The 55,743-nt window shown below is 64.4% G+C and carries 54 protein-coding genes (2 of these 54 only partly in view); 24 read left to right on the top strand and 30 right to left on the bottom strand.

The window, feature by feature from the left end; all coding sequences use genetic code 11:
- A protein-coding gene (locus A3E1_RS0101250; RefSeq protein WP_020518928.1) for an alpha/beta fold hydrolase crosses the window boundary here: on the top strand, window positions 1–829 show its 3' portion. The gene continues 50 nt to the left of window position 1, outside the view; 829 of the gene's 879 nt are visible here — the last part of the coding sequence; its start codon lies beyond the left edge, outside the window; it ends in the stop codon at window positions 827–829.
- Here the strand turns inward: A3E1_RS0101250 and A3E1_RS0101245 are convergent.
- The 12 genes from A3E1_RS0101245 to A3E1_RS0101190 all read right to left on the bottom strand — a co-directional run bounded on the left by A3E1_RS0101245 (window position 790) and on the right by A3E1_RS0101190 (window position 14,108).
- The gene (locus A3E1_RS0101245) at window positions 790–1,878 is read right to left on the bottom strand and encodes a glycerophosphodiester phosphodiesterase (protein WP_020518927.1); all 1,089 of its coding nucleotides are present in this window, start codon (window positions 1,876–1,878) and stop codon (window positions 790–792) included. The genes A3E1_RS0101250 and A3E1_RS0101245 overlap by 40 nt on opposite strands.
- A gap of 127 nt (window positions 1,879–2,005) precedes the next feature.
- Entirely contained in the window at window positions 2,006–3,154 is a 1,149-nt protein-coding gene (locus A3E1_RS0101240; protein ID WP_020518926.1) for a glycoside hydrolase family 16 protein, read from the bottom strand.
- A gap of 2 nt (window positions 3,155–3,156) precedes the next feature.
- Window positions 3,157–4,308, bottom strand: a complete 1,152-nt coding sequence (locus tag A3E1_RS0101235; RefSeq protein ID WP_020518925.1) for a golvesin C-terminal-like domain-containing protein — start codon at window positions 4,306–4,308, stop codon at window positions 3,157–3,159.
- Window positions 4,308–6,515 (bottom strand): alpha-amylase family protein, encoded by a 2,208-nt coding sequence (locus A3E1_RS0101230; protein WP_020518924.1) that lies wholly within the window; start codon window positions 6,513–6,515, stop codon window positions 4,308–4,310. The genes A3E1_RS0101235 and A3E1_RS0101230 overlap by 1 nt, the downstream gene beginning before the upstream one ends.
- The gene (locus tag A3E1_RS0101225) at window positions 6,515–7,744 is read right to left on the bottom strand and encodes a BNR-4 repeat-containing protein (RefSeq protein WP_020518923.1); all 1,230 of its coding nucleotides are present in this window, start codon (window positions 7,742–7,744) and stop codon (window positions 6,515–6,517) included. Before A3E1_RS0101225 ends, A3E1_RS0101230 begins: the two co-directional genes overlap by 1 nt.
- A 22-nt stretch (window positions 7,745–7,766) precedes the next feature.
- Entirely contained in the window at window positions 7,767–8,882 is a 1,116-nt protein-coding gene (locus A3E1_RS0101220; RefSeq protein ID WP_020518922.1) for a mandelate racemase/muconate lactonizing enzyme family protein, read from the bottom strand.
- Window positions 8,879–9,709, bottom strand: a complete 831-nt coding sequence (locus tag A3E1_RS0101215) for a glycoside hydrolase family 88 protein (RefSeq protein ID WP_020518921.1) — start codon at window positions 9,707–9,709, stop codon at window positions 8,879–8,881. Before A3E1_RS0101215 ends, A3E1_RS0101220 begins: the two co-directional genes overlap by 4 nt.
- Entirely contained in the window at window positions 9,706–10,269 is a 564-nt protein-coding gene (locus A3E1_RS0101210) for a bifunctional 4-hydroxy-2-oxoglutarate aldolase/2-dehydro-3-deoxy-phosphogluconate aldolase (protein WP_020518920.1), read from the bottom strand. Before A3E1_RS0101210 ends, A3E1_RS0101215 begins: the two co-directional genes overlap by 4 nt.
- The gene (locus A3E1_RS0101205; RefSeq protein WP_020518919.1) at window positions 10,266–11,543 is read right to left on the bottom strand and encodes an extracellular solute-binding protein; all 1,278 of its coding nucleotides are present in this window, start codon (window positions 11,541–11,543) and stop codon (window positions 10,266–10,268) included. The genes A3E1_RS0101210 and A3E1_RS0101205 overlap by 4 nt, the downstream gene beginning before the upstream one ends.
- Before the next feature lie 29 nt (window positions 11,544–11,572).
- Window positions 11,573–12,376: a carbohydrate ABC transporter permease gene (locus tag A3E1_RS0101200; RefSeq protein WP_211215835.1), complete on the bottom strand. Its 804-nt coding sequence runs from the start codon at window positions 12,374–12,376 to the stop codon at window positions 11,573–11,575.
- Entirely contained in the window at window positions 12,376–13,290 is a 915-nt protein-coding gene (locus A3E1_RS0101195) for a carbohydrate ABC transporter permease (RefSeq protein ID WP_211215834.1), read from the bottom strand. Before A3E1_RS0101195 ends, A3E1_RS0101200 begins: the two co-directional genes overlap by 1 nt.
- An 11-nt stretch (window positions 13,291–13,301) precedes the next feature.
- Window positions 13,302–14,108, bottom strand: coding sequence for an IclR family transcriptional regulator (locus A3E1_RS0101190; RefSeq protein WP_020518916.1), 807 nt, complete (start codon window positions 14,106–14,108; stop codon window positions 13,302–13,304).
- Between the two features lie 55 nt (window positions 14,109–14,163).
- On the opposite strand from A3E1_RS0101190, the gene A3E1_RS0101185 reads away from it, so the two are divergent.
- The 4 genes from A3E1_RS0101185 (at window position 14,164) to A3E1_RS0101170 (ending at window position 17,798) form a co-directional block, all read left to right on the top strand.
- Complete coding sequence (locus A3E1_RS0101185) at window positions 14,164–15,324, top strand: mandelate racemase/muconate lactonizing enzyme family protein (RefSeq protein ID WP_020518915.1); 1,161 nt, start codon at window positions 14,164–14,166, stop codon at window positions 15,322–15,324.
- Window positions 15,321–16,175 (top strand): dihydrodipicolinate synthase family protein, encoded by an 855-nt coding sequence (locus A3E1_RS0101180; protein WP_020518914.1) that lies wholly within the window; start codon window positions 15,321–15,323, stop codon window positions 16,173–16,175. Before A3E1_RS0101185 ends, A3E1_RS0101180 begins: the two co-directional genes overlap by 4 nt.
- 61 nt (window positions 16,176–16,236) lie before the next feature.
- Window positions 16,237–16,911, top strand: a complete 675-nt coding sequence (locus A3E1_RS0101175; protein ID WP_020518913.1) for an SDR family oxidoreductase — start codon at window positions 16,237–16,239, stop codon at window positions 16,909–16,911.
- Entirely contained in the window at window positions 16,899–17,798 is a 900-nt protein-coding gene (locus A3E1_RS0101170; protein WP_020518912.1) for a sugar kinase, read from the top strand. The genes A3E1_RS0101175 and A3E1_RS0101170 overlap by 13 nt, the downstream gene beginning before the upstream one ends.
- Here the strand turns inward: A3E1_RS0101170 and A3E1_RS48755 are convergent.
- Window positions 17,782–19,185: an ATP-binding protein gene (locus A3E1_RS48755; protein WP_026207967.1), complete on the bottom strand. Its 1,404-nt coding sequence runs from the start codon at window positions 19,183–19,185 to the stop codon at window positions 17,782–17,784. The two genes, A3E1_RS0101170 and A3E1_RS48755, sit on opposite strands and share 17 nt — an antisense overlap.
- Window positions 19,182–20,819, bottom strand: a complete 1,638-nt coding sequence (locus tag A3E1_RS0101160) for an FAD-dependent oxidoreductase (RefSeq protein WP_026207966.1) — start codon at window positions 20,817–20,819, stop codon at window positions 19,182–19,184. The genes A3E1_RS48755 and A3E1_RS0101160 overlap by 4 nt, the downstream gene beginning before the upstream one ends.
- Before the next feature lie 812 nt (window positions 20,820–21,631).
- On the opposite strand from A3E1_RS0101160, the gene A3E1_RS44275 reads away from it, so the two are divergent.
- The 4 genes from A3E1_RS44275 (at window position 21,632) to A3E1_RS44270 (ending at window position 26,810) form a co-directional block, all read left to right on the top strand.
- Complete coding sequence (locus tag A3E1_RS44275) at window positions 21,632–22,252, top strand: TetR/AcrR family transcriptional regulator (RefSeq protein ID WP_063825106.1); 621 nt, start codon at window positions 21,632–21,634, stop codon at window positions 22,250–22,252.
- Window positions 22,212–23,945 (top strand): ABC transporter ATP-binding protein, encoded by a 1,734-nt coding sequence (locus A3E1_RS0101145; protein ID WP_020518907.1) that lies wholly within the window; start codon window positions 22,212–22,214, stop codon window positions 23,943–23,945. Before A3E1_RS44275 ends, A3E1_RS0101145 begins: the two co-directional genes overlap by 41 nt.
- A gap of 79 nt (window positions 23,946–24,024) precedes the next feature.
- Entirely contained in the window at window positions 24,025–26,043 is a 2,019-nt protein-coding gene (locus tag A3E1_RS0101140) for an ABC transporter ATP-binding protein (RefSeq protein ID WP_157631242.1), read from the top strand.
- Window positions 26,044–26,171: 128 nt separating this feature from the next.
- Entirely contained in the window at window positions 26,172–26,810 is a 639-nt protein-coding gene (locus A3E1_RS44270; RefSeq protein WP_020518905.1) for a DUF4240 domain-containing protein, read from the top strand.
- On the opposite strand, the gene A3E1_RS0101130 is transcribed toward A3E1_RS44270, so the two are convergent.
- Window positions 26,807–27,598, bottom strand: a complete 792-nt coding sequence (locus tag A3E1_RS0101130; protein ID WP_020518904.1) for a class I SAM-dependent methyltransferase — start codon at window positions 27,596–27,598, stop codon at window positions 26,807–26,809. The genes A3E1_RS44270 and A3E1_RS0101130 overlap by 4 nt on opposite strands.
- A gap of 67 nt (window positions 27,599–27,665) precedes the next feature.
- Here A3E1_RS0101130 and A3E1_RS0101125 point away from each other — a divergent pair, with 67 nt between their 5' ends.
- Window positions 27,666–28,298, top strand: coding sequence for a TetR/AcrR family transcriptional regulator (locus tag A3E1_RS0101125; protein WP_020518903.1), 633 nt, complete (start codon window positions 27,666–27,668; stop codon window positions 28,296–28,298).
- On the opposite strand, the gene A3E1_RS0101120 is transcribed toward A3E1_RS0101125, so the two are convergent.
- From A3E1_RS0101120 to A3E1_RS0101090, 7 genes are all read right to left on the bottom strand, one after another.
- Complete coding sequence (locus tag A3E1_RS0101120) at window positions 28,268–29,026, bottom strand: DUF1838 family protein (RefSeq protein WP_020518902.1); 759 nt, start codon at window positions 29,024–29,026, stop codon at window positions 28,268–28,270. The two genes, A3E1_RS0101125 and A3E1_RS0101120, sit on opposite strands and share 31 nt — an antisense overlap.
- Window positions 29,023–29,679: a biliverdin-producing heme oxygenase gene (locus A3E1_RS0101115; RefSeq protein WP_020518901.1), complete on the bottom strand. Its 657-nt coding sequence runs from the start codon at window positions 29,677–29,679 to the stop codon at window positions 29,023–29,025. The genes A3E1_RS0101120 and A3E1_RS0101115 overlap by 4 nt, the downstream gene beginning before the upstream one ends.
- Window positions 29,680–29,748: 69 nt before the next feature.
- On the bottom strand, window positions 29,749–30,591 hold the full coding sequence (locus tag A3E1_RS0101110) for an SDR family NAD(P)-dependent oxidoreductase (RefSeq protein WP_026207964.1): 843 nt from the start codon (window positions 30,589–30,591) through the stop codon (window positions 29,749–29,751).
- Between the two features lie 5 nt (window positions 30,592–30,596).
- Complete coding sequence (locus A3E1_RS0101105) at window positions 30,597–31,193, bottom strand: DUF2238 domain-containing protein (protein WP_020518899.1); 597 nt, start codon at window positions 31,191–31,193, stop codon at window positions 30,597–30,599.
- 328 nt (window positions 31,194–31,521) lie between these two features.
- Entirely contained in the window at window positions 31,522–32,127 is a 606-nt protein-coding gene (locus A3E1_RS48985; protein ID WP_020518898.1) for an HNH endonuclease signature motif containing protein, read from the bottom strand.
- A 204-nt stretch (window positions 32,128–32,331) separates the two neighbouring features.
- On the bottom strand, window positions 32,332–32,868 hold the full coding sequence (locus tag A3E1_RS48980) for a DUF222 domain-containing protein (protein WP_020518897.1): 537 nt from the start codon (window positions 32,866–32,868) through the stop codon (window positions 32,332–32,334).
- A gap of 139 nt (window positions 32,869–33,007) precedes the next feature.
- Window positions 33,008–34,195, bottom strand: a complete 1,188-nt coding sequence (locus A3E1_RS0101090; RefSeq protein ID WP_040390382.1) for a cysteine desulfurase-like protein — start codon at window positions 34,193–34,195, stop codon at window positions 33,008–33,010.
- An 87-nt stretch (window positions 34,196–34,282) separates the two neighbouring features.
- Between A3E1_RS0101090 and A3E1_RS0101085 the strand changes: the two genes are divergently transcribed.
- Window positions 34,283–34,573 carry a hypothetical protein gene (locus tag A3E1_RS0101085; RefSeq protein ID WP_157631241.1) on the top strand — a complete coding sequence of 97 codons (291 nt, stop codon included), beginning with the start codon at window positions 34,283–34,285 and terminating at the stop codon, window positions 34,571–34,573.
- Here A3E1_RS0101085 and A3E1_RS0101080 read toward each other — a convergent pair.
- Window positions 34,570–35,745 (bottom strand): alanine racemase, encoded by a 1,176-nt coding sequence (locus A3E1_RS0101080; RefSeq protein WP_020518894.1) that lies wholly within the window; start codon window positions 35,743–35,745, stop codon window positions 34,570–34,572. The two genes, A3E1_RS0101085 and A3E1_RS0101080, sit on opposite strands and share 4 nt — an antisense overlap.
- Window positions 35,746–35,799: 54 nt before the next feature.
- Between A3E1_RS0101080 and A3E1_RS0101075 the strand changes: the two genes are divergently transcribed.
- The 7 genes from A3E1_RS0101075 to A3E1_RS0101045 all read left to right on the top strand — a co-directional run bounded on the left by A3E1_RS0101075 (window position 35,800) and on the right by A3E1_RS0101045 (window position 43,277).
- Window positions 35,800–37,074, top strand: coding sequence for a MarR family transcriptional regulator (locus A3E1_RS0101075; protein WP_020518893.1), 1,275 nt, complete (start codon window positions 35,800–35,802; stop codon window positions 37,072–37,074).
- Window positions 37,074–38,300 carry an amidohydrolase family protein gene (locus A3E1_RS0101070; RefSeq protein ID WP_020518892.1) on the top strand — a complete coding sequence of 409 codons (1,227 nt, stop codon included), beginning with the start codon at window positions 37,074–37,076 and terminating at the stop codon, window positions 38,298–38,300. The genes A3E1_RS0101075 and A3E1_RS0101070 overlap by 1 nt, the downstream gene beginning before the upstream one ends.
- A gap of 2 nt (window positions 38,301–38,302) precedes the next feature.
- Window positions 38,303–38,683 (top strand): RidA family protein, encoded by a 381-nt coding sequence (locus A3E1_RS0101065; protein WP_026207961.1) that lies wholly within the window; start codon window positions 38,303–38,305, stop codon window positions 38,681–38,683.
- 170 nt (window positions 38,684–38,853) lie between these two features.
- Window positions 38,854–40,113, top strand: a complete 1,260-nt coding sequence (locus A3E1_RS0101060; RefSeq protein ID WP_020518890.1) for an extracellular solute-binding protein — start codon at window positions 38,854–38,856, stop codon at window positions 40,111–40,113.
- A gap of 25 nt (window positions 40,114–40,138) precedes the next feature.
- Window positions 40,139–40,999 carry a carbohydrate ABC transporter permease gene (locus A3E1_RS0101055; RefSeq protein ID WP_020518889.1) on the top strand — a complete coding sequence of 287 codons (861 nt, stop codon included), beginning with the start codon at window positions 40,139–40,141 and terminating at the stop codon, window positions 40,997–40,999.
- Window positions 40,996–41,826: a carbohydrate ABC transporter permease gene (locus A3E1_RS0101050; protein WP_020518888.1), complete on the top strand. Its 831-nt coding sequence runs from the start codon at window positions 40,996–40,998 to the stop codon at window positions 41,824–41,826. Before A3E1_RS0101055 ends, A3E1_RS0101050 begins: the two co-directional genes overlap by 4 nt.
- Window positions 41,826–43,277, top strand: coding sequence for a beta-N-acetylhexosaminidase (locus tag A3E1_RS0101045; protein WP_020518887.1), 1,452 nt, complete (start codon window positions 41,826–41,828; stop codon window positions 43,275–43,277). The genes A3E1_RS0101050 and A3E1_RS0101045 overlap by 1 nt, the downstream gene beginning before the upstream one ends.
- Here A3E1_RS0101045 and A3E1_RS0101040 read toward each other — a convergent pair.
- Window positions 43,222–44,229, bottom strand: coding sequence for a DNA polymerase IV (locus tag A3E1_RS0101040; RefSeq protein ID WP_020518886.1), 1,008 nt, complete (start codon window positions 44,227–44,229; stop codon window positions 43,222–43,224). The genes A3E1_RS0101045 and A3E1_RS0101040 overlap by 56 nt on opposite strands.
- Window positions 44,230–44,339: 110 nt before the next feature.
- Between A3E1_RS0101040 and A3E1_RS0101035 the strand changes: the two genes are divergently transcribed.
- The 3 genes from A3E1_RS0101035 to A3E1_RS0101025 all read left to right on the top strand — a co-directional run bounded on the left by A3E1_RS0101035 (window position 44,340) and on the right by A3E1_RS0101025 (window position 46,662).
- A complete protein-coding gene (locus tag A3E1_RS0101035; RefSeq protein ID WP_051104816.1) occupies window positions 44,340–45,128 on the top strand; it encodes an NAD-dependent protein deacetylase in 789 nt (262 codons plus the stop codon).
- Window positions 45,129–45,131: 3 nt separating this feature from the next.
- A complete protein-coding gene (locus A3E1_RS38265; RefSeq protein ID WP_020518884.1) occupies window positions 45,132–45,488 on the top strand; it encodes a WYL domain-containing protein in 357 nt (118 codons plus the stop codon).
- 322 nt (window positions 45,489–45,810) lie between these two features.
- Window positions 45,811–46,662 carry a hypothetical protein gene (locus A3E1_RS0101025; protein WP_020518883.1) on the top strand — a complete coding sequence of 284 codons (852 nt, stop codon included), beginning with the start codon at window positions 45,811–45,813 and terminating at the stop codon, window positions 46,660–46,662.
- Window positions 46,663–46,813: 151 nt separating this feature from the next.
- Here the strand turns inward: A3E1_RS0101025 and A3E1_RS0101020 are convergent, their stop codons facing one another.
- Window positions 46,814–47,746, bottom strand: coding sequence for a DMT family transporter (locus A3E1_RS0101020; RefSeq protein ID WP_020518882.1), 933 nt, complete (start codon window positions 47,744–47,746; stop codon window positions 46,814–46,816).
- A 70-nt stretch (window positions 47,747–47,816) separates the two neighbouring features.
- Between A3E1_RS0101020 and A3E1_RS38260 the strand changes: the two genes are divergently transcribed.
- Window positions 47,817–48,704: a LysR family transcriptional regulator gene (locus tag A3E1_RS38260; RefSeq protein WP_020518881.1), complete on the top strand. Its 888-nt coding sequence runs from the start codon at window positions 47,817–47,819 to the stop codon at window positions 48,702–48,704.
- 11 nt (window positions 48,705–48,715) lie between these two features.
- On the opposite strand, the gene A3E1_RS0101010 is transcribed toward A3E1_RS38260, so the two are convergent.
- From A3E1_RS0101010 to A3E1_RS0101000, 3 genes are read right to left on the bottom strand one after another with little or no spacing between them, the layout of a single operon-like run.
- A complete protein-coding gene (locus A3E1_RS0101010; protein WP_020518880.1) occupies window positions 48,716–49,366 on the bottom strand; it encodes a response regulator in 651 nt (216 codons plus the stop codon).
- Window positions 49,363–50,514, bottom strand: a complete 1,152-nt coding sequence (locus tag A3E1_RS0101005; protein ID WP_020518879.1) for a sensor histidine kinase — start codon at window positions 50,512–50,514, stop codon at window positions 49,363–49,365. Before A3E1_RS0101005 ends, A3E1_RS0101010 begins: the two co-directional genes overlap by 4 nt.
- Entirely contained in the window at window positions 50,511–51,386 is an 876-nt protein-coding gene (locus A3E1_RS0101000) for a hypothetical protein (protein ID WP_020518878.1), read from the bottom strand. The genes A3E1_RS0101005 and A3E1_RS0101000 overlap by 4 nt, the downstream gene beginning before the upstream one ends.
- Window positions 51,387–51,537: 151 nt before the next feature.
- On the opposite strand from A3E1_RS0101000, the gene A3E1_RS0100995 reads away from it, so the two are divergent.
- On the top strand, window positions 51,538–52,299 hold the full coding sequence (locus A3E1_RS0100995) for a 3-hydroxybutyrate dehydrogenase (protein WP_020518877.1): 762 nt from the start codon (window positions 51,538–51,540) through the stop codon (window positions 52,297–52,299).
- A gap of 14 nt (window positions 52,300–52,313) precedes the next feature.
- Window positions 52,314–54,188 (top strand): helix-turn-helix domain-containing protein, encoded by a 1,875-nt coding sequence (locus tag A3E1_RS0100990; protein ID WP_020518876.1) that lies wholly within the window; start codon window positions 52,314–52,316, stop codon window positions 54,186–54,188.
- On the opposite strand, the gene A3E1_RS0100985 is transcribed toward A3E1_RS0100990, so the two are convergent.
- Both A3E1_RS0100985 and A3E1_RS38255 read right to left on the bottom strand, forming a co-directional pair.
- The gene (locus A3E1_RS0100985) at window positions 54,185–55,372 is read right to left on the bottom strand and encodes an extracellular catalytic domain type 1 short-chain-length polyhydroxyalkanoate depolymerase (protein WP_020518875.1); all 1,188 of its coding nucleotides are present in this window, start codon (window positions 55,370–55,372) and stop codon (window positions 54,185–54,187) included. The genes A3E1_RS0100990 and A3E1_RS0100985 overlap by 4 nt on opposite strands.
- A 17-nt stretch (window positions 55,373–55,389) precedes the next feature.
- Window positions 55,390–55,743, bottom strand: the 3' portion of a protein-coding gene (locus A3E1_RS38255) for a branched-chain amino acid ABC transporter permease (protein ID WP_051104760.1). The gene runs 630 nt beyond the window's last position; the window shows 354 of its 984 coding nt (coding positions 631–984); its start codon lies off the right edge, out of view; it ends in the stop codon at window positions 55,390–55,392.

Below are 55,743 nucleotides of genomic sequence, written 5' to 3'. Positions count from 1 at the left end.
GTTGCTGGAGGCGAACGCACCCGCGCTGGGATCGGTCTTCGCCGAGCGGCTCTGGTGCACGCCACCGCGGGGCAAACCCTTGTCCATAAAGAGTCCCGGGACGCGCTCTCGCGTCGGTGGCGTCGTCACCGAGTCGTGGGGACAGGGCCCGGCGGTCTACCTCATGCACGGCTGGGGTGGCCGTCGCGCTCAGCTTGAGTCCTTCGTCAAACCCTTGACCACCAAGGGGTACAAGGTGATAGCGCTCGACGCACCCAGCCACGGTGATTCCGCGCCAAGCGATTTCGGCCCACGGCGGGCGACGTTGCCTGACTTCGCCGATGCGCTGAAGTCAGTGGTGGCCGCCAACGGCCCGGCGCACGCTGTCATCGGGCATTCCCTGGGCGGCACAGCCGCCGCGCTGGCCGTGCTTGACGGACTGCAAGTGGGCAGCCTCGTCACCATCGGGTCCATTGTGGACCCGATCCCCTACACGGTGGAATTCGCACGCGATCTCGGCTTTGGCGAACGCATCCGCACAGCTTTCCTGCGGCGGCTAGAAAAACGCGTCGGACGGTCCATGGAAGACTTCAGCCTCCCACACCGAGCCCGTCCCCGCGCTGTCCTGCCACCGCTGCTGCTCGTGCATGACCGGCAGGACAAAGAGGTTCATCACCGCGACGCGGTCATGCTCGCCGGAGCCTGGCGCGGCTCCCAGTTGCTGCTCACCACCGGCCTCGGGCACCGGCGCATTCTCGCCGATCCCGAGGTGGTGGAGCGCATCGCCAGCCACGTGGGCGCGCCGTCAGCTCAGCTGAGCTCACGCGAGAGCACGCTGATATCGGGCTGATCGCTGAACATGCCGTCGATGCCCGCGTTCCAGAACGCGATCTGCTCGTCGATCGCCTTGCCATAGGCGGTTAGATCGGTGCTGGTGCGCAGGCTCGGCGGCAAGAACTGGTTCTCCGCGCGGAAAGTCCACGGGTGGACTACCAGGCCGGCCGCGTGCGCGTCACTGACCAAAGTGGACGGTGTGCCCAGCTCGCCGGTTGGCAGCACAGGGATGACACGGTTCTTGAACGGGCCGAGTCCGCTCACGAAAGTGGCTAGCTCGGCGAGGCCTTGCGGCGTCGTGTACGCGTCGTAGGTCTGGGGATCGTTGAAAGGCGTGCCACTGGCGTTCGCCAAGAACACCAGACGTGCGCGCGTGTGGTCCTTGAGCTGACGCAGGTTCGCGGCTTCGAAGGACTGGACGAACACGGGGGCGTTGCGATGATCGAGGCCATGCCGGCGCAGTGTGCGCACCAGTGGCGTTTCCAGGTCGTTGCCGATCGACTGGAAATACGTGGGGTGCTTGGTCTCCGGGTAGACACCAATCTCGCGGCCGAGTTCACGGCTAAGGCGCTTGCGCAACTCCAGCACCTCATCGAGCGTGGGCACCTGGAACAGTCCATTGAAGAGGGTGTTGCGCTGCCGCGTGGCCGGGATGCGCTCGATGGCACGCAACGTCTTGAGCTCAGCCAGCGTGAAGTCCTCGGTGAACCAGCCGGTGACGTTGACGCCGTCGATGGACTTCGTCGTCTTGCGCCCGGCGAATTCCGTCCTCGTGGCCACGTCGGTGGTGCCCGAGATCTCGTTTTCGTGCCGGGCCACCAGCACCCCGTCAGCCGTGATCACCAGGTCGGGCTCGATGAAGTCGGCACCCATCCGGGCGGCAAGCTCATAGGCGGCGAGCGTGTGCTCCGGGCGATGCCCGGAAGCGCCCCGGTGCCCAATGACGAGCTTCGCCTTGGGGCGGTTAGGGCTCGCCTGCGCGTTCGCGGCGAAGGCTCCAGAGGCAAGGGTCGCGCTGCCGGCCGTAAGGGCGGCAAGCGTCAGCAGCTGACGTCGGTCGGTCATGCGCCACAGTCCACCCGCCGTTAGCTAACAGCATGTGACCGCGGATCAAACGTCTCGTGAGCAGCTCATGAGACGGCCGGCGGCATCTGATGGGGGCAGGTGCCGCCGGCCGGGGAGGAGGGTCTGTCTACACGCGGACGAACTTCACGGCGTCAGCGCGGGCACAGCCCGTGCCACTGGACGTGAGTTTGACCGCCGTCGCGGTGCCTGCTGGGAGCGCGTGGGTGCCGAGCGGCACCCAGCCCGTCGTGCCGGTTGTCCCGTTGACATACGTCGTGGTGCCAGCAACGTCGTAGCGGGCGTTCACGTCACTTCCACTGTGGACGATCTTGTGGACGTAAACGGCGTAGTTCCCAGCCTGGGCCAGGTTCGGCCGCCACGTCGCCGTGTTGCCCGCGCTGTGGCAGGCCGCATAACGGGTCGGCGAGTTGGTCGTCCACCCCGTGAGCGTGCTGTTGAGCCACGTGCCGGTTTCGCTGTAGCCATAAGCGGCCGGGCCATCGTTGTCGAGGTAATAGTCCTTCTGCCAGAACTTGATGTAGTCGAACTGGGCCGCGCTCGGCAAGAACACCGGATCCGGCGACGTGCCATAGCCGATCGAGGTGAGCCAGATGTTCACGTGATCGTGCGTCCACTTCGTCGGGGCGTAAGCGGCCGTGAACTTGAGGACACCGTCCACATAGAACTTGACGTTGGCTTCCGTCCACTCCATGCCATAAACGTGCCACTGGCGCAGGTCCAGCCCGGAGTTGTAGGTCGTGCCGACGTTGTTCATGTCGGTCGACCCGTTCCACGCGTGCACACCGGAGTGAATGTTCGTTAGCGCGGTCGGCGAGGACTTCGAGTCGATTTCGAAACCGTCGAGCTCGGTCTTGCGGTCGGGACCAAACGTCGTGCTTCCATCTCCGGCCATCGCCCAGAACGAGGTGTGCCAGCCGACACCATCGTTGAGTTTGGCGCGGGTTTCGTAGTACCCATAGCGGAAGGCTTGTTTGCTTATCAGGCCGCCACCGGTGAAACTCTTGCCGCCAAAGGACTCTTGCTTGAGGTTGATGTTCATCAGCCCGCCCGAGAGCGTGATGTTCTCCGGGCGCTGGGCACTGAAGCCTTTGACGTCGGTGCGGAAGTTCCACTTCGCTGTGTCGACGGCGGTGCCGTTGAAGTCATCAACGAAAACGAGGTTCCAGCCTGTTCCACCGACCGGGTCGGCCTGGGCCGGCACCGCTGGCAGCGCTATCAACGCGATTAACGCCGAAGCGGCAAGGATGCGCTTCATGCCTAACTCCTCACGAATTTCACGGCGTCGGCGCGAGCGCAACCGTTGCCACTGGACGTTAACTGGACGGCGGTGCCGGTTCCGGCGGGAAGGCTGAACGTTCCCAGCGAGACCCATCCGCTTGCGCCGCTTGTGCCGTTGACAAAGGTGGTGGTGCCGGCGACGTCATAGCGGGTGTTCGCGTCGCTGTGCGCATGCGCGGCCTTGTAGACGTAAACCTGATAGGTGCCAGCGGTTCGCAGGTTTGGCCGCCACGTGGCCGTCGCTCCGGCCACACCACAGGTGGCGAAACGGGTCGGCGAAGAATGCGTCCATCCCGTGACCGTGCTGTCAGACCAGCTGCCGGTTTCGCTGTAGCCATAAGCGGCCGGGCCGTCGTTGTCGAGGTAATAGTCCTTCTGCCAGTATTTGATGTAGTCGAATTGCGCTGTGCTCGGCAGCTTCGCTGGATCCGGCTGCACCGCATAGCCGATGCTTGTCAGCCAGATGTTCGTGTAGTCGTGCATCCAGGCCGACGGCGCGTAGTTCTGCGTCGCCTTCAGCACACCGTCCACGTAATACTTGACCGACGTCTCCGACCAGTCGATCCCGTAGGTGTGCCACTGCCGCAGATCGAACCCGATGTTGTAAACGCCCGTGGAGGAATAGAACGAGTTCGAAACGCCGGAGCCCTTCCACGTGATGATGTTGTGCCGCAGGCTTGTTGGCAGGTGTGAGTCGATTTCGAAACCGTCGATCTCCGTACGCTGGCACGCCGGGAACGTGGTCGCGCCGTCGCCGCACTGGAGCCAGAAGGCGGTGTGCCACCCCGGCCCATCGTTGATCCGGGCACGCGTTTCGTAATAGCCGTAACGGAACTTCTGCTTGGTGATCAGTCCTCCGCCGGTGAAGTCCTTGCCGCTGGGGTGATCCGGCACGTGCTCCTGGCTGATGCTCATCACACCGTTGCCGACGCTGACGTTGTCGGCCTCCTGCGCGCTGAGCGCCTTGACATCGGTGCGGTAGTTCCACTTCGTGGTGTCGACCGAGGTCCCGTCGAAGTCATCGTTGAACACCAGACTCCAGCCGGTGCCACCGATGGGATCAGCTTGGGCCGGCGCGGCCGGCGCCAGCACTAGAGTCGCCGCAACGGCGGCGAGAACGAACCGTCGCATCATGAGCCTCCTGTGAGAACGTAGTTGTGGCCGGGGACGAGGGTGAACCGGAAGGCTCCGGTCTGTGTCTCGTGCTCGGCCGCGACCGCGGAGCCGGTAGTGGTGTCGGTGATGACGAGGCTCGCGGGGTTCCACCCCGTGTTGTTGTTGGTGATCGTGGACTTCGCCGTCGCGTTCGCGTCCGTGAAGGTGTACGCCGATCCGCCTGTCGCGATCGGATAGACCTTCGCCCGCAGGCCGCCTGACGCGGCCTCCTTGAACACGACCGTTCCCTTGCCGCCAACGAAGACGGGCAGTTTCCCGATCGGGAACGAATATCCGGTGAGTGTCGCGGGGCCGGTAAAGGCTTGCCCCGTCTCGAAATCGATCCACTTGCCGGGCGGCAGCACGATGTTGGCGGTGCACGCGGTGCTGACCGGAAGGGCCGTGAAGCACGCGCCGGTCGCCATCATCGACGGCCCCAGCATCCACTGCGTGTTCGGGGCGTCGTAGACGGTCGCGACACCCGGATAAGCCACCGGCAGTGGCGTCATCGTGTGTGGGTAACCGGTGTTGAAGCTGTCGACCGCGGCGCTGTAGATGTAGGGAGCGAACTTGGTGTGAAAGTCCGCCGCGTTCTTCACCGCGGCTCGGTAGTCAGCGTTGCTGATGTTCCAAGGGCCGTAGCCAAACGCCATGGACGGCATGACCGCCGCGACGGTGGCGTTGCGCACGAAATAGCGTTCCTCGTCGGCGGTCAGCCCGGAGTCGACTTGGTTGGTGCCCATGACGATGTCGGGGTAGTAGTTCGGTGCGGCACTTGCCCCGTAAGCGATCCCGAGCCGGGAGATATCAGCGGGGCTGCCGAAGTAGCCGTTGTACTCAGTGTCTTCCCGGCGGCTGATATCGCCGGGAACCGACCACGCGCTGTTGCGCACGATCACGTAACGGCCAGCGGCCATGAGCGCCTCGTTGGCCTTATTCACCTTGTCGTCGTCATAGGCGTAACCGCCCGCGCAGCACAGGTCTTCCTTGAAACCGTCCACTCCCCACAGATCCGTCCCCGCCTTGTACCAGGCGAGAGCGGCCGGGTTGTCGCGCACGTTGATCGTGTCAGAGTGTCCGGGCACGAGATAGCCATTGGCCGCGGCGGTGGCGTAGAAGGGATTGCTGGACGAGATGTTGATGCGGGCGCCAAGGAGGAGTTTCAGTCCACGGGAGTGGAAGAAGTCCTTGAGCCCCTGCGGATCCGGGTAGTTGGGCGGCACATTGGATCCGGGCGAGCCGTCGTCCCACAGGCCAAACAGGGTCGTTCCTTGCGACGTGGGCTGAGGGTTGCCCCGCCAATAGCGCGATCCGACGACACCCCAGGTGAGGTCATAGCCTTCGTCCAGGTAACGCTGAATGTTGTCCTGCACTGGGCCCTGACGGGTGTTCCAGTTGTAGGCACTGTTCAGCGCGCCGTAGGCTTCCCAGCCGATCCCGAACATTTCTGCTTTCGGGCGCTTGTCTGGGTACCCCACATATTCTTTGATCTGCTTGTATCTGGCGTAGATCTGGGCGGGCGTGCCGATGAAGTAGTAGAGCTTGCGGATGTCGGCGACGCCATGCGCTCCAAGGGCGTGCTCCGAAGCGCTTATCACGACCCGTTTGCGATCCGGTTCGAAGAGCACCTGCGCCAGTCCTTGGGCCGGATAGATGGCGAAGTTGGAGATGAAGCGGTTACTGCCAGCGTTGTTCGTCATGTTGTAGTCGGTTATGGACAGTGCCTTGTCCCGGCCGTGATCGCCGAGACCATAGCCCTTGCCGACCGCCGCTGTGCGCAGATCGATGATATAGCTGCCCGCGACCACTGGCAGCACTTGGAACTTCAGATAATCGGGACGGGTGTGCAGGTATACCTCGGCTTGCACACCATTGGTGTTGGTAACGAGGAAGCGCGCCCGGTCACTGTTCCAGTCGAGCAGCGTGGTCGTGGCCGCTTCGGCCATCGCTGTCGTGTCAGGCCCGGTGAACCGCAAGCCACTGACCGCGTGCGCGCCCGCGATGAGGGTGCCGTCAGTCTTGCGCAGCTCATACCGGAATCCGGCTTTGGTGACCGTCACGCGATGGGCGGCTTCGGTCACCGTGACCGTGGTGCCGTTGTCCACCACGGACTGCACTGCCGTCGCGGGCACCGCTGGCAGCAGCAGAGCCGCTGCCAGCACGATCGGAAGAAGGCGCCGCATCAGTTTGTGCCGTAGTAGAGGCGGAGGTTGACGAGATCGACGAGGTACAAGACATCACTGCCCGCCGAGTTGCGCTCCACCGATAAGCGTGAGACGGGAACACCTGGCGCTACTGAGGTTTGCACCCACGATGCCGCTGGTTTCGTGGCCATGAAGGCACGATCGGTGCCGGCGGTCAGGGCGTAGTAGATGCGTTTGCCGTCGACGGGATGCCAGGTGATGTCGATCGCGGCACTGGTTTCCGAGCCGGTGTAGGCGATTTCCCGCGACCATGCCCCGCCGGAGATCCACGCGTAGTAGACGGCGAAGGTCGCGCCCGTGCGGTAGCGATAGGCCACCTTGGGACTCGTGCCGTCGAGGGTGAGTTTGGCGCTTTGCACGGCGATGGCGTCGCTCGTGCCGTACACCTCGCCAGCGGTCATTGGCTGCACGATGTCAGCCGTCGCTGTCGTGACCGGAACCGTGACGGCGGCGCCGTTGTGGTCGCTGAAAGCGCCTGTCGCAGGGGTATAGCGAAGATAGCTCAGTTCGTGCCGGAATCCGCTCGACGGGTAGACCGACCACTCCCACAGGAGGTGCAGGTTGCCGGCCGAGTCGAATTGCAGATCGTCGGGGTAGAACGCCCGGCTGGGCGAGTTGCCGATGATGGCGATCCGTGACCACGTCGAGGCCGCGTTGTTCCAGCGGTAGAGCCGTCCCGTGCGCGACCCCGAACCATCAAGGCGCGCAAGCAAATACACGTCTCCGTTGGGCGCTGTCGCCAAGACGGGATAGGTAACGCCGATGCCCTGGTCTGGCATATCGCCGGAGTGCCACTGCGGTGCCCCGCCCGTGACATCAGACCGGAAGTAGCGCCAAACATTGTTGTGCATTGACGCGAACACGTGGAACCGCCCGCTGCCATCACGGGCGATCGACGGCTGGTTGTGCCCGATGTCATCGACGTATTCGGCTTGCACCGCACCGTTCATGACCGGCAGCTTCGTCCAGTTGCCACTGCCGTCTCGACGGGCGATGGCGACCTTATGATTGCCGGCCGTCGCGGCTGGTTCGTTGAAGGCCAAGTAGGCGTACTGACTCCCGCCCACATAAGTCTCTAGCGGTGCCCACCAGCCGGCCTGGTTGGACGAGTCAATACCATACGGGACAAGGGTTAGCGTAGCGGCAGCAGATGCCGGTGTAGCAACGACAAGTGGTGCCAAAAGCACGGCCGCCAGTAAGCGACGCATGGTGTTCCTCCTCGGGGGACGGTTAAGGAACAGCTATTCGGCGCACCGCCTCCTCATCGACGGTGATGCCGAGGCCGGGCGTCGCGGGCACAACGCGCCGGCTGTCTTTGGGGGTGTCATAGTCCGGGCTGATGAGCCTGCCGATCGGGTTCTGCCCGGCCCAGTGCTCCATGATGGTGAAGTCGGGAATCGCCGCCGCACACTGCAAACTGGCCGCGAAGTGGATGGCCGAGCCGATGCTGACGTGCGGAGTCGTTTGCGCGCCAAAAGAACTCGCGAGCGCCGCGATCCGCATGACCTCGGTGATGCCGCCAGCCCGGCAAACATCGGGCTGCAGCACGTGCAGAGCCCCACGCTTGAGGAACTCGACGGCTCGATAGCGGCTCGCCAGGGAGTCCAAGGCGAGCGGGATGTCTAATTTGGACGCCAAGGTGGCGTAGAGGTCCAGGAACTCTGGCGCCACCGGCATTTCGAAGAACCGCACGCCTAGCCGGGTCAGCTCCCGGCCAACGGCTAGCGCTTGCGGATAGTCATAGGCACCCGCCGCGTCGGCATAGACTTCGTCAAACACGCTGCAAACCGCTTCAACGACCGCGACATCATGGCGAGGGTCCTTGCCGATGGCGACTTTGGTGGCCTTGAAGCCGTGATCGCGGAACGCGGCCGCGATATCGCGGGCCTGCTGTGGGTCACGGGCTGAGATGCCTGACGCGTAGACCGGCACCTCGTCGCGGTAACGCCCGCCCAGGAGGACATACACGGGCTGATTGACGGTACGCGCGAACGCGTCCCACAACGCGATATCCACTCCAGACATCGCCTCTAACCAGAATCCGCTGTCGTGACCGCGCACCCGCATCCCGGCATACATCCGGTCCCACGTCAGGGAAATCTCATCGACACGGCTGTCCAGCACGATCGGTGCCAGCAGTTCGTCAATGATGGCGGCGCTCGCCCGTGGGCCGACCGGAGCCTTGGCCTCGCCCCAGCCCACGACACCATCGCTGGTCTCGACGCGCACGAGCACGGCCTGCACGCGGTCGGAGTAGATGAAGCTCTTCTTCCACGCCTGTGCGCCCCAGTAACTGCCTGCCTGGGGCACCGACAGGACAAAGGTTTCGAGGCGAGTTACCTTCATGGCGTCTCCGTGAGCGGCTTTTCCGCGAGCAACGCGTGCAGCAACGGTCCCTGTCCCCACGGGAAGACACCGGTGCCACGGTCCAGATAAGAGCCCACGGGAGTCGCCTCAGAAACCGGCAAGCCGCCGTCGGCGTCAAGCTGATCCTTCGCCGCCTGCAGTGCTCGCTTGCCCATGGCCGACTGGGCATCGGCTGCCGCGACGAAGGCTGAAACTGAGTTCTCCAACGGCGAGGCCGGATTGTCGACGATGGTCCGCCAACGGCCGTCTTCCTCGTGCCGGGCGAGGGCGTCCAGCACCACCTTGGCTTGCGGCGACCCGGCCGCGAGCAGACCGTGCAGCGCCCAGCCCTGACCGCGTCCCCAGTGGACTCGGTTCGGGCTGCCATCGTAACCGTGGCTAAACAGGCCGCTCTCGTCCTGGAACCGCAAGCACGCCAGGCGGACCGCCTGTGCCGCGGCATCCGGGCGCCCCGCGAGCATGAACCCGGGAATGTCGGTGTGCATGCAGTCGACCCAGACCATGGTCTCCAGCCCAGGCAGATCGGGCCGATGGGGACCCATCCCGGCCGCGTCCAGGAACCGTTGCGTCTGGTCGAATCCAAGCTCGGCGACAACCTCAAGGGCAATGAGGTGGTCGGCCGGACCGGGCTCGGTCTTCAGCGTTGGCTCGACCAGCTCCCGCACCCGGTCGATCCACTGTGGGCGTCCGAGAACCCTTGCCGCACGGATGATCCCGAGCAGCGCCATTCCCTCGCCGAAACCCCATATCTTGTACGGGTAGTCCAGCGCCCTGATCGCGACGGCTTCCAGAAGCTCGCAGTTCATTCCAGCCCCACCGCCCGCCGGAACTCTGTCGCCTTCTCCCGCAGCAGCCGGGGGTTGGCAATGGTTTCCGCGTTGACGAGCGCGCTGCCGATCCCGACGCCCACCGCACCTGCCGCCAGATATTCCTGCGCTAGCGACGGTGTGACCCCGCCGGTGGGGATGAGCTTGAGCTCCGGCATGGGAGCCAGCACTTCCTTGATGTAACGCGGCCCCATGCTTGAAGCCGGGAACACCTTGACGTAGGCGGCGCTTGACGCCAGGTCGATTTCCGTTGGCGTCAGCGCCCCGCACACCACAGGAACCGTGGCCGCGCTGATGACTTCGGGCCTGACCGTGGGAGTGACCAAAAAGGACGCCCCGGCTTCCTCAGCGCGGCGCACATCGTCCACCGAGCGGACACTCCCCGCCCCCACCTGGCCCTTAAGCGCCGCAATGGCTCGCAGCGCCCCGGGAGTGGTGAGGGTGACTTCCACGGCGGGCAGGCCCGCGTCCACCAGCTCCTGGCAGACGCGGACCAGCCCCTCTGAGGAGGGCAGGCGCACGATGGCGACTAGCCTCACGACGTCAGCGCGTCCATTTGCTTCTTGGCGTCGGCGAGGGCGTCCTTCGGGGAGGCCTTGCCGATGAGCGCCGACTGCACGCCGTTGGCGAGTGCCGACTGGATCTGGGCGAACTTCGGGTAGATCCAGAACGGGTCCGCTGAAACGTAGTCACCGATCGCACCGGTGAACGCGGCGGTGAAGGCGTCGGCCTTGACCGGTGCCGCGCTCAGGCCTGCCTTGGTAACCGGAGGGAGGCCCGTCTTGGCGAACCACTCCGAGTTGTAGGACGGCGAACTCGTGAGCGCGGTGACGAACCGGCTGGCCGCCGCGGCTCCGGTGCCTTGCAGCACCACGAGAGCGTGGCCCCAGGCGAGGTGCTGCGGCTTGTCGCTGGCGTTCTTCACCGGGCGGGAAACCGGCAGGAGTTTGTCTGCCAGGGACTTGTCGGTCGCGGCCTTGACCACGGCACCCTTGCCGCCGATGGCGTCTTCGTAGAAGCCGACCTTGCCCTGGGCGAACAGCGCACGTGCGTCGAACCGGTTGACATCTGGTGCGATTAGCTTCTCGTCATAGAGTTTCTTGTACCAGACAAGGGCTTCGACACTGGCGTCGTCTCCGACGACTATCTTGCCGTCCTTGACCACTGGCGAACCGAACGCCCACATCCAGGCGATGAAATCCTTGAGCTGGTCCACTTTGGTCATCGCGGCCCACGGCACGACCCCGTTGCCCAGGCCCTTGAGCGCCCGCAGCGTCGTCTCGAAGTCGGCGATCGTCTTGGGCTCTGTACTCACGCCGGCCTTGTCGAGCAGGTCCTTGTTGCCGATGAGCCCGATTCCGGCGCTCGTCCACGGAATGCCGTACTGCTTGCCGTTCACCTTGCCGATGCCCAGTGAAGCGGGCGTGTAGTCGGCCGCACCCGCGAGCGTGCTGAGATCGGCCAGTTTTCCGGTCGCGGCCAGGGTGGCAAGCCAGGCCACGTCGACCTGAACGGCTCCCGTGAGCGTGCCGCCCTGCATCTGCAGCAGCACTTGGTTCAGGTAATCGTTGTAGGGGTAGGAACTCGTCGCGATCTTCGCGCTGGCGCTGGTGGAGTAATTGTTCACGAGCGAGGCCAGAACGTCCTTTGTGGACGCTTCGTTCAGTGACCACGCCGTGAAGCTGAAGTCCTTGACCCCGTCGTCCTTGAGCGGGTCCTCGTTGGTCGTCGGTGCCGGGGTGGAGGGCGCGCAAGCGGCGGCCAGGGCAGCCGCACCCGCGATGGCTAAGAAATTCCTTCTAGAGACAGACATCGTGTGACTCCATATTTGAGGGGGACGGTTCAGCCCTTGACCGCGCCGCTGGTTAGCCCGGCGACGAGGTAGCGCTGCAGAACGGCGAATCCGATGACCACGGGGAGGGACACGGCGAGCGAAGCGGCCATGAGGTCGGGCCAGGCCGCTTGGAACTCACCCAGATACGTATTAACCAAGCCAGGCGGAAGCGTCTGCTTATCCGGCCCGGCGAGCGTGAGCGCGAAGATGAAGTCGTTCCAGCCCCGGATGAACGCGAACAGCCCGGTGGCAATGAGGCCGGGAAGCGCCACCGGAAGCAGGATGCGGTGGATGATGCTGCCCTGCCCGGCCCCGTCCACTTTGGCCGCTTCGATCAGCTCATCGGGGATGGTGTCGAAGAAGCCCTTCAGCATCCACACGCACAGCGGCAACGTGAACGTCGTGAAGGACAGGACCAGCGCGAGGTAGGAGTTCAGCATTCCGGCCGCGGAGAAGACCAGATAGAGCGTGATGAGCAGAAGACCCTGGGGGAACATCTGGCTCGCGAGAATGAGGTACATCAACGACTTGCGACCGCGATAGCGGAATTTCGAGAAGGAGTACGCCGTGTAGCTCGACACGAGCACGGTGAGCAACGCGGTCAGGGTGGAGACGATGATGCTGTTGACGAGATAGTTCATCAGCGCCGGGTTGTCGGCCAGGTTGGCGAAGTGCTCCAGCGTGAACCGCGTGGGCCACAGCTTGGGCGGGAACTGGAACACATCTTCGTCGGGAGTGAACGCCGTGACGAGCAGCCAGTAGACCGGGCCGAAGGCGAAAATCCCAATGACCGCAACGGTCAGTCTCTTCATCATCGCTCAGCCATCCGGACGTAGAAGACGACAAGCACCGACAGCAGCAGCATCCAAAGCGCCCCAAGGGCTCCGGCCTGACCGAGGTCGAAACCTTTGAACGCGGTTTCGTAGACGGCGACCGCGAACGTTGTCGTGGCACCGGCCGGCCCGCCGCCGGTCAGCACATAGATCGTGTCGAAATGCTGGAAGTTCCAGATCAGTTCCAGCAGGATGACGACGCCGATGATCCCCCGCAGATGCGGCAGCGTGACGTGCCAGAAGCGACGGATCGTCCCGGCACCATCCATGGCCGCGGCCTCGTGCAGCACCGACGGCACCGTTTGCAGACCGGCCAGCAGCATCACCATGATCCAGGGGAAGCTGGCCCACGTCTTGGCCACGATCACCGCCATCATGGCCGTGCCCGGTTCACCAAGCCAGCTGACCGGCGCGTCGATGAGACCCAGTCGCACGAGCAAGCCGTTGAGCAAGCCGTAGTTGGCGTTGAAAATCCACAGCCAGGCAAAGGAAACGACCACGCCCGGAATCACCCAGGGGAACAGGAACATTCCTCTCAGGACGGCCCGGCCCTTCATCTGTGTGTTGAGCGCCAGCGCGAGCGCGAACCCAATGACGAACGGCGCGATAGTTCCCAGTCCGGTGAACACGAGCGTGTTCTCCAGTACCGGCCAGAACTCGTTTTCCAGCACGTGCTTGAAGTTGTCGAGGCCGGCGAACGACCTGCCCGGGATGACGAGGCTCTGCTTGAACAAACTCGTGCTCAGCGATCCGGCCAGCGGATAGAGCACGATCGCGCCAAACATGACGACCGCAGGCAAGGTCAGCAGGAACCCAAACGTCCCGTTCGACAACGGCTTGCCAAGTTTGCGTCTCCGCACCACCTCGGGCGGCTCAGCGTGTTTTGACGGCACCGTTTGCACCGTCATCGCGACGCCGCCGCTAGCTGCGCTGGCAGGTGGGCCGGGCCGACGTAGCCGAGGCCGATGCTGATCGAGTCGGCCGCTTCGATCACGGCGCGAGCGAGAGCTGCTTCCCGATTCTGCAAGTCAATTGCAGACAGTGGGCCGGACACCGAAAGAGCTGCGACGACGGAACCGGACGCGTCGCGGATCGCGGCCGCGACACACGCGCGTCCGTGAGCCAGCTCTTCGACCTCGCCGAAGTAGCCCCGCGCGGTGCATTTCGCCAGCTCAGCGTCGAGACTGTCGTGCGAGGTGATCGAGTGCGGGGTGTAGGACGGCAGGGCGGGCAGCAGTTCACGGCGCTCGGCTTTGGACAGTCCGCTCAGGAGAGCTTTTCCCAGGCCGGTGACGTGCAGGGGGTTGCGTTGCCCCGCCAAGACGAACGCCCGCGGCGCTTGCCGTCCTTCGAAGTTGAGCAAGTAGAACAGCTGGTCACCGCGGCGGACCGCCACGTTCGCCCCTAGTCCCAGCTCAGCCGCGAGGTTCTGGGCGATCTGGCGGGCTTCCCGGTGCACGGGGTGGTTGTTGAGCACGGCCCCGCCGAGCGACACCATGTCCAGGCCAAGGCGGTAGAGACCGCTCACGGCGTCACGGTCGACAAAGCCGGCGGCTTCGAGCGTGGCGAGAAGCCGGGAGGCGGTCGACAGGGTCAGTTCCGCTGCCTTGGCCACGTCGGACACTCGCAGTTCAGCCCGCCCACCAGTGAAAACGCGCAGCACGCCCAGGGCTCGCTCGACACTCTGGTTACTTCCCGCTTCGGGGGCCATGTTTCTCCAGACTGGGTCTTGAAAGTTACTTGCGTGATACGGGAAGATATCTCGCATGCTGCAAGTCGTCAACCAAAAGGTCGTCGCGGTCGAGTCTTATGTGGTCAAGCTGCGGGCGCCCTCGCCCTATCTCGGCGCGCGACCGTCCGGTTCAGACGGCGAGGGCTACTACTTGCGCCCGCCGTGGCGCAGCCTCTACTCCGACCGGTTCGAGACGCTTCTCGTGCGGATCCTTTGTGACGACGGCTCTTACGGCTGGGGCGAAGCCCTGGCTCCCGTGGCGCCCGAGGTGGTGAAGGCGATCGTCGACCGGCTTCTCGCACCCGTGCTCATCGGCGAGAACCCGCTGCCCGTCCGTCCACTGTGGAGCAAACTCACCGGCCTCATGCGCGAACGCGGTCACCTCGTCGGGCACCAGGCCGACGCCTTGGCAGCCGTCGACATCGCGTTGTGGGACCTGGCCGGGCGGGTCTTGGGTGTGCCGGTCTATACGCTTCTCGGCGGGGCGCACCGCACCGCAATCCCGACCTACGTCTCGGGACTGCCCGCGCCCACGGATTCGCTTCGCGTTGGCCTTGCCCAAGACTGGGTGTCCCAAGGCGTGCGGGCCGTCAAGCTGCACCTAGGACACGGCGTCGAGCAGGATCTCGCGACCTATGACGCTGTGGCTTCCACCGGCCTGAAGGTCGCCGTCGACGCGCACTGGGCTTACAGCCTCTCCGACGCCTTGCGGCTCGGGCGCGGGCTCGACGAGCGCGGCGCCTGGTTCCTGGAAGCACCGCTTGTGCCCGAAGACGTGATGGCCCACGCGGAACTGGCCGCTGCCCTTAGCACTCCTGTCGCCGTCGGCGAGGCGATGCGCAACCGGTTTGAGTTCCGTGAGTTCATCCGGCATCGCGCGGTCGATCTGTGTCAGCCAGACGTTGGGCGCGCCGGCATCACCGAGGCCATGGAGATCGCCTCCCTGGCCGCTGCCCATCACTTGCCTGTCGCGCCACATCATTCCGTCGGGCTTGGCGTCGCCGTCGCCGCCGGCCTGCACGTGAGCGCGGCTATCGAAGATATGCCAGCATTTGAATATCAGCCATTAACAATGAGCGTCGCCAGCACCATCCTCACCCGGCCACTCGATGGTGGCCCGGTTGAGTTCCCCCTTCCGACGACACCCGGCCTCGGCGTTGAGGTCGACCTCGCTGCCCTAGAGGAGCAAGCATGACGACCGGCCTCATCCCCGTCTTGGCCACCCCGTTTCACCCGTCCGGCGAACTGGATCTGGAGTCGTTGCAGCGGCTCATGGACTTTCAAGTCGCCTCCGGTGCCGACGGGGTGGCCGTGTTCGGGTTCGCCAGCGAAGGCTTCGCCCTCACCCTTGCCGAGCGCAAGTCCATTCTGGACGTCGTGACGAAGGCGGGGCTGCCCGTGGTGGCTGGCGTCGGGGCGACCGCGGTGCGCGAGGCGGTCGAACAGACCCGGCTGGCCCGTGATCACGGGGCGAGCGCCGCTATGGTGCTGCCGCCTTACATGGTCAAGCCGTCACCCACGCAAATCGTTGACTTCTATGGTGAGGTGGCCGCGACAGGTGGGCTGCCGGTCATGGTGCAAGACGCGCCCGGGCCAACGGGCGTCACGATGCCCGTGCCACTGATCGTCGAACTGTCCAAACTCGACGGTGTCGAGTCGGTCAAGGTCGAGACACAGCCCACCGCCCCGAAAGTCGGTGCCGTGGTTTCCGCTACAGCGGCAGACTTCCTCGTGCTCGGCGGGCAGAACGCCTTGTTCGTCTTGGAGGAATACGACCGTGGTGCCGTGGGCACGATGCCGGCCTGTGAGTTCACCGATCTGCTCGCTCCCGTGCTGCGGACAGGCTCACGTGAGGACTTCAACCGGCTGCTGCCGTTGATCCGCTTCGGTTTGCAGCCAGGCATCGCGTGGTCGATTCACAAACACGTCCTCGTGCGGCGGGGCATCATCGCCTCGGCGACCGTCCGCTCCCCCGCCGTCGACGCCGACCCCGGCACCCTGGCCTACCTCGACCACGTCCTGCGCGACCTAGGCTTGATCTCATGAGCCGCGGGATGGCAGGCTGGCTAGTGCCTCATAGCGCCGGCGACCGAAGGGAGACGGCGACATGAGCCGTGGGGTGCTGGTCGTTGGCGGGAGCTCGCCGATTGGACAGGCGATCGTTGACGTGTTCAAAGACGATGTCGTGCACGCCGTTTCGCTGCCCGACGATGTGTCCACGGCTTCCGGCGCTAGTTCGGCCGTGCAGGATGTTATGGAGCTGGCGGGACGGCTGGATGTGGTCGTGCTCGCGGCCGCCTACATGCCTGTCGCTCGCGTAACGGACACGACGGATGAGCAGTGGCAGCAAGCACTTAACGCCACCCTCGGCACGGCTTTCGCGGTCAGCCGGGCGGCTCTTCCCGTCATGGCGGCGGGTGGCGCGATCGTGGCGGTGAGTTCCGTCAACGCGACGCTAGCCGCCCCTTCACTTCCCGCCTACGCGACCGCTAAGGCCGGCCTTGAAGGCTTGGTACGCCAGCTCGCCCTCGACTACGGCCCACGCGGCATCCGGGTAAACGCCGTCGCGCCAGGGCTGATCGGGCCGACGTCGCATCCCGACGCGGCGGCCGGCTATCCGCTCGGCCGCGTCGGCACTCCCGGCGAGGTGGCTCACGCGGTGAAGTTCCTCGCCGAGGCAACGTTTGTCACAGGAGCCGTGCTTGCCGTCGATGGCGGGCTGTCCATCGCCTCGCCTGCCGCGTTCCTGCGCGACGACCTGTTGCGGCGATGGCAGAGCTAGAACTGGCCGGATTCGGGGAAGCCATGGTGCTCTTCGAATCCGGGGACTTGTCTTCAGCGTCCACAGTGGACGTTCATGTCGCGGGCGCCGAGCTGAACCTGTGCGCGGCGGCGGCTCGCTGTGGCATCAGCACGGCCCTGGCCACTCGTGTCGGCGAAGACCCTTTGGGCGAACGGGTTCTGCGCGAGATGGGCCGTCTCGGGGTCTCTACTTCCCTGGCGGCGAAGCTTCGGGAGTACCAGACGGGATTGTTCTTGAAAGATGTTAAGCCCGACGGCGAGCGACGGGTTCATTATTACCGGGCGGGATCGGCAGCCGCGCACATGGACCTCTCCGATGCGCAGCGGGTGCTGGAAGCTCGTCCCAAAGTCGTTGCGGTGTCCGGGATTACGACCGCCCTTGGGCCGGGCCCGCGCGCGGCGGTCGAACATCTGGCCCGCCACACCACACTCGCGTTCGACCCGAACTTCCGCCCTGCACTCGGGCTGGACCAGCAAATTGCGTTCGCTAAAACGATTCTCCCGCACGTCGGCTACCTGATCCTCGGCACCGACGAAGCCTCGCTCATCTTCGGGGACACCAGCCCCTTCGACGCGTTCGAAGGTGAAGTCGTGCTGAAAGCTGGCAAAGACGGCTGTTACTACCGCTCTGAAGGCACGGTCAAACACCAGCCGTCGCTTGTGGAGGAAGTCGTGGACCCGGTCGGAGCGGGAGACGCGTTCGCCGGCGGTTACCTCGCCGCTCGCCTGCGCGGAGCGTCATCCGAGCGTGCCGCGTTCATTGGCAGCACCCTCGCCGCCGCGGTCGTTGCCTCCCGCGGCGACACCACCGGCCTGGAAACCGTCAACGCCAAGGACTTCCCCGAATTCGTCACGCGTCAGGGTTAATCGGCAGCAGCACGCGGAAAGTCGTGTCACCCGGCGACGACGTGACTTTGATATCGCCGTGATGCTTGTTGACTACAATGCGATAGGAGATGTCGAGTCCGAGTCCCGTTCCCTCGCCCACGGGTTTCGTGGTGAAGAACGGCTCGAAGATGCGCGGCCGGATCGCCGGATCGATGCCGTGACCGGTGTCAGCGACCTCAACGAAAACGTTCTCGCCGTCTCGCCCGGTGCGAATCGTTAGCGTGCCAGACTGTCCCATCGCACCGAGCGCGTTGTCGATAAGGTTCGTCCAGACCTGGTTGAGCTCAGCGGCATAAGCTGGAATCGGCGGCAGCGAACGGTCGAATTCCTTGACCACCTTGATGCCTGACGGAATCTTCGCGTTCATCATGACCAGCGTCGCCTTGAGCAGATCGTGCACGTCGACGGTCTGATAGGGCGCGCGGTCAAGTTGCGAATATTGCTTGGCCGCCGCCACAAGCCCGGAAATGCGGGCGACGGAGTCCTCGATTTCAGCCATGAGCAGTTCGGTATCAAGCGTGTACGTGATCCAGCGGACCGCCGGCTCCAAGTTCTCCTCGCCCACCGTCTGCGCCATGGCGTCGAGCCACTCAGGGTCGATGCCGCCAGCGACGAGCGTGGCTCCGATATCCCAAGCGCCAGTGACATCATGCTCTTCGAGCCAGTCACCAACCGCGTCTTCGGCATCAGAGGTCTGCAATGGTGTCAGCGCGGGCGCGAGGGCGACCCGCTTGACCGCTTCCTCTTGCAAGTCAACGAGATGCCGCAGCTTCGTGCCGTCGACCCGCCCGTCCGCGATCATCGCCAGCTTGTGCCGCATGCCCGCGACCCGTGTCCGCAGCACCGAAGTCGCCCGGACAGCAGCAGCCGCAGGGTTATTCAGCTCATGCGTCAAGCCAGCCGACAGCGATCCCAGCGCCAGCAAGCGTTCCCGCTCACCGATGATGGTCTGGGTGTTGCGCAGCCCGAAGAACAGGCCCTCCATCAAGTGCATAGCCATCGGGAACCAGCTGCGCATCATCGCCCCGAACTCGGTCGCCGGCAGCACGAAGAAGCTGCAATCGGTGACGGCACGCAACGAGTTCGGGTATTTCTGTGGCACGGCAGCACCAAGATAGGCCTGCGTCGCTCCCGCGTAAACGCCACGCTGCTCGGTGCGGACAGTCTCGACATCGTCGCCGTGCACGAGACGGCTCAGCGCGCATGTGCCGCTCAGCATGACGTAAAAGCACGTCGCGTCATCGCCTTCGGCATACACGAGCCCGGCCGGGTGATGCTCCACCTTGCCGTGCTCCACGAGCCAGTCGAGCTTGGCGTCGTCGAGTGACTCGAAGAGGAACAGCGTCTTGAGCTCTTCCTTCATCATTGTGCCTCCAAATACCGGTGCACCAGGGAGATCGCCATCGCGCCCTCGCCCACCGCCGAGGCTACGCGCTTGACCGACTCAGCGCGCACGTCACCGGCCACGAACACGCCGGGAACGCTGCTCTCCAGGTGGTAGGGATCGCGAGGCAACGGCCAGTCTTTCGCACGCTGGCCGGTAACAACGAAACCCTTGTCGTCACGGGCAAGCACGCCTTCGAGCCACTGCGTCCGCGGTTCGGCCCCGATAAAGATAAAGAGCCATTCCGTTGGTACTACGTGAGTCTGTCCCGTTTGGACATTGAGAATGGTGATCCGCTCCAGGTGCTCGTCACCTTCGCCTTGGCACACTTCGCTAAACGGGTGCACGGTGACGTTGTCGATCGCGTCGAGCTGATCGGCCAGATACGACGACATCGAGCGGCGAATGTCGTCTCCCCGAATCAGAATGTGCACATGGCTGGCGTAACGCGAAAAGTACACCGCCGCCTGCCCGGCCGAGTTGGCGCCACCAACGATGTAAACGTCTTGCCCCGCACAGCTGACCGCTTCGGTAGCAGCGGAGCCATAGAAAACACCGCGTCCCGTCAAGTCAGCGCAGCCGGGCACATCCAGCAGGCGATAGGACACACCGGTCGCCAGCACGACGGCGTGCGCCGCGATGCGGCTGCCGTCACTGAAGTGCACCACTCGTGTCGCACCAACGTTTTCCAGACCGACCACTTCACGGGCGGTCAGCAGCTCCGCCCCGAACTTCACCGCCTGCCGCCGTGCGCGGTCCGTCAGCTGCGCTCCACTGACGCCGTCAGGGAACCCAAGGTAGTTCTCGATCCGGCTACTCTGCCCGGCCTGCCCACCCGTGGCCCGCCGCTCGACCAGGACAGTCCGTAGTCCTTCAGACGCCCCATAAACAGCCGCGCCCAAGCCAGCCGGCCCAGCACCAATCACGATGACGTCATAGAAGTCATTCGCCGGCGTGATCGTCAGCCCCACGCTAGCGGCCAGTTCCGCCTCGCTCGGCTGAACAAGCGACTTCCCCTCAGCAGTCACGACGAGCGGCACTTGTGTCGCATCCACCCCCGCGGCGACAAGCAACCGTGCGCCTTCCGGGTCGTCAGCGAGATGCCACCGATAGGGCACCAAGTTCCTGGCTAGGAAGTCTCTTACCTTGAACGACGGTGCCGACCAGCGGTGTCCCACCACCCGCAACTCCGGCGCCGCCGTGTCCGGAACGGACAGCCACGACTCAAGCAGCCCATCCACCACGGGATACAAGTTCTGCTCCGGCGGATTCCACGGCTTGAGCAAATAGTGATCGAGGTCCACGACGTTGATCGCGTTAATCGCCGCGTCAGTGTCGGCATAAGCGGTGAGCAAGACCCGTCGCGCGAGCGGAAACAGATCCATAGCTTCCTCAAGGAATTGGATCCCGTTCATCTGCGGCATCCGGTAATCGGCTACCAGCAGCGCCACCCGATCCCCACGCAGCTTCAGTTCCCTGAGCGCATCGAGCGCTTCCGACCCCGAACTCGCCCGCACGATCCGGTAGTTCTCCCCATACTGCCGCCGCAAATCACGCGCCACAGCCCGCGAGACCGCAGGATCATCATCAACAGTCAAGATCGCGGGGTTGCTCATGCCCTCCATCCAACCACGCACTCACAGCGCCTTCCCACCCACCATGATCATCCCCACCCCCTCCTCCCTGCCCGCTCCTCCCTGCCCGCCCTTCACCCTCTCGCCCTTCCCCTCTCGCCTTCCGTCCCTTCCCGCGCTCACCCTTCCCCGCGCTCACCCTTCCCCGCGCTCACCCTTCCCCGCGCTCGTCCTTCCCTCGCTCACCCTTCCCCGCGCTCGTCCTTCCCTCGCTTTTACCGCGCTTCCCCTCGCCGCTTTCCCCTCCCGCTGCCTCCTCTGCCCTCGCTTCCCTTTGCCGCCCGCCTCTCCCGCTATATGCAGCTCGCGATGACCTAGTCGTGATCCACATCCCTCAGCCCGATCCACATCCCTTCAGACGTGATCCACAGGCGGTTTGATCACGTCTAGCCGGATGTGGATCTGCGTTATGGATGTGGATCAAAACTAAGAAGACCATGCGCCCACATGGGCGGACCTTGGATCAAGCGCACCGCACGGGAGCGGGAAGCAGCGCGGGGTCGCGGACCTGGAGGTCCTCGCGGGAAACCGGGGTCGCGGGTTTGGGAGCGCGGACCTGGAGGTCCTCGCGGGAAGCAGCGCGGGGTCGCGGACCTGGAGGTCCTCGCGGGAAACCGGGGTCGCGGGCTTGGGGAGCGAGGGCCGCGGCAGAAAGCGGGAGGCCGACGTGACTGCGAGTTTGGGGAGCGCGGACCTGGATGTCCTCGCGGGAGGGACGGCCGCAACCATGTGCGGCGTCGGAAATTGAATTTCGCTTGCGGAGTGAGTACTCACTCATTAGCCTCGTGATCGTGATGGACATGCGGCGTAAGCGAGTGGCTCCTCTCGCGCCTGATGAGCGGCGGGCGGCGATCATCGCGGCCACGTTGCCGTTGCTGCGCGATGAAGGGCTTAACGTCAGCACGCGCAAGATCGCCGAGTGCGCGGGTGTGGCCGAGGGCACGATTTTCCGGGTGTTCCCGGACAAGGACAGCCTGATCACGGCCGCCATCGCGAAGGCGTTTGACCCGCAGCCGGCGATCGAGTCGATGAACGCGGTCAAGGGCGATCCTGATCTGCGGTTCCGGCTCAAGACCGCTGTGAGGGTCCTCGCGCGGCGGTTCCATGACAACGTGCCGCTGATGGTCGCGATAAGAGCCAGCGGCCTCGCCGTGGTGACCGCGGGCGCGGCGCAGGCTCACGAAGGACTCACGCTCATCACCAACGCTCTAGCCGAGTTGCTGGCGCCCGATCAGCATCAGCTCAGACTGCCCGCTGAAACGATCGCGGCCCTGCTCATGACGATGGTCATGCAAAACAGCCGAAACGAAGTTCTGTCCGCAGAGGACATTGTCACCGTGGTACTCGATGGAGTGCTCTATCCCGGAGTGAAGGATGCTGATACGACTTCTGCGCCGCCACCTGCAGCCGTATAAGGGGCCGTTGACCCTGGTCGTGCTGTTGCAGTTGATTCAAACCCTGGCAACGCTTTACCTTCCCACGCTCAACGCGGACATCATTGACCACGGCGTGGTCAAGGGCGACATCCGCTACATCCTGATCACCGGTGCGGCGATGCTCGCGGTGTCGCTCGTGCAAATCGTCTGTATGGCAGCGGCTGTCTACTTTGGAGCGAAGGTCTCCATGGCACTCGGCCGGGACATGCGGGCGGCGATTTTCCAGCGGGTGCAGGACTTTTCAGCCCGCGAGGTCGGCCACTTCGGCGCTCCCTCACTCATCACGCGGACGACGAATGACGTGCAGCAGGTGCAAATGCTTGCCCTGATGACGTTCACGATGATGGTGTCCGCCCCGATCATGATGGTCGGTGGCATCATTCTCGCGCTGCGGCTTGACGTTGAGCTGTCGAGCCTTTTGCTGGCGGTCATTCCGGCGCTCGTCATTGGCGTCGGCATCATCATCTGGCGCATGCGCCCACTGTTCCGCCAGATGCAGGACAACATCGATGACGTCAACCGCGTGATGCGTGAGCAGATCACGGGCATCAGGGTCATCCGGGCTTTCGTGCGCGACAAGCAAGAGCAGCAGCGCTTCGGCGTCGCCAACGACAACCTCACCGCGGTGTCACTGGCGACCGGAAAGCTTATGGCGCTTATGTTCCCGCTCGTGATGCTGATCATCAACGTGTCCACGGTCGCCGTGCTTTGGTTTGGTGCTGATCGCATCGACGCGGGCGAAATGGAAATCGGGGCACTGACCGCCTACATCAGTTATCTGATGCAGATTCTGATGGCGGTCATGATGGCCACCTTCATGTTCGTGATGATCCCGCGCGCTGAGGTCTGCGCCGAGCGCATCGAGGAAGTGCTAAACACTGAGCCAAGCGTGGTCCCAGCCAAAAATCCACAACCCATTGTGGGTACTCAAGGTGCACTCCAACTACGCAACGTCGAGTTCCGTTATCCCGGTGCCGAACAGCCCGTTCTGCGAGGCATCGATCTGGAGGCACGGCCCGGCGAAGTGACCGCCATCATCGGCAGCACCGGCAGCGGAAAGTCAACACTGCTCAACTTGGTGCCACGGCTCTTTGACGCCACCGGAGGGTCTGTCCGTGTCGACGACGTTGACGTGCGCGACCTGCACGCCGACGAGCTGTCCAAAGTGATCGGTTACGTTCCGCAGAAACCATACCTGTTCACGGGAACCATCGCGTCGAACCTGCGCTACGGCAAGGCTGACGCGACGGAAGAGGAGCTGTGGAAGGCGCTAGAAGTCGCTCAGGCGCGTGACTTCGTTGAGGCGCTGCCGGAGCAACTGAACGCTCCGATCGCGCAAGGTGGCACCAACGTGTCGGGTGGCCAAAGGCAGCGTCTGGCGATCGCCCGGGCGCTGGTGCACCGGCCCGAGATCTACCTGTTCGACGATTCGTTCAGTGCCCTGGACTACTCGACGGACGCGGCGTTGCGGGCCGCCCTGGCGCGTGAAACGTCCAACGCCACGGTCGTCATCGTCGCCCAGCGGGTGAACACCATCCGCGAAGCTGACCGCATCATCGTGCTCGACGACGGGCAGGTCGCCGGCGTGGGCACACACTCAGAACTGATGCGCGGCAACGAAACCTACCGCGAGATCGTGCTCTCGCAGCTGACAGAAGAGGAAGCGCAATGAGTGAGTGCTTGCACGAGCGAATCGGAATCACAGGGTCGCTAGTGCCTCATGACACCGGCGACCGCAGGGAGACGGTGGCATGAGTACTCCTGCGGCAAAGCGAGACTCGAATCCGAGGTTCGGTCCGGCCGCCATGATGGCTGGGCCACCGGTGTCCAAGCCGCTGAACTTCAAGTCCTCGGTGAGGCGCTTGTTCAACATGCTGCGCCCGGAACGGCCGCTGCTCATCGTGGCTCTCCTGCTCGGCATCACGGGTGTGGCTCTGGCCGTCATCGGCCCGAAGATTCTCGGTGAGGCGACGGACGTCATCTTCTCCGGTGTCGTGGGCAAGCAACTGCCGCCGGGAGTCTCCAAAGAGGCGGCGGTGGAAGGGATCCGGGCCTCCGGCAACGGAACGCTCGCCGACATGGTCGCGGCGATGAACGTCGTGCCGGGGCAAGGCATTGACTTCACACGTGTGCGCGAGATCCTCACGTGGGCACTGGCTTTGTACCTTGCCGCGTCGGTGTTTTCACTCTTCCAGTTCCGCCTCATCACGACCGTTGTCCAGCGCACGATTTACCGGTTGCGTGAGCACGTCGAGGAGAAGCTGTCGCGGCTTCCGCTGAGCTATTTCGACAAGCAGGCGCGCGGTGAGGTCCTGAGCCGTGCCACCAACGACATCGACAACGTGGCGCAGACGATGCAGCAGAGCATGAGCCAGCTCATGAACTCGGTGCTGACCATCATCGGCGTCATAGCCATGATGTTCTGGATCTCGCCCCTGCTGGCGCTGATCGCGTTGGTGACCGTTCCGGTTTCGGTCTACATCACCGTCCTGATTGGAAAGCGGGCGCAACCGCAGTTCATTCAGCAGTGGGCGACGACGGGAAAACTGAACGCCCACATCGAGGAGATGTACACGGGACACTCTCTCGTCAAGGTCTTCGGTCAGCAGAAAGAAGCCGCGGCGACCTTCGCTCAGCACAACGACGCGCTCTACGCCTCAAGTTTCAAGGCGCAGTTCATCTCCGGGCTGATCCAGCCGGCGATGTTCTTCATCAGCAACCTGAACTACGTGCTCGTCGCCGTGGTCGGTGCCCTGCGCGTCGCCAGTGGTTCGCTCAGCCTGGGTGACGTGCAGGCGTTCATCCAGTACTCAAGGCAGTTCAGCCAGCCGCTATCGCAAGTGGCCGCGATGTCCAACCTGGTGCAGTCCGGGGTGGCGTCAGCCGAACGGGTCTTCGCTCTGCTGGACGCTGAGGAGCAGTCACCTGAACCTGTGTCGCCCGCCCGCTTGGCGGCCGTTCAGGGACGGGTGGCGTTCGAGAACATCTCGTTCCGCTACACCGAGGACAAGCCGCTGATCGAGAACCTGTCCCTGACTGTCGAGCCAGGACAGACCGTGGCGATCGTCGGCCCGACTGGGGCTGGCAAGACAACGCTCGTCAACTTGCTGATGCGGTTCTATGACGTCACGTCAGGCCGGATCACGCTGGACGGTGTCGACATCCGCGAGATGAACCGTGAGGACCTTCGTTCCGCGATGGGCATGGTGCTTCAAGACACCTGGCTGTTTGGCGGATCGATCGCGGACAATATCGGTTACGGAGCGGACAGTCCCACCAGCGACGAGATAGTTGACGCCGCCAAGGCCGCGCACGTGGACCGGTTCGTCCGCACGCTGCCCGACGGCTACGAAACCGTGCTCGATGACGAGGGTGCCAACGTCAGTGCTGGCGAGAAGCAGCTCATCACGATCGCGCGTGCCTTCTTGTCCGAACCATCGATCCTCATCCTCGACGAGGCGACCAGTTCCGTCGACACCCGCACGGAAGTGCTTATCCAGCAAGCGATGAACACCCTCCGCAGTGGACGGACGAGTTTCGTTATCGCCCACCGGCTTTCCACGATCCGCAACGCCGACGTCATCTTGGTGATGGAGGACGGAGCGATCGTCGAGCAGGGATCGCACGACAAACTCATCGCCGACGGTGGAGCCTACGCACGGCTTTACGCGGCACAGTTCGCTGGCGCCGCCATCGATGAGGCCGAGCTAAACGCTGCCGCGCCGGCGATGACGGCCGCTGCGGCTGGGGCGATGATGCGCCGCCAGTAGGAGGTCTAGCCGGTCCGCACCCGCCTGTGCGGGCCGGCACCTTTGGCCGAGGTAGCACGGCGGTCGAGGTCTGACTAGTCAGCCTATCGGCTATGTCGCGACGCCACTACCGCGCGTAGCCTCCGTACGTGGACGACAAGCACTTCTGGGAAGTCATCACGGGGCTACGCAGGGACAATCAAGGCGACATCGCTGCCATGACTCAAGCTCTGGCGTCTCAGCTACCAGGGATATCCGACCCGGTGCTTGCTGGTTTCGCCGATCGCTGGAGCGCGCTGTCTGACCAGGCCGACAGCTGGGGCCTCATCGAAGCCGCGACGGTCGCCTTTGGCTACATGGGTGATGATGGCATGAATGACGTGCGCAATTGGCTCATCTGCCAAGGGCCCGAAGCGTTTGGCCGGGTCCTGGGCAACCCCGACTGTCTGCTCGACTATCTCAGCCCAGCGGGGGCAGACGACTTCGCCTCCGCCGAACGGTTCACCTCGGTGCTCTGGAACGCGATCGAGCAACGCCCGGCGGCGGCCAGTCTCATGACTCACCACTCGCCGTTGCGGCAGCCATCCGGTGAGCGCACTGACCTTTCCGATCCTTTCGCGGTGCAGAGCAAGTACCCCCGTTGCAAGGCCGCGCATGAGGCCTATCTGGCTAAGCCCTTGCCGACGTTCTTCGTCAGCCTCAAGGAGCCCGAAAGCACGCCTAAGCGCCCCACCCCCAGCCTCAGCAACGCCTGGGTTTCGCGCCGCCGTGAGGCGCACAGCAGCTAGGCGCCGAAGGTCAGCTTGACCACCATCGGGCGCATGTTGCGGACCACGGGCACATAGCGCGCCACGATGGCCACCTTGCGGGGCAAACCCGGCGCGGGGGCGGGCCGCACATCCTCCACGCTGCCGTAACGCTTTAGGGTTCGCAGCTCGGCTGGTTCGAGTGACCAGGGCAGCGGAGGCGGGGTGAAGCGCAGCGAGCCACGCCGGATGCTGCCCGCCATCCACGGTGGAATCGTGTCGAAGAGCATCGTGCCGCCCGGGAAGGCGGTGGCCAGCCGGTCAAACAGGGCGTGAACCTCTTCGGGCCGCAGGTACATCAGGAGTCCCTGGGCCGTGATACAGACACCGTCGCTCTTGTCGATCGAGTCGTGCCAAGCATCGTCCAAAGCAGACCCGGCGAAGGCACTCTGCCGGGGATCCTCGGGCAGCAACTGTTGGCGCAACGCGACCGATTGCGGCAGGTCAACGGTCAGCCAGCGCATCGTGCCGTTATCGACCCGCCAGAACTGGGTCTCCAGGCCTTCGCCCAAGGCGACGACCGTCCCCTTTGGATAGTCGCGCAGAAAGTCCCGTACACCCTCGTCGAAGGTGCGCACCCGCGCCGCCTGGGCCTGAGCGTGAAACGGGAAGTTGTCGCCGAACGTATCGGCGAACGGATAGTCCAGCTGAGCCACGACCGACGCCGCGAGCGGATCGTCAAGTACTCCCCGCCTTGCGGCCAGCGCACGGAACCACAGCGTCCACAGAGCGGTCTCCGGGACCCCCGTTAGGTCGGGTTTCACCGCCACACCCCACAGGGTAGATCAGCACAGCCTAAAAAGCGCCAGCCGACTAGGGCGTGGAAGACTGGTCACCATGCCAAAGATTATCGGCAGCTCCCTGGAGGAGCACCGGGAGCGGATGCACGAGCTCATCTTCTCGTCTTTGGCCGCCCTGTTACGTGAGCGCGGCTATGACACGGTGACGCTGGCCGATGTGGCCGCCGCGGCTGGAATCGGCCGCACCGCGATGTACAACTACTACCCCGACAAGGAAACGCTCCTCATCGCCTACACCGCGCACGAGACGGGGATCTACGTCGATGAACTGCGCGCTGAGCTGGCCAATGAGCCAAACCCGGTCGGCCAGTTGCGGATCTTCGTGCGCATGCAGCTCAACCACCTGGCGACCCAGCACATCGCGCCGAGTTCGCTGTCGACGATCCTGACCGACGCGGGCCGCAAGAAGATGATGGAGCACATCGAGCCCCTGTGGACCCTCCTTCGCACGATCATCACCGAGGCCCAGGAGCAGCGCTACCTGCCCGATGAGGAGGTCAGCGTCCTGCTGCCCCTGGTCACCGCCTCGATCGCCGGCCGCAGCACCGCCGATCTGAGCGGGGAACGGCTCGATAAGGCCATCGAGGCCACCACGATGTACGTGTTGCGGGGACTGGGGGCCCAACTGTCGGCCGACGGTCAGCCGCGCAAACTCAGCTTGCGGAAATAGGTCCAGCTCGACTCGTTCGGTTCCGACCACTCCTGTGGCGCCTCGGCGAACTGCGGCTGATGCTCAGCGATGTAGGCACGCGTGCGCTCGGGAACGTCTTGATACGACTCGAGTTTGCGGCCACGGCAGTGAAACGTCAGGCCACCGGGGCGCTGCCCCATGCGCATCCACGGCAGCCAAGGCGACTGGCGCATCCACGACAGCGTGTGCGAGACGCTCGGCTCAGTGGTAGTCAGCGCGTCGGCGGGAGCGTAGAACTGGAACAACTCCAGCGCACGGTAGGTGTCGTCAGCGGAACTTTCCGGAAACTCAGCCACGGGCAGCGGCGACGGATAGCTCAGGGGAATCTCGATGGTGAAGCAAACCTGCTCCCCGAGATCCGTCACCGGAACGTTGAACTCCCCGCGCGGCCCGTTCTTGAGCCAGCGCTGGTTCGCCGGATCGTTCCACACGTGCACCACGCCGACATCCGTTGCGGTGAACGGGTTATGCCACGTGGACAGGATCTCACGGCTCGCCGGATCCAAATAGAACGCCGCCTCGCGCTGCAGTAACTCGTACCCACCAGGAATGGTTTTGAGGCGAGAGACGCTGACGCCCTCGAATCCGAAGAGCCGTTGGTAGGGCTGGCCGGGCGCTGAGGCGAATACGTCGCCGGCCCACCAGAGGGCGACCTCGCGTCCGTCCAAAGCGGACCGGACGCGGGCCAAGGCATCGAGGTTGCTCACGCTAGATACTTTGCCAAATCCCGGCCTAGTTCCGCGAGCACCTTCGTGTTGAGCTGGTATGCCAGTACCGCTTCGGCGATAACCCGCTGCCGCTCCCCGTCATCCCAGCTCACCTCGTCGAGCAAAGCCCGGTAACGCGCCTTGAACGCGTTGTGGTCCGGGATCCGCGGGAAGTCATAAAAAGCCACCGCCGTGTCGCCGAAAGCCTTCTGCACGGCCTTCTTGATGAACTGCCCACCCGACAGATCGCCCAGGTAACGCGTGTAACTGTGCGCGATGAATCCGCCCGGCCAGTCAAAACACGTTTCCCGCAAACGATTCAGATATTCCTGGGTTGAAGCGCTGGGCTCAATCTGTTCCCGCCAGGTCGCGCCAAGCAACTGCTCAAGGTCCTTTTCCAGCGCTGGTACTCGGAAGAGCGAGTCAAAGACGAAAAGCGAGCCGATGGCGTCATCTCGCATCCGCTCGGCCGCCTCTTCGAGCACCACGTAGGCGAAGTAGTGCTGAGCCACCAAGGCGGTGTAACCAGCGAGGTTCAGCCGCCCTTGCAGCAACGCCTGCGTGTAGTCGGTGTACTCAGCCTTCTCGTGGTCTTGCCAGGTCAATGACCGCAACGCTGCGGAAAACTGGGCACTCGTCGGTTCTGCGGTCACGAAACCGATTATGAATAACGTTCTGACAATCCGTCAACAACATGCTGACGATTTGTCAGAACGAACACATTACTTCCCAGCGGTGAGCCTGTAACGCAGCCGGAACGGCAGCTTGGCGACCAGCGAAGCAGCATGCGCCGGGAAGCCGAGCAGATAACGCGGCCGGGGCCGTTTGGCGGTCAGCGCCTTGACGATCAAGCTCGCCGCCTTCGCCACGGGCAGCCCGCGCTTGGGCGCGTCCTCGGTATTGGCACGGACCGCCGCGATCTGCTTGGCATACCGGACCTTGCCTTCATCCGGAATCCGCTCCAGCAGCTCGTTGCCGATGTCCGTGCTGCGCTGCCAGATCTCTGTCACGATCGGCCCCGGCTCGATCAGCACGACCTGAATCCCCTGCGGCGCCAGCTCCGCCCGCAAACTGTCAGAAAGCCCGGTCAGCGCGAACTTCGACGTGTGATACGCCCCGAGCACCGGCCCCGCGATCCGCCCAGCGATCGAGCCGATCATGACGATGTTCGCCGTCTGCCCCTGCTCCCTGGCCTTCCTGAGCGCGGGCAACACCGCTTGCGTGACCGCCAGCTGCCCGGTCACGTTGACCTCCAGGTTGTGCCGGAAGCTCTCGATCGGCAGGTGCTCCAACGGCGCCGGCATCGCGACCCCAGCATTGTTGACGACACCGTTTAGCGGCCCGGCCGCGCGCACCCTCGCGCCCGCCTCTGCCACCGCCGCGTAGTCCGTAATATCGAACCGCAGCACCGAAACCTTGTCGCCAAACGCCTCGTTCAGCTTCGCTTCATCACGCTCCGAACGAACCGTCGCCCACACGTGCGCCCCTTGAGCCACAAGCACTTCCACACACGCCCGCCCGATGCCCGTGGACGCCCCAGTGACCAAATAGGACCGTGCCGCCATGTCACTCACACTTCCTTCAGCTGCTTATCGTGCAGACGGCTCAGCGTCACGAGGGCAACCAAAGCCCCGATAACGGCCAGTGCCATGTCCCACTGCGTATCCCACGGATCCCCTTGCGCCCCAAGGAACGCCGGATCACCGTTCATCACCAGGTAAGCGCCGCCCCACTCGAGGAACTCCCACACCGCACTGATACTCAGGCATACGCAGACTGTCAGCGGAGCCAGCCACCTGCTGCCCTTAAGCGGCGACGTGCGCCAAAGGATCTCCCGCACCACGATCGCTGGCGCGAACCCCTGCATGAAGTGCCCGATCCGGTCATACGGATTACGGTCGAGCGCGAAAACGTCCTGCAGCCAGTCACCCAACGGCGTCAGCGCATAGGTCGTATGCCCGCCATACGCCAGCACGATCGCGTGAGCGGCCAGCACCACGCACGCCACCCCGGTCAGCGGGAACCGCTTCCAGAACCCCAGCACCAGCGCGAGCCCGATCACCACCCAGATCGTCTCAGCAACCCAAGTCCCCAGGTCATGCGGCTTGATCACCGACCACACCAACACCGCGACAACCAGCGCCAGCAGCCCCCACCGCCACCTCAAGCTCCGCCTCCGGTCATGACCGCAGATCCTACGTCGCCCTCACGTAGCCCAACAGTCCACGCCGCCCCGCCTCCGCTGACGCCCTATCCGCCCTCGGCCACGTTCATCCCGCGGATCACTCTGCCGCCCATCTCACCTTGCCGCTGTCGTCGCGATGTATCGCGCGTGTCTTGCCCTTTCGCGGTGATGCCCCCGGCTGGCCCCGCAAAGACGGCCCCGGATATGACAGAGGCCAGGCAAGACAGAACCAGGGTTTGGGCTGAACCGGCAACGGCTGCCAGGACGCTGGATTGGCGTCAGCGTTGATATGTGCGACCTTGGACCTCCGTCATGTCCGTAAGTGGTAGAGGTTGCGCTGGGGCGTTCGGCTGGGGTCTAGCCATTCGGGTGGGATGAATTCTGGGTGGCCGTCTGAGGCGAATACGATCTGCCATTCATCATGATGGATCAGTCTGTGGTGAAACCCGCAGAGCAGGACACTGTTCTCGAGGCTCGTTTCGCCGCCGTCGATCCAATGATCTTTGTGATGTCCGTGGCACCACTTCGGCGGCCGTTCGCAGCCGGGGAAGGCACAGCCTTTGTCGCGCAAGATGAGTGCTCGTCTTAGTGCGCCGGTGATGAGGCGGCGTTCGCGCCCTAGGTCTAGGGGGACGCTGTGGGTGTCCAGGATGGACGGAACGATCCCCGCATCACACGCTAGCCGTCGCACCGCGGCGGCCGATAGCTGCTCGCCGGTGTCGAGGGTGGCGTCGTGAACTTTCTGGGCGATCACGTCATACGGAGCCGTGATCACGATCTGGGCTTTGCAGCCGCCGTTGGCGGGCAGTTCCTCGGTCGCGATGGCTAGGCCGAAGACTTCCAGCAGCGCGTCATGCCTGCGTTGCGCTGGCGTGCGCGGGTCGCGGAACGCTTGCGGCAGCGGCTGTCCTGCCATCTCCCGCGCCGCCTGGCCTGTGTCACCGAGGCTTCCGGTTTCGCCGCATCGGCCAGGGCATGCGGCGGTGTGGCAAGCGCATGCCGCGGGGATGGTGGTGGCGGGGCCGGTGTTGCACGTGTCTAAAGGCGACGGTTTGGACCGGGCTGGGTTGCATAGGGGGTCGAGGGCGGCTTTGAGGATGGCCGCACCTTCGCCGGTGGTCTAGCCGGTTAGGCGGTAGCGGCCGGTGCCATCGGCGCTGACGGTGAAAGCGCGCGCTTCCCACGCGAGGCGGTCTTCGCGCTCAATCTGCTTGCGCTCATGCTCTTCGGCGGCATCGGGGTCGACGTGGCGCAGAATCCTGCGTCCGGCGATGCGCAGTTCCTCGGGCTTGAGTGCGGCGGCTTGCCCGAGAAGCACAGAGGCTGCTTCGTCGCACACACAGGCGGGGACGGTGTCGACGGCCTGGGCGATCTCTGCCGCCTGCGCCTGCGACAGTTCCCCGGCGGCGAAGGCTTCAGCCACTGCCGGGACAGCGGGCAGGAGTTTGATCAGCCGCGCCATCTTGGACGCCGCGTTGACCCCGACGCGGTGGGTGGCGTTCAGCCACGCCGGCACTGACGCATAGCCCTGCTGGTAGGGAATGTTGCGCCCGGCCTGTTCGGCGCAAACGGCGATCAGTTCGGCTTGCAGGACCCGGATGCTGTCACGGATCTCCATAGCAAAGGCAGCAAGTTCGGTGTCGGACAAGGCAAACACTGCCCGTCCTCCAAGAACACCCCGCTGTCTCACAAACCCAACCCTATGACCAGGGTCTGACAGTTTCAGCCTGCTTCAAATTGCGGATTTCAGCAACCGCAAACCCTTGCCCCACAACAGATCATGCCACTCACCGCGATTAGGCAAGTGCGTCCAGGAGGCGGGTGATGTCGTCGCGGGTCGTATAGTGGTAGATGCCTGCGCGCACGGCGCCGCCAGACTCACGCAACCCGAGCGCACTGAAGAACTCGTAAGCGTAGTAGTCGCCGCTGTAGACGCACACGCCCTTGTCCCCCAACAGTTTCGCCGTCTCGGCGGGATGCTGGTTGTGCACACGGAACGATAATGTGGGGCAACTGTCAGCCGGGGCAGGCACCAGAGTGACACGCGGAAGCGATGCCAGCCCCGACACGAGTTCTGCGAATAGCGACATCTCGTAAGCACGAACAGCGGTCATCGACGTCAGAATCTGAGAGCGCCGGGTTCCCACAGACGGGACAAGCGAAGCCAAGTGATCAACGGCTGCTGTCAAGGCGGCCAGTGAGGCGAAGCTAGGCGTGCCAAGCTCGAAACGCTCCGGAACCGCATCAGACGAAGGCATGAGTTTCAGCGGGCGCAACGACTCCCACAACGAGGGTGACGCGACACAAGTAGCGAGGTGCGGGCCGGACCACTTGTAGGCGCTCGTCACGTAGAAGTCGGCGCCCAGCGCCGAAACATCAACGGGCACATGGGGCGTCGCGTGCACACCATCCACATAGCACAAAGCCCCGTGAGCACGAGCGATAGCGGAAACCGCGGCCACATCAGGAATCGCCCCGTTGGCGTTGCTCCCTGCGGTCAGTGCCACGACACGTGTCCGCTCGCCGACGAGCGAAGAATACTGCGCCACAGGCAGCGCACCGGACGCGTCAAACTCAGCCCACCGAACGGTCGCCCCAACGGCAGCCGCCGCCTGCACCCACGGCCGCACGTTCGCGTCGTGGTCAAGGCGGCTCACGACAACCTCGTCGCCCGGTTGCCAGGTCGCCGCGAGCGTCTGGCTAATGTGATAGGTCAGCGACGTCGCGCTCGATCCAAACACGACTCCGGATGGTTGCGCGCCAAGCAAATCAGCGACCGCCTCGCGCGCTTGCTCGACGATCCGCAGCGCCTTGCGCCCTGGCTCGAACGCATCGGTCCGATTCGCCACGGCTGAGGTGTAAACGCCATGAGCCGCCTCGGCGACCGGCGCCGCCACAAGCGATCCCGCGGCCGCGTCAAAGTGCGCAAAACCCTCATTCAACGCCGGGTACGCCGCCCGAACGCGCGCGATATCAAGAGTCACGCCAGCCAGGTTAACCCGGGACAGCGCCCGCACGGTAAGGCGTGACATCATCACCCGCTCGAGAACCGCCATCAGCGGTGGTCACGGGTGCGCGGGTTGCCCGACTATTGCTATGCGGTCTTTACCTATCGTATCGATGCCGAGGGCGTGCACTGCGACTCGCCGCATATGCGACGCGTGATGAAATGGGAGTCCATGCACACTGTCGTGCTGCTACACGACTTCTGGATCATCGGTGGCAGCTTCCAGAGCCAATACATTCCGCTGCGCAACCTCTCGCCGGAGCACATGACACAGATGAAGGAAGCGCTGCTTTACTACCGCGCCCGGATGGCACCGTTTCCTGGTCAAGGTTCGCCGAAGTTTGACCTCGGCTAGAAGTAGGTCTCCAGGAGGTCGGTGACGGTGTGGGTGTCGTCGACGACGGGGATGACGCGCCACTTGTCAAAGGCGGTGCACGGGTGGGAGATGCCGAAGCAGATGAGGTCGCCGGGCACGATGCCGTGATCTGACGGCGCGGTGACGTAGGCGTGGTGGTCGTTGAGTTTGGTGACCGTCAAACCCGATGCGGGACGCACAGCACCGTCGCGGGAGCGGATGAGTAACGGGACGGGCAGGCCCTCGTCGTGTGGGGCGTCGCGTTTGCCCATGCCGGCGATGAGGAGGTTGTCCTCGGGAGTGGACGTGACCTGTGCCCAGAGTTCTAATGCGGGCTGCAGGGAGCCCTCATCTGGTACCCGCAGAAAAGGGGTGTGGTCTTGATAGAAACCGTGGTCGTGGGTGATGTAGGCGCCGGAGCGCAAGACCGGGCGGAAGCCGGACAGGGACGATAACGCAGACGTGACGACGTCGAAGTAGGTGCTGCCTCCCGCGCTCACGATGGTGTCAGGCGCTAACAGTCCGTCGGAGCGAAGCGAGACAGCCGTGGACACGAGGAAGTCCATATAGGACGCGGCTTCAGCGGCGGAAGGCAGGCCACCTTCGTAACCGGCCACACCCGCGAGCGTCAGGCCGGGAGCGGCCGCAACAGCGGCAGCGATCGCGCGGGCGTCGGCCAGGGAACGGCAGCCAGTACGGCCGCCGGGGTAACCGAGCTCCAGCAAGACGGTAAACGAGCCAGAAACGGACGCGACCGTTTCCACAGCGGCGAGCGAGTCGACGTAGAACAGGATGTCTGACTGAGCACCGATCCATTGCAGCGCAACCGGATCGAGCACCTCGTTGGCGATGATCAGGCGGAACGAGCCGGAGTTGCGGCAGACCAGCGCCTGGTTAGCGGAAGCGACCGTGATCGCCCAGGCACCGGCGGAGAGCTGGGCGGCATGCAGCGTCGGCGACATCGTGGTCTTGCCGTGCGGCGCGAAGAGCAAGCCGTGTCGCGAGCAATAGTCAGCCAAGGTCGACAAATTGTGATCAATGGCGGACCGTCGCGCGGCCATGATTGGCCAAGTGAACGAACCGCCGAACAAAGACGGCCGTCCGTCCAGGAACGACGCACTATCGACGGGCGAAGGTAGCCAGAACCCCTTGACGCGCCAATCCAGGATCATGCAGGCTAGGCTACGTCATTACTTACGAACTATTTCCGAACCTGTGGGGCATCGATGATCGGGCTCGTTATACACGCGAGTCATCGCGCCGTCTTTGAGGAGGCGGCACGCACCCTGTCCGGGGTCAGCCTGGAATGGGTGGTTTACGAGCACGAGAACGAGGTCCGTGAGCTGGTCAGTCAGCTGCTGCAAAAGCAGCGGACCGCCGGGCTCCTGCTCGGCCAGGTTCCCTATGCCAAGTGCCGTGACCTGCTGCCGCCCGGCCTGCCGGTCGCGATCACCCGGTCGGCGGGGATGGACCTGTCGCAGGCGCTGTTCAAGGCGCAGGCTCGCGGGTGGAAGCCGGTGCCGGTCAGCATCGACACGTTCGACGCCGACACGGTCGATGAGGTCGCGCAGGCCTTAGAGCTCGACCGCGACCAGATCCGTTGCCTGCCTTACGATCCCGACCAGAGTGTGGACGAGATCGTCAAGTTCCACCAAGCTGGAAAAGGCGATTACGTCATCAGCTTGCGGACCGCGGTCACGGCGAAGCTGAAGGACACCATTCCCGTGCTCGGCGCTTTGCCTGGCGCGCCAACGATCCGGGCTCAGCTGCACGAGCTGGCGTTGCGCATTCAGTCCAGGCAGGCGAGCGCGCTGCGTTTCGCAGCCGGGGTTTTCTTGGTAGGCAAGGTAAGCAAAACCTCCGATGTGGACAGAGCGCGCGTCGGGCTGATGAACCTGCTCGTGAACACACCCGAGTTCGCCGACGCGTGGATTGAGAATCGTGGCCGCCGAGGCGTAGTCGTCTTCGCGCACCAAGCGCTATTCGAGCAGGCGACACAGAACTGGGTGTCTCTTCCCGCTCTCGGTCAGGCACAGGAACAGCTGGGCATCAAAGTGGCCGCCGGGTTCGGCGTCGGGTCCTCCGCGCGCCACTGCCTTCAGCTCGCCGAGCGAGCCGCTGCCCGCGCGGAGCAAGAGGATTACCCGAGTGCGTATCTCGTTGAGGACAACGGCGTCATCATCGGCCCGCTAGGGGCCGCCGGGTCGGCGCTAGCGTTCACGTATCGCGAGCACGACGACGGGATGGAAGACCTTGCCGCCGAAGCGGGTTTGAGCCCGGCGACGCTGTCGCGTCTGGCCGCCGTCGAGCGGTCGCTGGAGGGTAAGCCCATCTCGCCCAGCGACCTCGCGATCGCCTTGGGCATCACCGATCCGAGCGGCCGCCGGCTCATTCGCAAACTTAGTGAAACCGGGCTAGCCGAGCCGGAAGGTAGCGAGCAGATGCACCGTAAAGGAAGGCCCACAAGGCTTTACAAACTAGCGATCACGGGACGTTTGTGATGTGGGACTTTCTGCTCAAGGGTGCGACTGTCGCGAGTGGACAGCGCCTGGACGTGGCGGTCCGTGACGGGGTGATCGCCGCGACCGGGACGGATCTCACCGGCGACGCACGCGAGACCGTTGACGCGTCAGGGAAACTGATCACCCCAGGGCTCGTCGATCTGCACACCCATGTCAACGCTGGCGGGTCCTACTGGGGCATCGACCCGGATCCCGTGGCGTGGTACACGGGCGTCACGACATGGGTCGACGCGGGATCATCCGGCGCCTACAACTTTGGGGCCTTTGCCAAGACCATCAGTGGGTACTCGGTGAGCGTCCCCGTGCTGCTCAACATTTCCGCACTCGGCCTTGTCGCGCCCACTGGAGAGGCCAAGGATCTGTCCAACTGCAACTTGGACCTCGCCATCGAGACGGTGCAGCGCCATCGCGACACGATCGCCGGCGTCAAAGTGCGCATGGACCGGCACAGCGCCACCGCTTTGGAGCCGCTGCGGCGGGCTGTAGAAGTGGGGCGGGCTTGCGGAGTACCGGTGATGGTCCATATCGGAGCGGCACCACCGACCATGCGTGAGATGCTGCCGCTACTGCGGCCCGGGGACATCATCACGCACTGCGCGAGCGGGATAGCCGCGGGCGGTCACGGTCTGGATCCGGCGGCCAAAGAGGCGTACCAGATGGGTGTCCTGTTCGACATCGGGCATGGCTCTGGCGGCTTCGCCTTTGACGTTCTGGAGGCACAGCTTGAGGCGGGAATGGTGCCGCAGACCATCTCCAGCGATCTGCACAGCCGCTCCCTGCACGGCCCGGTGTTCGATCTGCCCACGACGGTGGCCAAACTGCTAGCCGTCGGGCTGACGCTGGAGCAGGCCGTCACAGCAGCGACGGTCAGCCCCGCCAACGTCTTGAACCTCAAAGCGGGCACGCTAAACGTGGGCGCCCAGGCCGATATCGCGCTGTTCACTGTCGAGGACGGCCCGTTCACGGTGGTGGATGTGCATGGACAGCAACGGACCGCACCGCTCAAGTTGCGCAACACGGCGACCTACAAACGCGGGCGCCTGCTGGAGCCCAGGCTGCCGCAGCCATCGCCGCCCTGGATTTCCCTAACTACCGCTCAGAAAACGGCTCTCTTGCGACGTGAAGAGGCGATCAGGCGGCTGCTCACCGACCCGCTCGTCAGCCCGGAAGGCTTGACCGAACAATTCCCCAGGCACGGAGGCTAAGAATGGCAAAGAAGATAGTTATGGCGGCTGACGCGGCGCCCGCTGGCGGACCGTATTCACACGCGGTCATCGCCGGAGACACCGTTTATCTAGCGGGTGCGTGCCCGGTCCTGCCCGATGGCACATGGGTGCGCGGATCGTTTGAGGAGCAGGCGCGGGCAACGTTTACGAACCTGCGCAAAGTCGCCGAGGCGGCCGGTTCGTCACTATCCGACGCGGTGAAAGTCGGGGTATACCTGCGCGACTTCGCCGACTTCCCCAAGATGAACGAAATCTACGTCGAGTTCTTCGGCACCGAGAACCTTCCCGTGCGCACGACGATTCCGGTGGCGCTCAACGGCTTCGACATCGAGGTCGACGCGATTCTCTACACAGGACAGTAGGCGGTCTCTGACGCGCCGCTCCACAAACGGAGCGGCGCCGTTGGCGTGCCGTCGAAACCGTTGTCACACAACAAAATTCCCTCTTGACGGCAGACGTGAATCCGGCGCACCCTCTTGAGGAAATCAACAACGAACTAATTACGAACATAGCCCGTTATTGAGGGGGAAGCGTGAGGAAGTCACTGCTGGCGCTCGTGCTCTTATTGAGCGCCTGTGCTCCATCTACGGCGCAGCCCACGGATACCGGTGATGAAAAGACCGGGACGCTGCGCGTGTGGCTGTTCGACGAAGCGAACCGTGCGGCGAAAGAGGCCGTGGTCAACGAAGCCGCCAAAGAGTTCGAGGCGGCTCACCCTGGCGTCAAGGTGGACATCAGTTACCTGACCGTCGAGACGCGCGCGGAGAAATACAAAGGCGCGCTGAACGATCCGGCCAGTGCACCCGATGTGACCGAGGTCGGCAACACGGACCTCGCTAGTTTTGTCGCCAGCAACAGCATGGCCGACGTGACCGCCGATCTGAAAGCGTGGGGTGAAGCTGGCGACATGCCGGCCGATCTCATGTCGACCGTCAAGGTGGGCGACAAAGCCTTCGGCGTCCCGTGGTGGATCGGCGTGCGGGCGCTCTACTACCGCACCGACCTTGGCATCACACCACCGACGTCTTACGCGGAACTGGTCGCTGAGGCCAAGAAGGTGCGCGCGGCCAACAAGGACATGCTGGGAATCGCTGTTGGCGGCAAGTACGTCTTCGGGGCGATGCCGTTCGTGTGGGATGCCGGTGGCGACATCGCGACCGCGTCTGGCGGGACTTACAAGTCAGCCATCGGGACCGCGGAGTCCAAGGCCGGCATCAAGGCGTACACGGATTTGTTCAGCAACGACATCTGCCCGGCGCAACAGTGCGCTGACCTGACCGGTGGCGGCACCGTGGAAGCGTTCGCGGCTGGCCGTGCTGGCATGGGCATCCTGGGCAACTTCAACCGTTCAGCGGTGGAAGCCGGTGTGGCTAAAGGCAAGTACGCGGTTGTCCCGCTGCCGGGAGCCAAGCCCGGCTCGGTCGCTCCGGCGTTCGCTGGAGGCAGCACGCTCGGTGTCTTCAAGTCCACCAAGAAGCGGACGCTCGCGGCACAGTTCATGCTCACGCTGGCGGGCAAGAAGTACGGGCTGAAGCTCTATGACGCCATGGGCTTCGTCCCGGCGCTGAAGTCAGCTCGCGCCGAGGTCGTCGCCAAGGAACCGTTCCTGAAGCCGTTCATCGACACCATGTCGGCGGGCACCCGCTTCGTCCCGGTCGACAAGGCCTGGACCGCGATCGACGCCGAGAAGATTCTGCCGAACATGCTGCAGAAAGTGATTACCGGCAAGGCCACGGTCGACGCCGCGGCCACCGAGGCGAACACCCTCATCGATGCAACGTTCAAGAAGTAGCACTCCTCGCGGACGCCGGCAGCTCATGCCCTTGTGGCTGCTGCTGCCGGCGCTCGCCGTGCTCATCCCCCTGTTCGCGTATCCGCTGTATCAGCTGGGCTTACTGTCGTTATTCGAATACGGCCAGCCTCAGGTCAGCGGGGGCGAGCCAGCTGTCTTTTTGGGTACGCGGAATTACGGCACGTTGTTCTCCGATGAGAACTTTTGGACCGTCCTGCTGCAGACCGTGGTCTTCGCGTTCGCGTGCGTGGTCGCGACACTGGCTGTCGGTGCCTTCCTCGCCGTGCTGCTAACGAAGATCGGGCGCGTGCCGCGGTTCATGCTGCTGCTCGCGGCGCTCTGCGCTTGGGCCGCTCCCGCGATGACCGGTTCCGTGGTCTGGATGTTCCTGTTCGACACCAACCTGGGTCTCGTCAACGAGGTTCTGGGAACCGACGGCTACAACTGGCTCTACGACAAGCATGTGGGCTTCGCCCTCGTTGGCGCGGCGGTCGTCTGGCACTCGTTCCCGTTCGTGATGATCACGTTGTATGCCGGGATCACCGCGATCCCACAGTCTGTCTTGGAGGCTGCTTCCCTCGACGGGGCAACGGCTTTCACGACGTTTCGCCGGATAATCGTTCCGATGCTGCGGCCGCTGATCGCGATCGTCGTGATTCAGTCAGTCATCTGGGACTTCAAGGTGTTCACGCAGATCTACGTGATGACCAACGGTGGCGGGATCGCCGGGCAGAACCTAGTGCTCAACGTTTACGCCTACCAAAAGGCTTTCGCGTCCTCGCAATACGGCCTCGGCTCAGCGATCGGTGTCGTCATGACCGTCATCCTGCTCGGGATCACCCTGCTCTACTTGCGCGCCTTGCGCCGCACCGGGGAGGCACTATGAGGCGGGTAGGCAACGCGGTCGCTGTGATCGTGGCGGTGCTGACCATCTTCCCGATTTACTGGATGGTGCTGTCGGCGTTCAAGCCCACGGGTGAGATTCAGTCGGCCAATCCTCGTCCGTGGACACTCGCGCCCACGCTCGACCACTTCCGGGATGCGCTGGGGGTCAGTGGATTCGGGCGGTATTTCGTCAACAGTGCGATCGTTGCCCTGTCGGTGGTGCTGCTCGCCGCGGTGATTTCGTTCCTGGCGGCGGTCGCCCTGACCCGCTTCAAGTTCCGTGGGCGCACCACCATGCTCGTGCTGTTCCTCATCGCCCAGATGGTCCCCGTTGAGGCGCTGAGCGTTCCGCTCTTCTTCCAGATCCGCGACCTCGGCCGGACCGTCCCGGGCGTCGGGCTCAACACCCTCGGCTCGCTCATCTTGGTGCAGCTAGCTTTCAGCCTGCCGTTCGCCATCTGGATGTTGCGTGGGTTCGTGGCCGCTGTCCCGGTCGATATCGAAGAGGCTGCCCTGATCGATGGTGCCTCGCGGTTCACCATCCTGTGGCGGATTCTGTTCCCGCTCATCGCTCCCGGGCTCGCGGCCACGGGAGTGTTCTCGTTCATCACGGCTTGGAACGACTTCTTGTTCGCCAAGACCTTCATCATCAGTGCCACGGAGAATCAGACGTTGCCCGCTGCCCTGCTCGTGTTCTTCAAACCTGACGAGAACGACTGGGGTGGCATCATGGCCGCCTCGACGCTCATGACGATCCCGGTGCTCGTGTTCTTCATCTTCGTCAGGCGACGGCTCGTGTCCGGACTCGGCGGGGCGGTGAAGGACTAATGCTGCCCCTCCCCCGGTCCATCACTGTCCAGCCCGGATCGTTTGTCATCAACGATCCGGCAACGTTCCTGTCCACGCTGTCCGGGGAGATAGACAAAACCCTTCCGCCCGAGGGGTACCGGGTGACTGTCACGCCCACGGGAGTGTCCGTCGTGGGCGGCAGCCCGGCCGGCGCTTTCTATGGCGTGCAGACGGTCAAACAGCTGTTGCCCACAGTGGTCTACCGCGCGGCGTGGCAGGACGACGGTCCGTGGGAGGTGCCGTGTATCGAGATAACGGACTCTCCCGCCTTCGCCTGGCGCGGCTGCATGCTCGATGTCGCACGGCACTTCATGCCCAAACACGACGTGCTGCGGTTCATCGATCTGCTAGCCATGCACAAGCTCAACGTGCTGCACCTGCACTTGACTGACGATCAGGGCTGGCGTTTGCAGATCCGGCGCTATCCGCGCCTGACTTCCGTGGGGGCCTGGCGGCGGGAGTCGATGGTCGGGTCACGCCAGCACGAGCGGTTCAACGGGCGGCCACACGGCGGGTTTTACACCCAAGACGACATCCGCGAGATCGTGGCCTATGCGGCGCAAAGGTTCGTGACCGTTGTGCCGGAGATCGATCTGCCTGGGCACACACAGGCGGCGCTGGCGGCGTACCCCCAATGGGGTCTGGAGGAAACCGAGGTCTCGACACGCTGGGGCATCTCGCGCGGCGTGCTCAACACGCTGCCGGAAACCGTTGCCGCCATCAAGGACATCTTCGGTGAAGTGCTGGAGTTGTTTCCCGCCAAGCACATCGGGATCGGCGGCGACGAGTGCGGCGACCGGGAAGCACAGTCGCGTTATGCCCTTGAGCTGTATAGCTTTCTGACCGCCCACGGGCGGATTCCCCTCGGCTGGGACGAAGTGCTCGAGGTTCCAGATCTCCCGCCCATGACCATCGCGGCTTGGCGCGGGCCGGGCGTCACCGAGGCCATTGCCAGCGCCGGGTACGAAGTGGTCGCCTGCCCTGACACTTCGGTTTACCTGGACTACCGTCAGTCCGACGATCCGCGCGAGCCGATTCCGGTCGGCACGGTACTAACGCTGTCTGACGTCTGGCACTTCGAAGTGCCAGACCACGAGCGAGTGCTGGGCGCGCAAGTGAATCTGTGGACCGAACACGCGGACAGTCCGCGAACCGTTGACTACCTTGCCTTTCCCCGGCTCAGTGCCTTCGCCGAGGCGGTTTGGTCGCCACAACCGTCCACCTATGACATGTTTGTGCATCGGCTGACGACGCACTTGAAGCGGCTAGACGCGGCTGGCGTCGAGTATCGCCCGCTGGACGGTCCGTTGCCGTGGCAGGAGCGGCCAGACGCGGCGGGCTGGCCCCGGGACCGTGCGGAGCGTGAAGCTGAGCTCAGGAAGCAAACACAGTTTGTACGCCGACTAGGCGCACCGGACGGCGATCACTGAACCGGGCCAGCGCTTTGAGCGCGGTGTCCACAAGGGACTGTTCGTCGTTGGCTGGTGTCTTGAGACTGGCCCCATGCGTGGAGGTGAAGAAGGGCTTGTACCGCACTTTCACCACGACCTTGCTCACGAGACGGTCACCGGCCAGCTGACGGGCCAGGTTCGCGACCGCTTCCTCCACCTCGGGCCATTGCGTGAGGTCCTCCTGGAACGTGGTCTCCTTGCTGCGTGACCGCGCCACCCACGGCTCACTGGACACCGTGGCGTCGCTAACCCCATTCGCCAGCTGCGCCAGCCACGGCCCCGTGGACGGACCGAACTGCGCCGCCAGCTCGTGCAGATCCGTGTGCGCGAGCTGTTCCACCGTGGTGATCCCCATGGCGGACAGTTTCTTGCTCGTCTTGGAACCTATGCCCCACAAGGCATCCGTCGGCTGACCGCCCAGCAGGCCAAACCACGTCGCGTGGGTGATCCGGAAGACACCGGCCGGTTTGCCATATCCGGTGGCGAGTTTGGCTTGCAGCTTGTTCTCCCCGATGCCGACCGTGCAGTGCAGCCGGGTGTTGTGCAGCACCCGGTGCTGGATGTCGCGTGCCTCGTGCTCGGGGTGCTCGGTCAGTCCCTGAACAAAAGCCTCATCCCAGCCCATGACCTCAACATTGGCGCCCGTTTCCTTCAACGTGGCCATGACGACGGTGGACGCCGCGTCGTAGGCCTCGGCGTCCGCGGGCAGGAAGATCGCCTCCGGGCAGCGTTTCTTGGCCGTGCGCAGCGGCATGCCCGAGTGCACGCCGAACTCGCGCGCCTTATAGGAGGCCGTGCTGACCACGCCACGTTTGGTGGGGTCGCCATCGCCACCCACGACCACGGGCAGTCCCGCCAGCTCAGGACGGCGCAGCAGCTCGACCGCGGCCACGAACTGGTCGAGGTCAACGTGCAACACCCACGCCGTCACGTCCCCTATTGTGCTCGCGCCCGGGCCCGCGTGAGCAAGATCGCTGAGCACCTGGACGGCGGAAGTATCGTGGGTGCGTGGAACGCGACGTGGGGACGCTGGCCGAGCTGATGCGGCAGGGCAAGACTGCCGTGCTCAGTGGCGCCGGGCTGTCCACGGAGTCGGGGATTCCGGACTACCGCGGGTCGAGCGGCAGCAGCCGGCGGGTAACTCCGATGACCTATGACGTCTTTATCGGCGATCCCGTGGCCCGGCAGCGCTACTGGGCGCGCAGTCACCTCGGCTGGCGGACGTTCCGCCGTGCTGTGCCGAACCAGGGGCACGAGGCGGTCGCCGCACTCCAGCGCCGTGGACTGCTCACTGGGATCGTGACGCAAAACGTCGACGGTCTGCACACGGCGGCTGGTGCGGCCGAGGTGATCGAACTGCACGGCAATCTCGACCGCGTGATCTGCGTGCAGTGCGGTGACCTGACGGCGAGGGCCGAGCTGAGCAGGCGTCTCGACGAGGCGAACCCCGACTTCGCTCCCGACATCGCCGCGATTAATCCCGACGGTGACGTTGAGCTGGCCGAGACCTCAACTTTTCATATCGTCAACTGCACGGTCTGCCGTGACGGCGTGCTCAAGCCCGATGTCGTCTTCTTCGGTGAGACCGTGCCGCTCGATCGCGTGCACCAGAGCTACGCCGCCGTCGAGAACGCCGATGTGCTGCTGGTCCTCGGGTCGTCGCTGGCCGTCATGTCCGGCCGGCGCTTCGTCGTGCGGGCCGTCAAGCACGGCATCCCGGTCGCGATCATCAACCAGGGCCCGACACGCGAAGACGCCCGCGCAGCAGTGACAATAGACGCTCCACTCGGGACTGTCCTACCTCGACTGTGTGAGCGACTACAGTCTTAAGGCGTGCCTGGGGAGCAGCCATCAGAAGAAGTCAAAGCCGTCGTTGACGCCATCGCGCACGCGATCGTTCAGCGGCGCCACTTGTCGTTCATGTACAAGGACCGCTACCGGCGCGTGATGCCGCTCGTGTTCGGGCGGTCCAAGGACGGTCAGTGGCGGTTGCGGGCGATCCAGATCGGCGGAACGTCGGAGTCGGGCAAGGCTGGCGACGCCCGCCAGCGCATCTTCAACCTCACGAGCATGAGCGAGGCCAAGGTGCACGACACGACCTTCAAGGTGCCGCGCCAGTTCGAGCCCGACGATCCGTTCATCACCGAGCCGGAAGTGCTCCTAGAGTTTGACCCTAAGCACCCGGCCTGATCCGGCACACGTTCCGCAGTCACTGATGTAAGTCCTTTGAGCACACGGGATTGCTTCCCGTCATCGAAGCGCGTCAGCGATCCGGTGCGGCCGAAGCAAACCTCTCCGCCTTCAGGGCCGGAAAAGCAGGGTGCCGTGCCGCCAGCACCAGCCTCGGCGACGTAGAGCGATCCGTCCGGGCCGAAAGCCAAGCCGCGTGGGTTGTTTAGCCCACCAAGGACGACAGACGGTCCACCTGCCACCGCTGGAGCAGGAAGAAGAAGCGAAGCGATCGCGGCGATGCCGGCGACCAGGGCCCGGGTGTTCATAAGTAGGCATCCAAATGGAGCAAACGGCAGATTTCGTGCAGAAACGCTGGGAGAATAAGGGCGTGGTGAAGAAGATCATCTTGATCTTGCTCGGCGTGCTGGGCCTGATAGTTGGCATTCCGCTCGCGCTCGCGGGCGGTGGTCTCCTCGCCGTTGGCGGGCGTGATGGTGCCCTGCAAAGCGGTTGGCACCGCGTCGACAGCCCGACGGTCGCTCTGGTGACGGACGCCAACAACTTGGGCAACGCCAGCGTCGAGACCGGCGGCACTGCCGTATCGATCGTCGTTGAAGCCCGCAACTCGAACAAACCGGTGTTCCTTGGCGTCGCTAAGGCACAAGACGTCGAGAACTACTTGCGCGGCGCCGCCAGCGACGAAATCACGTCCATCGACTTCAACCCGTTCAAGCTGGAGACGGTCCGCGAAACGGGAAGTCTGGCAAGCGTTTCGCCACCGGGTAACCAGAACTTCTGGGTCGCCCAATCAAGCGGTGTTTCTCCTGAGCTGACCTGGAAAGTGACCGGCGACGGAACCTACCGCGCGGTGGTCATGAACGCCGACGGCACCGCGAACCTTTCCACCGACTTGAGTCTTGGCCTCAAGGCACCAGCAATCTTCGGCGTCGGCCTCGGCCTTCTGATCGCGGGACTGGTTATCTCGGTGATCGGGCTCGCACTGCTGCTGTGGGGCATCTTCGCCAAGCGCAAGAAGCCTTTGCCACCAGGCGCTCCGGCACCTCTGGCGGCCGATTACCCCACCACCGGCCATGCGGCGGTGCAGGACTACACACCGGGTTACACGCAGCCCGGCAACCCCGCCCCACCCGGATCGGCACCGCCAACGGGCGGCACCTACCCTCCAGCCTGAGCTCAGGCTCCGTCACATAGTGGTGTTACAGGTGAGGGAGGAAATCCTCCACAGCACCGCAGTGGTGTGGAGGATTTCCTCCGTCATCGCGTGCGTCCTATATGGACGCCCGACACGACATGGTTGATCCACATCCATAGAAGAGATCCGGTCAGCGGACGACAGCGGGTTGGGCTGCGCCAGCGAGCGGTGCCGAAGCCGCGGGTGGGGTGACAACTGGCACGGCGGCGGGTTTGCGGGTGGCGAACCAGGAGCCGGCGATGATGAGCACCGCACCAAGTGCGGTGGTGGGGCGCAAGGGTTCGCTCAGGACGGCGACGCCGAGGCCGACCGCGACCGCTGGTGTCACGTAGTTGATGAGCGAGGCACGGCCTGCTCCGGCGACGGCGATCAGGCGGTAGAAGAGCAGCATCGCGATGGCGCTACAGAAGACACCAAGGATGACCACCGAGCCGGTGACTTTCAGCGAAGGCATGGCGACGGGCGCCGTCGCGATCGCGAGCGGGGCGATCAGTACCGTTGAGACACCCATGGTTGAGGTCACGACCCCAACGGGCGCAACGCCTTTGAGGTAGCGCTTGACGATCAGCACGGCGACGGCGTAACCGAACGCCGCTAGCAGGACCATGCCCGCGCCGAGCAGGCCAAGCCTGTCCCCGCCGAAGTCAAATCCAACCACGACGGCCACGCCAAAGAGGCCGACGCCAAGACCCGCCATGCCCCGGCCACTGAGCTTCTCGCTGGCGTCGAACTTCAGGGCCAGCAAGGCGACCATCAGCGGCTGGGCCGCGATCAGCAGAGCGGTCAGCGATGAGGTGATGTGCTGCTCGCCATACGTGATGAGCAGGAACGGGGCGGCGATGTGCACGACCGACAGCACGAGCACCGGAACCGTCTTGCCCTTGAGCTGCTTGAGAGCTCCGGAGGCGATCGCCACGGGCAGGAGGATCGCGACCGCGATGGCACAGCGTGCGGCCACGATGACGGGAGCTGACAACTCGGTGACAGCGATCTTGATGAACAGGTAGGGAATGCCCCAGAACAGGGAAACTCCCGCGAAAAGCAGCCAGGCACGACGGTTCATGTAGCTAGCTTGGCCGAGTAGAGTCTTAAGCAGAAGTGATGATCTGCTGTCGAGGCTTTAAGGAAAACTAATGATCGACATTCAGCGGTTGCGGGTGCTCCAGGAAGTGGCCGTGCACGGGAGCTTTAGCAAAGCGGCGACAGCGCTCCTGCTGACGCCCTCGGCGGTGTCGCAGCAGATCGCCGCGCTCGAACGGTCTGTCGGGGCACCTGTCGTGCAGCGCAGCGCCCGCGGCACGTCGCTCACCGAGCCGGGGCGCCTGCTCGTGGAAAGCGCCGACACGATCCACGCCGAACTGGCCCACGTTCAGCATGAGATTGGCCGTCTCGCCAACGGCAGCCAAGACACGCTCACGGTGGCGACATTCACCAGCGGCGGTCAGCGCCTCCTGCCGTCAGCGCTTACCCGCCTTCATACCCGGCATCCCAACGTTTTGCTCACGGTGATCGAAGGTGAGGTGGCCGAAAGCCTTGCCCGGGTTAAGTCCGGCGAGGCAGATCTGGCCCTGGCCTACCACTTCGACGGTCCGCCGCCGGTGCGCGATGGCGACCGCAACAGTCTGCAATGGACTCCCGTCATGGACGATCCCATGTTCATCGTGCTGCCCGCCGCACACCGGCTCGCTGGGCGCAGCTCCATCGCGCTCGCTGAGCTGGCCCAGGACAGGTGGGTGCATGGCTGCATCCAGATCGCCCAGCAGATCAACACCTTCGCCGCCCTGGCCGGGTTCGAGCCGCAGGTCTCTTGCAGCACAACGGATTACGTCTTCGCCCAGTCCCTCGTGGCCGCCGGCGTTGGCGTCGCCCTGATTCCACAAGTCGCCCTGGCGCCCGGTTCCGGCGTCGCGATCGCTGAACTCCAAGCCCCGCGCCCGTGCCGTCACATCGGCATCGTCGTCAAACGCCGCCGCACCCGCACCATCGTCAACGACCTCATCGCCGAACTAACAACAGCCTGACTGCATGGCGCCTATGACACCGTTGGGGTGATGAAGCCGGATTCGTAGGCCATGATGACGGCCTGAATGCGGTCTCGGGCACCGAGTTTGGTGAGGATGTTGCCGACGTGGGTCTTCACGGTCTCGACGCCGACGTGGAGACTGGCGGCGATTTCAGCGTTGCTTAGGCCTTCGGCCATGAGGCGCAGGACCTGTGCTTCGCGGTCGGTGAGGCGATCGGCGAAGGCGGCGGCACGGGTGGCGCCAAACGTGTTCACGAGCTGGCGGATCGCCGCCGGAAACAACAGCGAATCACCTTGCGCCACCAGGCGAATCGCCTGCAGCAGTTCGGCCGGGCGAGCGCGTTTCAGCAGGAACCCGCTGGCGCCCGCTTGCAGTGCGGCATAGACGTATTCGTCGTTCTCAAACGTGGTGATAACCAGAATCTTGGGCGGGCTGGGGACTTTGGCGACGATGTGCCGGGTGGCGTCGATGCCGTTGACGTGCGGCATGCGCACATCCATCAGCACGACATCGGGGTTCAGCGAACGCACTTGGCTCAGGGCTTCGGCGCCGTCGGCGGCTTCGCCCACGACGTCGAACGCCGGGTCTGACTCGACGAGGATGCGCAGCCCGGCCCGGATCAGCTCCTCGTCATCGACGATCAGCACACGGACCGTCATGGCTTGCGCCTCAAGGGCAACGTTGCCGATAGGTGGAAGTGCTCATCTAGTACCCGCGAAACTGAAGAACCGCCCACGGCCTGTGCCCTTTCCTGAATGCCGAGCAACCCACGGCCTCCTCCCCCGGTTCTCTGGCGTCCCAAAGGATTCGTCAAGGTGAAGGAAACGTCCTGCGCACTGATAGTCACCCGCAACGTCACCCTACCCGGCCCGCCATGCCGGATGGCGTTGGTAAGTCCTTCCCGGGCAATCTGATTCAGCTCGTGCGCGACCTCCGCTGGCAGGGTCGCCTCGTCGCCGGTGATGACCGCGTCCAGTTCCATCCCGGCCTGCTGCGCCTGCTCGATCAGATAACGCAGCCGGGGATTCTCGCGCAACAGCCCGAGCACGTGATCCAGCTCAGCCTGCGCGGTCCGGGCCGATTCTTCAATGTTGGCAAGGGCTTTGCGGGCGAAGGCGGGATTGGAGTCGAACACCTGCGCGGCCGCGCTCGCTTGCAGCATCACGATACTGAGCGTGTGGCCCACCGAGTCGTGCAGTTCCCGGGCGAGCTGATTGCGCTGGGCGAGCTGCTCGGCGGTCCGCTTCAGGGCGGTCACCTGATCGGCGGGCGAGGGGCCGAGCAAACGCGGGGCAGCCCAGGCGAGCAGGGCACCAACGCCGTAGGCCGTCGCCACCAGCGAAACAAGCAAAGCGATGCCAAGCAAAGGCGACCAGTCACCGGTGGCCTCTATCCAGAGTGGCTTGGCTGGCCAGCCGACGTCGCCCAGAAACGGTTCCGCGACAAGGAAAACGGCCGCTGGCGGGATCGCGAGCGTCATGCCCGCGACCGCTCCGCCGACGATGAGGTGCAGGAACCAGAACAACGCCACCCTGCTGCGCACACCGGTGCCGTCGGGATCGATGCCCTGGGCTGGCCCGCCCAGAAGTGAGCGGGCCAGCGGTGCCTCGATGGTGCGGATCTGCGGAAAGAATCCCGCGATCACGACCAGCGGAAGGCTGGCGATGAAGATGATGGGATCGGCGTTGAACACACCCTCCAAAAGCGACGGATTCGATCGCAGCACCACCGTCATGACGATGACGAAAGGCATCACGAGCGCTCCCCCGATGATCAGGTAGAGCCATCGCCGCAGGAAGGAACTCACGCCCTTAGCCTCTCAGAGCCGCCGCGCAGCCAGTAGGCCGCCACCAGCCCGGCGAGCATCCCGGCCAGGACGCGGGTGAAGTTGGCCAGCCCGAGCAAGCCCAAACTCTTGGCGCCGACGGTCAGCGGCGAGTCGATGAGCATGTTGACGCTCACCCAAAGCCCCCAAGCGAAGTTCGTTCCCGATCCCAGCCAGGCCAAGCTAACGGACAGCCAGGAGTTCAAGCGCAGCAAGCCAATCCCGCCCAGGATCGAGAAGATCCCGAACAGCCCGTCCATGACCCGTCCCGTGAACGCGCTCGTCGCGATGGCCTCTTCGGGCAGGCCGAACGTGCTGCCGAACGCCCACGACAGGTAAAGCAGCCCAATCGCGAAGGACATCACGGCCGCGACCGTCGCGAGTAGACGGTAGGGCTCCCCAACGGGCAGTGACGGCCAGCGGCGGCGAGCGTAAAGGAAGAACGCGACGGTCAGCGCGAGGCCTTGCACGATGAAGCCGCCGTACACCAGTTGGTAGACCCAAGGTTCGACCAGTCCATCGGCCGCTTCAAACAGAGACTGCCCTTTGACGGCCAGCCCGACCGGGACGCCGATGACGATAGTCGTGAGGAAGCCAACGCCGACCCACATGGGAAAGAGCACCAGTGGCGCTGAAAGCCGCTCACCCCAGCGATGCGTCAGGGCTAGCGCCACCGCGATGGCCACAGCGTCCATGGCGAACGTCGCGGCGTTCAGGGCGTCAAACTCCGCGCTTTGCGGATTACCAGGGATGATGCCGGTGCTTCCGCCAGCCAGCCAGATGATCTTCAGCACAAAGTAGGGCACCGCAGCTGCTACCGCCGCATAACCGGCCGCGTATCGGAGGAATCTCATGCCCTAACGATCTAGCGTTCCCGCCTGCGGCACCTCACGGCGAAGAGGGACACCGCTCCCCCGGCAGAGGGAGCCCGCACATACGCCACCGGGAAGGTGTGTGTGCGCAAACCATGTGCCGCGGTTGAGCGCGTGCGTAGGTTTTCAGCTCATGACCCACGTTGTGCAGCTTGACCTTTCCGGTCGCACCGCTGTAATAACCGGCGGTGGCAGCGGGATTGGCCGGGCCTGTGCGTTGCGCCTGGCGGCTGCGGGAGCCAAGGTGGTGGTGCTCGACCGTGATGCCGAGGCCGCCAGTGAAGTCGCGGGTCTCACGGGAGGTCAGGCTGTCGCGATCGACCTCGCCGACGAGCATGCCCTTGCCGCGTTTGACTTTCCGGCCGATGTGCTGGTGAACAACGCTGGGCTGCAATATGTGGCGCCGATTGAGCAGTTCCCCGCACAGCGCTTCGCCTACATTCACAACGTCATGGTCCAGGCGCCCTTTCAGCTGATGGGCAAGGTGCTGCCGCACATGTACGCCCAGGGCTGGGGCCGCATCATCAACATCTCGTCCGTGCACGGGCAGCGGGCCTCGGCCTACAAGTCGGCATATGTTGCCGCCAAACATGGGCTCGAAGGACTGTCCAAGGTCGTCGCGCTCGAGGCCGCCGCCCACGGCGTGACCTCCAACTGCATCAACCCCGCGTATGTGCGCACCGCCTTGGTGGAAGGACAGATCGCCGACCAGGCCCGCACGCATCAGATCGATGAGACCGAGGTCATCGAGAAGATCATGCTCGCGCGAGCCGCGATCAAGCGCCTGATCGAGCCCGAAGAGGTCGCCGAACTCATGGCCTATCTGTGCACTCCAGCAGCGGATTTCATCACTGGTGCATCGATCGCCATGGACGGTGGCTGGACAGCCACCTGATGCGTGCTGCCACAATGGGGATCATGTCGACCACCGCCTTCCTTGAGCTTCTCGCCCGGGAAGCCGCCGCGGTGGAATTCGAAGGCCCCCTTATCGCCGCCAGGGCTTCCGGTGCCCCACCCGAGCACCTCGCTGAACTCGAAGAAGCCAAGCTGCTCGCCCTTCGCGTGCGCGGGCTGCTGGAGCGGCGCCGCCAGCGCGAGATGGAACTAACCGGTCTCTACGACACGGCCAGCGACCTGGCCGGATTGCGGGACCTCGACGCCGTGCTGCACGCCATCGTGCACCGGGCGCGGCATCTGCTGAGCACCGACATCGCCTACATGACGCTCAACGATGAGGGCAGCGGCCACACCTACATGCGCGTGACCGACGGATCGGTTTCGGCCCGGTTCCAGGGCCTGCGCCTGCCGATGGGAGCCGGTCTAGGCGGTTTGGTCGCCGAGTCGGGAACCCCTTATGCCACCGCGGACTACTTCTCCGACAACCGCTTCCGGCACCTGGGCGACATTGATGAGGGTGTACGCGAGGAGGGGCTCGTCGCCATCCTCGGTGTCCCGCTTCGCTTGGGGTCACGGGTCATCGGGGTGCTCTACGCCGCGAACAGGTCGGCCCGCCCGTTCGCCCGCGAGGAAGTCGCCCTGCTGGTATCGCTCGGTGCGCACGCGGCCGTCGCCATCGACACAGCGCGATTGCTCGCCGAAACCCAGACAGCGCTGGAGGAACTGTCCGCTGCCAACGCCACGATCCAGGCGCACAGCACGTCAGTGGAACGGGCAGCCGCCGCGCACGACCGCATGACGTCGCTCGTGTTGCGCGGCGGCGGAGTCGAAGACGTGTCGGCAGCAGTGACCGAGGTGCTTGGCGGAGAGCTAACGGTTCTTGATGTCGACTCCATCGGCGATCTGACCGAGGCCGTGGTCGCGTCACGGGTCGCCGGGCACGCGGTGCGCCGCGGCGACACCTGGGTCGCGGCGGTCGTCGCGGGGACGGAAGACTTGGGCGCCTTGGTGTTGCGGCCCGGTCACGAGCTCGTCGACGCCGATCAGCAGATCCTCGAACGGGCCGCTCTCGTGACGGCGTTGCTGTTGCTGTTTAGGCGGACCGCCTCTGAAGCCGAAGGCCGCGTGCGCGGGGAACTGCTCGACGATTTGCTGGCCACACCAGCCCGTGATCCGGCAGCGTTGCGCGAGCGGGCACGCCGTCTCGGCGTCGACCTAGACGCGCCACACCTCGTCGTGCTCATCGGGCCTGACACGACCGCCGGGTCACCCTCGATCCGCAGCCGGGTCACCTCATGGGCCGGAACCTATGCGTCAGCGCGCTCCGGGCTGGCCGCCGGACGCGACGGCAAGGTAGTGCTCCTGCTGCCGGGCTCGGACGCTGGAGCCGCCGCCCGTGCCGTCGTTAGGGAACTGTCACGGGTCCTCGGGCGGCCCGTCACCGCAGGCGGCGGTGGCCCCGCGACCGGGCCGTCAACACTCGCGGGCGCTTTCCACGAAGCCGAACGTTGCGTGTCGGCGCTGATCGCCCTGGGCCGCACCGGTGAAGGGGCGGGTAGTGAAGACCTCGGCTTTGTCGGCCTGCTTCTGGGCGCTGTCAACGGAACCGGGCAGCAGGACGTGCAGCGGTTCATCGCCGGCACCATCGGTCCCGTCGTGGACTATGACGCTCGTCGCGGAACGACGCTGGTGTCCACCTTGGAGGCTTACTTCGGGTCGGGTGGAAGCCTTGCCCGCGCGGGCGAGAAGCTCCACGTGCACGTGAACACCGTGACGCAGCGGCTCGACCGCGTGGGCCAGTTGCTGGGGCCACAATGGCAGCAGCCCCAGCGTGCGCTGGAAATCCAGCTAGCCCTGCGTTTGCACCGGCTTCAGTCGTCCGGCTAGCACCCGATCACCCAGTAGTTGGGGCCGGTCTGCTTGAGCGTCGTTTGCTGGAAGGTGTTCCACAGTCCCATGTTCTGGTTCGAACCGTTGGCATAGGTGTAGCCGAGCGAGTGGTAAGCCCGTCCCGCAGTCGTATGGGTGTAGTTGCTCGACGTCACACAAACCGGCGCACTAGTCGGCGAGGTTGTTGGAGACGCGGTCGGAGACGCTGTGGGCGAAGGCTGTACCCCGCCCGACAGTCCAAAGAAGACGGTGTCGTGGTACGCCGAACAGATCGTGTCGAGGAAGTAAGACGCCGCGGTGCCACACTGAGTGGCGGCCGAACCCGGGTCAACGGGCAGGCCGTGGCCCATGTTGCTAATGCGGTACAACCGCACGTCGTTATTGCCGTAGACCGACAGGGACGTTCCGCTGGGCAACGATGACGTTGACGTGGGGGTCTGCGAGACGCCGCGCAGGTTGGTCCACTGGTCGACCAGCTCGGTGGCGTTCTTCGGGACGACCGTGCCGTCCGACGTTCCCTGCCAGATGGCCACCCGCGGATACGGTCCGCTGTAACCGGTGTACGCGTTGCGAACGAGGTCACCCCACTGTTGCGGGGACTTCTCCACGCCGCTGTACTGGCACGCGCTCGTCCCCGATGACGAAGTCGCGCACTTGTAAGGGATCCCAGCCGCGATCGAGCCAGCCTTGAACAGATCGGGGTAGGTCGCGAGCATCACGGCCGCCATCGCCCCGCCAGCGGACAGTCCACTGACGTAGACGTTAGAAGCTGAGCCGCCAAGGTTGCTGATCGCGTGGCCGACCATGTTGCGAATGGACAGTGCCTCGCCCTGCCCACGGCTGATGTCACCTGGCTCGTACCACGTGAAGCAGCCGAGCATCTGGTTGGCCGTGCTGGTTTGCGGCACGACGAGGGCGAAACCGTGCTGGTCGGCGAATTTGCGCCACCCCGAATTGGTGAAGTAGCCGCTGGCGTTCTGCGTGCAGCCATGCAGTAAAACCACGACCGGGTGGCCGTTGGCGAGACCGTCGGGTTTGTAGTGGTACATCGACAGATTGCCGGGGTTGGAGCCGAACCCGGTCACCTGTGTCAGCGTCGCGGCGCTCGCGGGTGCGATGAGGACTATCGCACCCACGATCGCGCCGGCAGCGAGCGCGAGAAGGTTCTTTAGGGACGTCATGTCCCGCAACGTATGACCTAGCTCACGCGGCGGAAATATCGTGGTAACACATTCTTCAGCGCCGTTACATGGGCCAGACCGCCGGGGAAGAAATAGACGGCCAGGATAAACACGGTGCCAAGAATGAACAGCGGCTGGGACAACGGCCCGGGCAAAGAGTCCGCGACTCCCGTGAGCTGATAGTCCAGGAAGGTGAACAGAGCGCCGCCAATCGCGGGACCATACTTCGTTCCCGGGCCGCCAAGCACGACCATGACGAGCAGCATCAAGGTCAGTTCAGAACTCGCGACGTGAGTCGACGCGCCACCAACGATGAGCACGTAGACCACGCCACCCATCGCGGCCAGACCGCCAGACAGGGTAAAAGCGGT

The sequence above is a fragment of the Catelliglobosispora koreensis DSM 44566 genome (genome assembly GCF_000379685.1).
GTDB classification, from domain to species: domain Bacteria; phylum Actinomycetota; class Actinomycetes; order Mycobacteriales; family Micromonosporaceae; genus Catelliglobosispora; species Catelliglobosispora koreensis.
The sequence above is the reverse complement of the archived record's forward strand: the minus strand, read 5'-3'. Positions and strand labels throughout refer to the sequence as shown.

Excerpts from the sequence above, each read along its gene's own strand:
- A3E1_RS0101245 (WP_020518927.1), bottom strand. The coding sequence starts at position 1,878 with ATGACCGACCGACGTCAGCTGCTGACGCTTGCCGCCCTTACGGCCGGC.
- A3E1_RS0101240 (WP_020518926.1), bottom strand. The coding sequence starts at position 3,154 with ATGAAGCGCATCCTTGCCGCTTCGGCGTTAATCGCGTTGATAGCGCTG.
- A3E1_RS0101235 (WP_020518925.1), bottom strand. The coding sequence starts at position 4,308 with ATGCGACGGTTCGTTCTCGCCGCCGTTGCGGCGACTCTAGTGCTGGCG.
- A3E1_RS0101230 (WP_020518924.1), bottom strand. The coding sequence starts at position 6,515 with ATGCGGCGCCTTCTTCCGATCGTGCTGGCAGCGGCTCTGCTGCTGCCA.
- A3E1_RS0101225 (WP_020518923.1), bottom strand. The coding sequence starts at position 7,744 with ATGCGTCGCTTACTGGCGGCCGTGCTTTTGGCACCACTTGTCGTTGCT.
- A3E1_RS0101220 (WP_020518922.1), bottom strand. The coding sequence starts at position 8,882 with ATGAAGGTAACTCGCCTCGAAACCTTTGTCCTGTCGGTGCCCCAGGCA.
- A3E1_RS0101215 (WP_020518921.1), bottom strand. The coding sequence starts at position 9,709 with ATGAACTGCGAGCTTCTGGAAGCCGTCGCGATCAGGGCGCTGGACTAC.
- A3E1_RS0101205 (WP_020518919.1), bottom strand. The coding sequence starts at position 11,543 with ATGTCTGTCTCTAGAAGGAATTTCTTAGCCATCGCGGGTGCGGCTGCC.
- A3E1_RS0101200 (WP_211215835.1), bottom strand. The coding sequence starts at position 12,376 with ATGAAGAGACTGACCGTTGCGGTCATTGGGATTTTCGCCTTCGGCCCG.
- A3E1_RS0101190 (WP_020518916.1), bottom strand. The coding sequence starts at position 14,108 with ATGGCCCCCGAAGCGGGAAGTAACCAGAGTGTCGAGCGAGCCCTGGGC.
- A3E1_RS0101185 (WP_020518915.1), top strand. The coding sequence starts at position 14,164 with ATGCTGCAAGTCGTCAACCAAAAGGTCGTCGCGGTCGAGTCTTATGTG.
- A3E1_RS0101180 (WP_020518914.1), top strand. The coding sequence starts at position 15,321 with ATGACGACCGGCCTCATCCCCGTCTTGGCCACCCCGTTTCACCCGTCC.
- A3E1_RS0101175 (WP_020518913.1), top strand. The coding sequence starts at position 16,237 with ATGAGCCGTGGGGTGCTGGTCGTTGGCGGGAGCTCGCCGATTGGACAG.
- A3E1_RS0101170 (WP_020518912.1), top strand. The coding sequence starts at position 16,899 with ATGGCAGAGCTAGAACTGGCCGGATTCGGGGAAGCCATGGTGCTCTTC.
- A3E1_RS48755 (WP_026207967.1), bottom strand. The coding sequence starts at position 19,185 with ATGATGAAGGAAGAGCTCAAGACGCTGTTCCTCTTCGAGTCACTCGAC.
- A3E1_RS0101160 (WP_026207966.1), bottom strand. The coding sequence starts at position 20,819 with ATGAGCAACCCCGCGATCTTGACTGTTGATGATGATCCTGCGGTCTCG.
- A3E1_RS44275 (WP_063825106.1), top strand. The coding sequence starts at position 21,632 with ATGGACATGCGGCGTAAGCGAGTGGCTCCTCTCGCGCCTGATGAGCGG.
- A3E1_RS0101145 (WP_020518907.1), top strand. The coding sequence starts at position 22,212 with ATGCTGATACGACTTCTGCGCCGCCACCTGCAGCCGTATAAGGGGCCG.
- A3E1_RS0101140 (WP_157631242.1), top strand. The coding sequence starts at position 24,025 with ATGAGTACTCCTGCGGCAAAGCGAGACTCGAATCCGAGGTTCGGTCCG.
- A3E1_RS0101125 (WP_020518903.1), top strand. The coding sequence starts at position 27,666 with ATGCCAAAGATTATCGGCAGCTCCCTGGAGGAGCACCGGGAGCGGATG.
- A3E1_RS0101110 (WP_026207964.1), bottom strand. The coding sequence starts at position 30,591 with ATGGCGGCACGGTCCTATTTGGTCACTGGGGCGTCCACGGGCATCGGG.
- A3E1_RS48985 (WP_020518898.1), bottom strand. The coding sequence starts at position 32,127 with ATGGCAGGACAGCCGCTGCCGCAAGCGTTCCGCGACCCGCGCACGCCA.
- A3E1_RS0101080 (WP_020518894.1), bottom strand. The coding sequence starts at position 35,745 with ATGATCCTGGATTGGCGCGTCAAGGGGTTCTGGCTACCTTCGCCCGTC.
- A3E1_RS0101075 (WP_020518893.1), top strand. The coding sequence starts at position 35,800 with ATGATCGGGCTCGTTATACACGCGAGTCATCGCGCCGTCTTTGAGGAG.
- A3E1_RS0101070 (WP_020518892.1), top strand. The coding sequence starts at position 37,074 with ATGTGGGACTTTCTGCTCAAGGGTGCGACTGTCGCGAGTGGACAGCGC.
- A3E1_RS0101065 (WP_026207961.1), top strand. The coding sequence starts at position 38,303 with ATGGCAAAGAAGATAGTTATGGCGGCTGACGCGGCGCCCGCTGGCGGA.
- A3E1_RS0101055 (WP_020518889.1), top strand. The coding sequence starts at position 40,139 with ATGCCCTTGTGGCTGCTGCTGCCGGCGCTCGCCGTGCTCATCCCCCTG.
- A3E1_RS0101050 (WP_020518888.1), top strand. The coding sequence starts at position 40,996 with ATGAGGCGGGTAGGCAACGCGGTCGCTGTGATCGTGGCGGTGCTGACC.
- A3E1_RS0101045 (WP_020518887.1), top strand. The coding sequence starts at position 41,826 with ATGCTGCCCCTCCCCCGGTCCATCACTGTCCAGCCCGGATCGTTTGTC.
- A3E1_RS0101035 (WP_051104816.1), top strand. The coding sequence starts at position 44,340 with ATGCGGCAGGGCAAGACTGCCGTGCTCAGTGGCGCCGGGCTGTCCACG.
- A3E1_RS0101025 (WP_020518883.1), top strand. The coding sequence starts at position 45,811 with ATGGAGCAAACGGCAGATTTCGTGCAGAAACGCTGGGAGAATAAGGGC.
- A3E1_RS0101020 (WP_020518882.1), bottom strand. The coding sequence starts at position 47,746 with ATGAACCGTCGTGCCTGGCTGCTTTTCGCGGGAGTTTCCCTGTTCTGG.
- A3E1_RS38260 (WP_020518881.1), top strand. The coding sequence starts at position 47,817 with ATGATCGACATTCAGCGGTTGCGGGTGCTCCAGGAAGTGGCCGTGCAC.
- A3E1_RS0101010 (WP_020518880.1), bottom strand. The coding sequence starts at position 49,366 with ATGACGGTCCGTGTGCTGATCGTCGATGACGAGGAGCTGATCCGGGCC.
- A3E1_RS0101000 (WP_020518878.1), bottom strand. The coding sequence starts at position 51,386 with ATGAGATTCCTCCGATACGCGGCCGGTTATGCGGCGGTAGCAGCTGCG.
- A3E1_RS0100995 (WP_020518877.1), top strand. The coding sequence starts at position 51,538 with ATGACCCACGTTGTGCAGCTTGACCTTTCCGGTCGCACCGCTGTAATA.
- A3E1_RS0100990 (WP_020518876.1), top strand. The coding sequence starts at position 52,314 with ATGGGGATCATGTCGACCACCGCCTTCCTTGAGCTTCTCGCCCGGGAA.
- A3E1_RS0100985 (WP_020518875.1), bottom strand. The coding sequence starts at position 55,372 with ATGACGTCCCTAAAGAACCTTCTCGCGCTCGCTGCCGGCGCGATCGTG.